The 57671-nt window shown below is 43.0% G+C and carries 49 protein-coding genes and 1 pseudogene (1 of these 50 only partly in view); 27 read left to right on the top strand and 23 right to left on the bottom strand.

Annotated features, from left to right (window positions below):
* From hemJ to serB, 6 genes are all read right to left on the bottom strand, one after another.
* On the bottom strand, positions 1-43 hold the beginning of the coding sequence (gene hemJ / locus AAEY75_RS11510; RefSeq protein ID WP_197218164.1) for a protoporphyrinogen oxidase HemJ. It extends 392 nt beyond the left edge of the window; 43 of the gene's 435 nt are visible here — the first part of the coding sequence; the start codon lies at positions 41-43; the stop codon falls past the left edge of the window.
* A 146-nt stretch (positions 44-189) separates the two neighbouring features.
* On the bottom strand, positions 190-1341 hold the full coding sequence (gene bioB, locus AAEY75_RS11505) for a biotin synthase BioB (RefSeq protein ID WP_197102224.1): 1152 nt from the start codon (positions 1339-1341) through the stop codon (positions 190-192).
* A 209-nt stretch (positions 1342-1550) separates the two neighbouring features.
* The gene (locus tag AAEY75_RS11500; RefSeq protein WP_110924079.1) at positions 1551-2057 is read right to left on the bottom strand and encodes an SCP2 sterol-binding domain-containing protein; all 507 of its coding nucleotides are present in this window, start codon (positions 2055-2057) and stop codon (positions 1551-1553) included.
* Between the two features lie 179 nt (positions 2058-2236).
* Positions 2237-2638 (bottom strand): AciT family ciprofloxacin tolerance protein, encoded by a 402-nt coding sequence (aciT, locus tag AAEY75_RS11495; RefSeq protein ID WP_352259648.1) that lies wholly within the window; start codon positions 2636-2638, stop codon positions 2237-2239.
* A 226-nt stretch (positions 2639-2864) separates the two neighbouring features.
* The gene (locus tag AAEY75_RS11490) at positions 2865-3854 is read right to left on the bottom strand and encodes a DUF368 domain-containing protein (RefSeq protein ID WP_352259647.1); all 990 of its coding nucleotides are present in this window, start codon (positions 3852-3854) and stop codon (positions 2865-2867) included.
* Positions 3855-4085: 231 nt separating this feature from the next.
* Positions 4086-5276 (bottom strand): phosphoserine phosphatase SerB, encoded by a 1191-nt coding sequence (gene serB / locus AAEY75_RS11485; RefSeq protein WP_352259646.1) that lies wholly within the window; start codon positions 5274-5276, stop codon positions 4086-4088.
* 517 nt (positions 5277-5793) lie between these two features.
* Here serB and AAEY75_RS11480 point away from each other — a divergent pair.
* The 7 genes from AAEY75_RS11480 (at position 5794) to AAEY75_RS11450 (ending at position 11298) form a co-directional block, all read left to right on the top strand.
* Entirely contained in the window at positions 5794-7281 is a 1488-nt protein-coding gene (locus tag AAEY75_RS11480; protein WP_352259645.1) for a hypothetical protein, read from the top strand.
* Between the two features lie 212 nt (positions 7282-7493).
* A complete protein-coding gene (locus tag AAEY75_RS11475) occupies positions 7494-7730 on the top strand; it encodes a PA3496 family putative envelope integrity protein (RefSeq protein WP_110924075.1) in 237 nt (78 codons plus the stop codon).
* Positions 7731-8023: 293 nt separating this feature from the next.
* Entirely contained in the window at positions 8024-8581 is a 558-nt protein-coding gene (locus AAEY75_RS11470) for a YecA/YgfB family protein (RefSeq protein WP_352259644.1), read from the top strand.
* A gap of 94 nt (positions 8582-8675) precedes the next feature.
* Entirely contained in the window at positions 8676-9140 is a 465-nt protein-coding gene (locus AAEY75_RS11465; RefSeq protein WP_352259643.1) for a YbjQ family protein, read from the top strand.
* 49 nt (positions 9141-9189) lie between these two features.
* On the top strand, positions 9190-9660 hold the full coding sequence (locus AAEY75_RS11460; RefSeq protein ID WP_352259642.1) for a YbjQ family protein: 471 nt from the start codon (positions 9190-9192) through the stop codon (positions 9658-9660).
* Positions 9661-9784: 124 nt separating this feature from the next.
* Positions 9785-10018 carry a hypothetical protein gene (locus tag AAEY75_RS11455; protein ID WP_352259641.1) on the top strand — a complete coding sequence of 78 codons (234 nt, stop codon included), beginning with the start codon at positions 9785-9787 and terminating at the stop codon, positions 10016-10018.
* 356 nt (positions 10019-10374) lie between these two features.
* The gene (locus AAEY75_RS11450; RefSeq protein WP_352259640.1) at positions 10375-11298 is read left to right on the top strand and encodes a bile acid:sodium symporter family protein; all 924 of its coding nucleotides are present in this window, start codon (positions 10375-10377) and stop codon (positions 11296-11298) included.
* Between the two features lie 167 nt (positions 11299-11465).
* Here AAEY75_RS11450 and AAEY75_RS11445 read toward each other — a convergent pair whose 3' ends face one another.
* A complete protein-coding gene (locus AAEY75_RS11445; RefSeq protein WP_352259639.1) occupies positions 11466-12566 on the bottom strand; it encodes a formate/nitrite transporter family protein in 1101 nt (366 codons plus the stop codon).
* A 300-nt stretch (positions 12567-12866) separates the two neighbouring features.
* Here AAEY75_RS11445 and AAEY75_RS11440 point away from each other — a divergent pair, with 300 nt between their 5' ends.
* The 5 genes from AAEY75_RS11440 to AAEY75_RS11420 all read left to right on the top strand — a co-directional run bounded on the left by AAEY75_RS11440 (position 12867) and on the right by AAEY75_RS11420 (position 21207).
* On the top strand, positions 12867-15800 hold the full coding sequence (locus tag AAEY75_RS11440; protein WP_352259638.1) for a valine--tRNA ligase: 2934 nt from the start codon (positions 12867-12869) through the stop codon (positions 15798-15800).
* Positions 15801-16158: 358 nt separating this feature from the next.
* Positions 16159-17613, top strand: coding sequence for a Na+/H+ antiporter family protein (locus tag AAEY75_RS11435; RefSeq protein ID WP_352259637.1), 1455 nt, complete (start codon positions 16159-16161; stop codon positions 17611-17613).
* A 335-nt stretch (positions 17614-17948) separates the two neighbouring features.
* A complete protein-coding gene (locus AAEY75_RS11430) occupies positions 17949-19442 on the top strand; it encodes an anti-phage dCTP deaminase (protein ID WP_352259636.1) in 1494 nt (497 codons plus the stop codon).
* A gap of 10 nt (positions 19443-19452) precedes the next feature.
* Positions 19453-19626, top strand: a complete 174-nt coding sequence (locus tag AAEY75_RS11425; RefSeq protein WP_352259635.1) for a hypothetical protein — start codon at positions 19453-19455, stop codon at positions 19624-19626.
* A gap of 285 nt (positions 19627-19911) precedes the next feature.
* On the top strand, positions 19912-21207 hold the full coding sequence (locus tag AAEY75_RS11420; RefSeq protein ID WP_352259634.1) for a VWA domain-containing protein: 1296 nt from the start codon (positions 19912-19914) through the stop codon (positions 21205-21207).
* Between the two features lie 16 nt (positions 21208-21223).
* Here AAEY75_RS11420 and AAEY75_RS11415 read toward each other — a convergent pair whose 3' ends face one another.
* Complete coding sequence (locus tag AAEY75_RS11415) at positions 21224-22354, bottom strand: sterol desaturase family protein (protein ID WP_352259633.1); 1131 nt, start codon at positions 22352-22354, stop codon at positions 21224-21226.
* 315 nt (positions 22355-22669) lie between these two features.
* Here AAEY75_RS11415 and AAEY75_RS11410 point away from each other — a divergent pair, with 315 nt between their 5' ends.
* Positions 22670-24517 carry a hypothetical protein gene (locus tag AAEY75_RS11410; RefSeq protein ID WP_352259632.1) on the top strand — a complete coding sequence of 616 codons (1848 nt, stop codon included), beginning with the start codon at positions 22670-22672 and terminating at the stop codon, positions 24515-24517.
* Between the two features lie 229 nt (positions 24518-24746).
* Here the strand turns inward: AAEY75_RS11410 and AAEY75_RS11405 are convergent, their stop codons facing one another.
* Positions 24747-25577: a hypothetical protein gene (locus tag AAEY75_RS11405; RefSeq protein WP_352259631.1), complete on the bottom strand. Its 831-nt coding sequence runs from the start codon at positions 25575-25577 to the stop codon at positions 24747-24749.
* Positions 25578-25857: 280 nt separating this feature from the next.
* Between AAEY75_RS11405 and AAEY75_RS11400 the strand changes: the two genes are divergently transcribed.
* Positions 25858-26280 carry a YbaN family protein gene (locus AAEY75_RS11400; protein ID WP_352259630.1) on the top strand — a complete coding sequence of 141 codons (423 nt, stop codon included), beginning with the start codon at positions 25858-25860 and terminating at the stop codon, positions 26278-26280.
* A gap of 245 nt (positions 26281-26525) precedes the next feature.
* On the top strand, positions 26526-26735 hold the full coding sequence (locus AAEY75_RS11395; protein ID WP_010201661.1) for a cold-shock protein: 210 nt from the start codon (positions 26526-26528) through the stop codon (positions 26733-26735).
* 248 nt (positions 26736-26983) lie between these two features.
* On the opposite strand, the gene AAEY75_RS11390 is transcribed toward AAEY75_RS11395, so the two are convergent.
* Positions 26984-28069, bottom strand: coding sequence for a YeiH family protein (locus AAEY75_RS11390; RefSeq protein WP_352259629.1), 1086 nt, complete (start codon positions 28067-28069; stop codon positions 26984-26986).
* Between the two features lie 222 nt (positions 28070-28291).
* Between AAEY75_RS11390 and AAEY75_RS11385 the strand changes: the two genes are divergently transcribed.
* Positions 28292-29227, top strand: a complete 936-nt coding sequence (locus AAEY75_RS11385) for a LysR substrate-binding domain-containing protein (protein ID WP_352259628.1) — start codon at positions 28292-28294, stop codon at positions 29225-29227.
* 127 nt (positions 29228-29354) lie between these two features.
* Here the strand turns inward: AAEY75_RS11385 and AAEY75_RS11380 are convergent, their stop codons facing one another.
* Positions 29355-29816, bottom strand: coding sequence for a universal stress protein (locus AAEY75_RS11380; protein ID WP_352259627.1), 462 nt, complete (start codon positions 29814-29816; stop codon positions 29355-29357).
* A gap of 90 nt (positions 29817-29906) precedes the next feature.
* A complete protein-coding gene (locus AAEY75_RS11375) occupies positions 29907-30368 on the bottom strand; it encodes a universal stress protein (RefSeq protein WP_352259626.1) in 462 nt (153 codons plus the stop codon).
* Positions 30369-30960: 592 nt separating this feature from the next.
* Here AAEY75_RS11375 and AAEY75_RS11370 point away from each other — a divergent pair.
* Together AAEY75_RS11370 and AAEY75_RS11365 are read left to right on the top strand one after the other, a co-directional pair.
* Positions 30961-34053, top strand: a complete 3093-nt coding sequence (locus tag AAEY75_RS11370; RefSeq protein ID WP_352259625.1) for an insulinase family protein — start codon at positions 30961-30963, stop codon at positions 34051-34053.
* Positions 34054-34211: 158 nt separating this feature from the next.
* Positions 34212-34676 carry a hypothetical protein gene (locus AAEY75_RS11365; protein WP_352259624.1) on the top strand — a complete coding sequence of 155 codons (465 nt, stop codon included), beginning with the start codon at positions 34212-34214 and terminating at the stop codon, positions 34674-34676.
* Between the two features lie 101 nt (positions 34677-34777).
* Here the strand turns inward: AAEY75_RS11365 and AAEY75_RS11360 are convergent, their stop codons facing one another.
* Positions 34778-35341, bottom strand: a complete 564-nt coding sequence (locus tag AAEY75_RS11360; RefSeq protein ID WP_352259623.1) for an NUDIX hydrolase — start codon at positions 35339-35341, stop codon at positions 34778-34780.
* 451 nt (positions 35342-35792) lie between these two features.
* Between AAEY75_RS11360 and AAEY75_RS11355 the strand changes: the two genes are divergently transcribed.
* Entirely contained in the window at positions 35793-36530 is a 738-nt protein-coding gene (locus tag AAEY75_RS11355; protein ID WP_352259622.1) for an NUDIX hydrolase, read from the top strand.
* A 238-nt stretch (positions 36531-36768) separates the two neighbouring features.
* Here AAEY75_RS11355 and AAEY75_RS11350 read toward each other — a convergent pair whose 3' ends face one another.
* From AAEY75_RS11350 to nhaA, 3 genes are all read right to left on the bottom strand, one after another.
* Positions 36769-38109 (bottom strand): oxygenase MpaB family protein, encoded by a 1341-nt coding sequence (locus AAEY75_RS11350; RefSeq protein WP_197135013.1) that lies wholly within the window; start codon positions 38107-38109, stop codon positions 36769-36771.
* Positions 38110-38150: 41 nt separating this feature from the next.
* Complete coding sequence (locus AAEY75_RS11345; protein ID WP_197135014.1) at positions 38151-38735, bottom strand: DUF2799 domain-containing protein; 585 nt, start codon at positions 38733-38735, stop codon at positions 38151-38153.
* 162 nt (positions 38736-38897) lie between these two features.
* Entirely contained in the window at positions 38898-40100 is a 1203-nt protein-coding gene (gene nhaA, locus AAEY75_RS11340) for a Na+/H+ antiporter NhaA (protein ID WP_110924052.1), read from the bottom strand.
* Positions 40101-40596: 496 nt separating this feature from the next.
* Here nhaA and AAEY75_RS11335 point away from each other — a divergent pair.
* Positions 40597-41351: pseudogene (locus tag AAEY75_RS11335) on the top strand (TSUP family transporter).
* Between the two features lie 414 nt (positions 41352-41765).
* Here AAEY75_RS11335 and AAEY75_RS11330 read toward each other — a convergent pair.
* From AAEY75_RS11330 to radC, 3 genes are all read right to left on the bottom strand, one after another.
* Positions 41766-43139 (bottom strand): dicarboxylate/amino acid:cation symporter, encoded by a 1374-nt coding sequence (locus tag AAEY75_RS11330; protein WP_352259621.1) that lies wholly within the window; start codon positions 43137-43139, stop codon positions 41766-41768.
* A gap of 399 nt (positions 43140-43538) precedes the next feature.
* Entirely contained in the window at positions 43539-46601 is a 3063-nt protein-coding gene (locus tag AAEY75_RS11325; protein ID WP_352259620.1) for an acyl-CoA dehydrogenase, read from the bottom strand.
* Positions 46602-46902: 301 nt separating this feature from the next.
* A complete protein-coding gene (gene radC / locus AAEY75_RS11320) occupies positions 46903-47586 on the bottom strand; it encodes a RadC family protein (RefSeq protein ID WP_352259619.1) in 684 nt (227 codons plus the stop codon).
* 128 nt (positions 47587-47714) lie between these two features.
* On the opposite strand from radC, the gene coaBC reads away from it, so the two are divergent.
* The gene (gene coaBC / locus AAEY75_RS11315; RefSeq protein WP_352259618.1) at positions 47715-49079 is read left to right on the top strand and encodes a bifunctional phosphopantothenoylcysteine decarboxylase/phosphopantothenate--cysteine ligase CoaBC; all 1365 of its coding nucleotides are present in this window, start codon (positions 47715-47717) and stop codon (positions 49077-49079) included.
* Positions 49080-49302: 223 nt separating this feature from the next.
* Positions 49303-50085, top strand: coding sequence for a sulfite exporter TauE/SafE family protein (locus tag AAEY75_RS11310; RefSeq protein WP_352259617.1), 783 nt, complete (start codon positions 49303-49305; stop codon positions 50083-50085).
* Between the two features lie 33 nt (positions 50086-50118).
* Here the strand turns inward: AAEY75_RS11310 and AAEY75_RS11305 are convergent, their stop codons facing one another.
* The 3 genes from AAEY75_RS11305 to AAEY75_RS11295 all read right to left on the bottom strand — a co-directional run bounded on the left by AAEY75_RS11305 (position 50119) and on the right by AAEY75_RS11295 (position 52988).
* Entirely contained in the window at positions 50119-51027 is a 909-nt protein-coding gene (locus AAEY75_RS11305) for a histone deacetylase family protein (RefSeq protein ID WP_352259616.1), read from the bottom strand.
* A 54-nt stretch (positions 51028-51081) separates the two neighbouring features.
* The gene (locus AAEY75_RS11300) at positions 51082-51873 is read right to left on the bottom strand and encodes a YbjN domain-containing protein (RefSeq protein WP_352259615.1); all 792 of its coding nucleotides are present in this window, start codon (positions 51871-51873) and stop codon (positions 51082-51084) included.
* A gap of 65 nt (positions 51874-51938) precedes the next feature.
* Positions 51939-52988, bottom strand: a complete 1050-nt coding sequence (locus tag AAEY75_RS11295; RefSeq protein WP_352259614.1) for a hypothetical protein — start codon at positions 52986-52988, stop codon at positions 51939-51941.
* Between the two features lie 133 nt (positions 52989-53121).
* Between AAEY75_RS11295 and ccmA the strand changes: the two genes are divergently transcribed.
* From ccmA to ccmE, 5 genes are all read left to right on the top strand, one after another.
* Positions 53122-53751 carry a heme ABC exporter ATP-binding protein CcmA gene (ccmA, locus tag AAEY75_RS11290; protein ID WP_197218204.1) on the top strand — a complete coding sequence of 210 codons (630 nt, stop codon included), beginning with the start codon at positions 53122-53124 and terminating at the stop codon, positions 53749-53751.
* Positions 53752-53901: 150 nt separating this feature from the next.
* Positions 53902-54558, top strand: a complete 657-nt coding sequence (locus tag AAEY75_RS11285; protein WP_352259666.1) for a heme exporter protein CcmB — start codon at positions 53902-53904, stop codon at positions 54556-54558.
* A 214-nt stretch (positions 54559-54772) separates the two neighbouring features.
* Entirely contained in the window at positions 54773-55561 is a 789-nt protein-coding gene (gene ccmC / locus AAEY75_RS11280; RefSeq protein WP_110924043.1) for a heme ABC transporter permease CcmC, read from the top strand.
* A gap of 16 nt (positions 55562-55577) precedes the next feature.
* On the top strand, positions 55578-55799 hold the full coding sequence (gene ccmD / locus AAEY75_RS11275; RefSeq protein ID WP_110924042.1) for a heme exporter protein CcmD: 222 nt from the start codon (positions 55578-55580) through the stop codon (positions 55797-55799).
* A 259-nt stretch (positions 55800-56058) separates the two neighbouring features.
* Complete coding sequence (ccmE, locus tag AAEY75_RS11270) at positions 56059-56559, top strand: cytochrome c maturation protein CcmE (protein WP_197102177.1); 501 nt, start codon at positions 56059-56061, stop codon at positions 56557-56559.
* Positions 56560-56799: 240 nt separating this feature from the next.
* Here the strand turns inward: ccmE and AAEY75_RS11265 are convergent, their stop codons facing one another.
* Positions 56800-57648, bottom strand: a complete 849-nt coding sequence (locus tag AAEY75_RS11265) for an aldo/keto reductase (RefSeq protein WP_197135027.1) — start codon at positions 57646-57648, stop codon at positions 56800-56802.
* Positions 57649-57671: the final 23 nt, after the last annotated feature.

Here is a 57671-nt window from a genome sequence, read left to right as displayed (position 1 = left end):
AAATAATATGTGCCGCTTTAATCCAGTTAAAATAATCTGCCATTACTTAATCTCTTGTTATCAGCCATTTGAAATGAGGACACACCCTAGGCTTATTTTCATACGCTTTCTATAAGGGCTAATTGATGACACAGCACAAACGCAAGTGCAATGCAGATTATTAATAAACAGTCGCTGCACACCGCCAAACTAGTCAGCCAATACGACTTGTGTTTGATGACCATTCATAGCGTCTAATACAGGCAATACTTTAGGTGCTCTTGGTGCAGCAAACTGCTTTGTTAGGCCAAGCTCACGCATGAGTCTGTCATCGCCTGATTGACTGGCGTTCCCAGTTGTCAGCAGTTTATCACCATAAAAGAACGAATTGGCACCCGCCATAAAGGCCAAGGCTTGCTCGGAGTCAGAGAGGCTTTCGCGGCCAGCAGATAGACGCACATAGCTGGTCGGGCAGCAAATACGCGCCACGGCAATAGTACGAATCCACTCAAGCACAGACAGCTGACCTTCGGCAAGCACTTTGTCACCGATAGGGGTGCCGGCGATAGGCACGAGCAAGTTGACTGGGATCGATTCTGGCGCTTTTGGCATTTTTAGCAGTTCATGTACCCAATCGATACGGTCATCACGGCTTTCGCCCATACCAACGATATTACCGCTACAGACATTGATGCCTGAGTTGCGCACATTGTCTATCGTATTTAATCGCTCGTCATAGCTGCGCGTGCTGACGACTTGTTCATAATAGCTGCGTGAGGTATCTAGATTATGATTATAGTAGTCTAATCCGGCATCCGCCAACTGCGTTGCTTGATTGGTATCTAACATACCAAGCGTCATACAGGTCTCAAGCCCCAATGCCTTGACTTCTTTAACTAGCTCAACCACGTAAGGCATGTCTTTTGCACTTGGATGTTTCCATGCCGCACCCATGCAGAAGCGTGACGAGCCACTGTTTTTGGCACGTTTAGCAGCGGCAATGACTTTGTCCACTTCTATGCGTTTTTCTGCTTGTAGTTTGGTGGTATCGCGATGATGACCTGATTGTGAGCAGTAGCCGCAATCTTCAGGGCAGTTACCTGTTTTGATAGATAACAAGGTACTGATTTGTACTTCATTGGCAGTAAAGTTCGCCCGATGTATCGTTTGTGCTTGCAACAACAAATCCATCAAAGGCAAATCAAACAGTGCGGCGATTTCTTCGCGGCTATGCTTATGTGGCGTTGGTTGGTTGGCATCGGTGGCTAAACTGGCCAAAAAATCATCGCTACTGTTTTGATGATTGAGTGTCTCAGTGTGGCTATCGGCATTGGGTTCTGAGATGTTAAGTAATCCTGCCATGAGATAAATCCTTTTATAACGGTATTGGGTACATCTAAATGTTTTTGTGTTTTTAAAATAATAAAAAAGGCTGCGATATAGTATACCGTAACCTTTTTAGAAAATCAGAGTGCTGCTAAATAGTATTTATATTGAATACAATAAAGTAGGTCAATAGTAACTATTTGCTGATCAGTTTGCCATTTAACGTTCTAATTATTTGTATCTGGTTATTTGCCCAGTTTGTGCTTGGCAACACCAATCCAATGGTTTGCAAAGTTTTGTGCTTTATAAGCGTAAGGCTTTGCTTTGTCCAGATAAGGTTTGCACTCTTCTGGCACCGCTGGAACGATATGCTTGGCAAGCTTATTAAACCACATCATGAGGCTATAGTCGCCCTCGATGCTTAAGTTTCCTTCTTGAACCGCTGTCATAAAGGCTGGAAGATTACCTTTGGTCAATAGCTTAACACCAGTCATAGAGTCTTTAAAGTTGATAGTCAGGTCTGCTGCTTTTGCATGACCACTATACTGGTTGAAGCTCCCATTATCAAAGACAAAATAACGAGCGATATCCGCTTCAGTGCTGGCAAGCTCAATCGTGACATTACGATCAGCGAATAGCTTTTGGACAGCTTCATCGTCGCTATCGGCTAGCATAGATAAACGGTAACCGATCACAGCCAATAACACGTCTAAAGGATCAGACTTAATATCTAGAACAGGAATAGTAAACATAATCGAACTCCTAAAAATGAGACGCAAAATAATGCGTACTTTATAACAATTTTTGCGACAAATATATAATTACATTATAAACGATGGGTAGGTTGTTATTCTTTAGGAGTTACGTAGAGAGCGTTAAGTATCTTGTAACATTCGATGACGTCAGTATGATTGATACAGGATTGACTACATTAGTGAAAGCGCGGTTTATAGTCATCATCGTAGACAGGCGTATGTTCGATATAACGTGCAGCCTCTAACTCACGCTGTAGCTGAACCGATTGACTGACGTCCTCGTAACGAAGCGCTCGATACAAGACCCAAGCCGCTAGAGGCAACCAGCTGATGCCCATGGCGATGATATAGCTGTGCCAATCTGATAATTCTGACAGCATCAGTCGACTTGATAGTATGCTGTGAATGACTTCTACGCCTAGCCAATATGCCATACCGCCAAATAGATATAATAGCAGCCAGCGCTGTGACGAGAAGGCGAGCGCCGCTATTATCACTGCCAATAAACCGTAACCAAGTAAAGCAGCATTGCTCCATGCCGCTATGTCGATAAAAGAAAGTATAGTTAGTAACATCATTCATCTCGCTATTCATAAGGTGAATTCCAATAAGACCATTATGAAAGTTTGCGAGGCAAAGCTAAAGAGGGTACAGGCGAGTTTGCGACAACCGATGACGTTTGGTTTTTTAGCGTATTTCGATGATTTTCTATTGCAGATTTTGAGAGTAAGCGCCGTAAGGATCGGCGCTTATTTTGAGAGGGAAATAAGAGGTTTGCTAATCAATAGCAACTAAACATTGCTATTAATGATGGTTATTACGCTTGCCCCACCACGATAAAAGCGATACCAACACAGCACCTAATAACATCAACCCCAGTGTGCTGAGCCAATGAGGACCAGTAGGGTAGTGCCATGGCATGACGTTGTTTATTGCTTCGTTATCTAAGGTGTTCAAGATATCTACTTTCCACGGCCATATCTTCATCAAAGAGCCAGCGATAAAGCCGGTGAGCAAGGCTAGCGTTGCTTGATAGTAGCGAGCCAATAGCCATTTCAGTGCGTGGGTGAACAGTAAAAGTCCAGTGACCATACCAGCCATAAGCGTGAAAATAACCGTAAAGTTAAGGGTATGCACGGCTTCTAATACCGTGTCATAAGCACCCAATAATAATAGGATAAAGGAGCCTGATATACCCGGCAATATCATGGCGCAAATCGCGATTGCCCCTGCAAAAAATAGATAAGGCAAGCTTGGCGTGGTGGTGAGTAATGGCAAACTACTGATAACCATGGCACTGACGAGACCGACGCCAAATAAGACAATACGTCCTATGTTCCAACGCTTAATTTCAGTTAATAATATAAATATGGTTGCAACGACCAACCCAAAAAAGAATGACCAAATCAGCAGTGGTTGATTGTCTAGCAAGTACTTAATCATGCCAGCCAAAGTAGCAAAGCTGGTAGCGATACCTAATAACAGGAATAATAAAAATGTCGCATCGACCTGTCGCCACACCGCAAGCAAACCTTTGATACCACCTTCCTTTCGGAATATCTGCCAGAGTTTGGGGCCAATACTGCCAAGTGCATTAATCAATCGCTCATAAATACCAGCAATCAGCGCAATAGTACCACCAGAGACGCCAGGTACGATATCGGCTGCACCCATGGCCATTCCTTTGATATAGACGCCTAACAGCTGTTTTGGGTTGTCAGTAGTAGTAACACTGATATCTAATGGTTGCGGTGCTGACGACTCGCTTGGTTTGGGTGATTGGGGTGCCGTCATGGACAGTCCTTGATTGATTTAAAATGAGCGTGGAAAGTGAGTGGTAATGGTTAGATTAAAGTTTAGTTAGAATGAAATCATGCTCAGGCAGCAATGTTAACAGTAGTTCTATCAAAGTAGCAGCATCGCTAGATTTTTTCATCAATAAAACATAGAAGCTAGAAGTATAAAAGCCAGATCAATGACAAAGACATTAACCTAGCTTTTTACAGTGTTTCTAGTTTTTAGACATTATTTGGTAGGGACAAGCGCTGGATAGCCAAGTGCATAAAGCGAGCCTTCAAGACCAGTCACGTTAACCGCCGCATCAGCCCGTGCTTGGACGATAGGTTTTGCGTGATAGGCAACCCCTAGATCAGCGATGGCCATCATTGGCAAGTCATTAGCACCGTCACCAATACAGACCACTTGTGACATATCGATGCCTAAACGCTCTGCCGTGTGTTCGACGATGGCGGCTTTTTTGGCACCATTGACGATAGGTAATTGCACGTGGCCCGTCACCATGCCTTCGTCAATATCTAAAAAGTTGGCATGAACTTCGTCAATACCCAACTGCTCTGCGATATAGCGAGCAAAATAGGTAAATCCGCCTGATACCAATACGGTGTGATAACCCAATGCTTTGAGCGCACTGATCGTGGTGCGTGCGCCTACCGATAAGGTTAAGCGGCTACAAATATCATCCAGTACGTCAATTGGAATGTCTTTTAATAGTGCCACACGTTTGGCAAAAGATTCGTCAAAATCGATCTCACCGCGCATCGCCGATTCAGTGATGGCGGCAACTTCTTCACCGATACCTGCTGTTTTGGCCAGCTCAACGATGACTTCTTGCTCGATTAAGGTGGAGTCCATATCGAAGCAGGCAAGCTTGTGGGTACGTAGCATATGACCAACAGATAAGATATGGCAATCAACGACATTCAAATTATCCGTACTGTCAGCACTGCTCGTACTCTTATACGCTTCAGCCAAATCATGACGCAAGCGTCTGGTCAGCTGCTCATCGATGATATGAGCGGCAGCGGTTTTTTTGGCGGGATGCATGAGTGTATCGGTGACTGGTACCAGTAGATAGCGAAATACTTGTGCCTGTGTAAAAGGAAGGCGCTGTGCATTTCCGTCTGTTGGTTCTGTATCAGAGACAGTGATATTCACAAAACTTGCATCAGTATCTTCAGCGACAGTGACCAAATGCCAGTTCGGCTGCTCATCGACCCATGACTGCACATATTGATGAATATCAAGGGTTGATACTTTGGTCGGTAGTACCACAATTAGCGCAAAAACAGGTAGGGACTGTAGCGCGTCAAAATCCTGTAGATCAGTACCATCAGGTAGGAGCGAGGCAATAGAGTCAACGGCTTGTTGCCATGCTTTGCTGTCTTTTGGTAACGAATAAGATGTATTGTTTGGCATGGCTTAATTGTCCCTTGTATGCTCGTATAAGATTGGGAATAATAGCAGCTTTCCTCGGCAGCGCCTATAGATGACATGCAAAGTATCACGGTTAACTAAAAAGGGCTGTACCAGACAGAAAAGCGTTTGAAATTGAATGTTATTATTATGACAAATTTATAAAGCTGCTAACGCTATAAGGTTTATTATGGTGATATAGTAGATAGGATAAGCGAGTTGCATTTATGATAATGTGTTTAGTCATAAAAAGTCTAATGTTCGGTCGTTTATCCTATAGTCCTTCCACTATAAAAGTATGACAGCGTTAACCTCGATTGAAGTATCACATATACATCTACACTCGGTTGCCTCGTACTTCTTTTAAATTGAATCGACTATAAGTGATGGTTTACCCAGATATACGTTATAAAGACACGCGTTACAAAAAGATGCCTGCATTACCGTTTTTTAAAATAGCCAAAAAATGAGCAATAGCCTTGTTTTTTAATTTCTTTTATCCAAAAAAGTTTAACATATCATGACGTATTTAGCGCCGCGGCAAGGGTTGTTTGCCATTATTCTTCTGGTTAGTTTTTGTTTGCAGACTCTATTGTTGGTTATCAGCACCGATCAACAGTTGAGCAACAGTCGTGCGTTAAAAGGCGAGCAGATGGTTGCTCAGCTGATTGATGAGGCAAGGTTGTCTTTAGAAAATAAAGACCGTGTCAGTCTAAGCGTGATTGCCAATCGCTATACCAGCGAGCAAGACGTGACGAAGATCTTGATTACAGACAATAACGACGATATCTTGGTGCCAGTCGGCAATGCGCCTATGCAGCAAGGTGATACGATTCGTCAAATTGCTACCAACGGCGATGCTGTGATTGGTAGTGTGGCACTGACATTAAAGGACATTAGCAAAGGTGAAATTATCGCCATGCAGTGGCCATTTGTTATCGGTACTATGCTGCTGCATTTATTGCTTTGGTTAATTTACGGTTATCTTGCCCGTCCTACCAAAGAGCAAATCAATGCCCTCAGTCGTGATATCCAAGATTTGCACCGTGAGCAGTATATGCAAATCGATCAGCGTAGCCGTAACCACGAGCGCCGCTCAGCTGACCGTCAAACAAACGATCTCCAAGAAAATGACTCTCAAACAATGGGCAGCTTGGATGAAGACGGCGCAGAGCATAAACCAGCTGACCTTCGTAAGTTTGATGTAAATAGTGAAGTAAACCAGTATTTAAGAACACAACAAAATCAAAGTGCGGCGAGCGATACCGCTCATTCTAGTACGACTATTGATGGTGCGGCAGATGACCAAGTAGAAAATCTAGCAGCGGAAAGCACGCAAGATGAAATGAGCGGCAGTAGTACTCAGAGATCTAGCAGCGCCTCGCGACTGTCTGCCACACGAGCATTTGACAGCGTAAGAGTACAGATTGTATTCCATGACGAGTTTAATATGCTTGAGCGTCTTGCTCCTGCCCAGCGCTTGCCTTATTTGGCATTATGCACTCAGCTATTGAACCAAGCAGCGACTGAGCTACTCAAGCAGCCATTGTTGCTAGGCGTCAGCATGATAAATGAGCCTAAGTTCGATGACAGCGGTGCGAGTGTGCTATTAAAAGCTGATAATAGCCATGCCAAAGTGGCGTTAGCAGGCGTGATGCTTGGTAAGTTATATTTAATGCTTAATAAGATTATCCATGACAAGCATATTGAGCTGTCGCGCTTTGCATTACCTGCCAAAGCGGGCGTCAGTGATGATGCACAAAGTGATGCGATGACGCAATTACTGCACAGCGTCGGCAAAAAAGAGCAGATGCTGATCTTGTTACCGAATGCTGGACTCAAGCAAATCAGCCACCATGTACAAGTACAGAGTATCATGCGTCCAACCACCGTTTATGAGCGTGAATGTGCCGTATTCGATGGTGGGAATGATTCAATGATTCAACGCTTGGCTGATGTCCGAAATTCGGTACTGATGATTGAAAATGAAGACGAATCACATACTTAATAGTATCTGTGTAATGATGTTTCATTAGCGGCAATTGTTTTTGTTTTTATGTACACAATTGTCTGTTATATTGCCTACATCATTATCTTGGTATTATAGGCGAAATAGGCCATAGTGATAAAAAGCATTGACAACGTTCAGTAGAGACTTTATAAGGCATATATATATTAATGTATTCTTAATACCTTTGCCAAAAATGATAGGAGTTTGTCATGAGTGACGCTGATATTGACAACGATTTTGATGATGATTTCATCGATGATGATGATGCAAAGATGGTGGAAGAGGCTGAGACGAGTGTACGTACGCGCTTAAGCAGTCTTGAAAAACGTCGTCTAATCGATAATTTGTTAGAAGAAAAACGGTTGGCTAAAGAGCTAAAAGACGATTTAGATGACATCGATAACTTCGATGAAGATGGCGATGACTGGGATGATGACGACTTTTAAATTTTAGAATAAAGGTCTCACACAATATAAGAAAATTCAGTCATTTAAGCCGACTAAAGCCACGTAATAATGGCTTATTACCTAATGGTATTAGGTTGATGATATCTTATTTATCACTTTTCTATGGTTGCCAGCAGCCTATTCTATGCAGTAATTCTGACTTTATAATGGTTGTTTGAATGTTTATTCGAATGACCTTTATCCTCAAATTATCACTGATTTTGCACGTAACTGAACGTTTATTGCGCATTTATTAAGACTGTCGCAATCCACCTTTCAAGGACAATTACACCATGAGTAACCAATTAAGTTTTGACGAATTACTAGACTATATGGACAATCAAGAGAGCCAGTTCGTGCTCGACAGTGTCGCTGCGCATGGTTTTTTGACGGCGACAGTAATCGGTCGTCCATTGCCTAACTGGATGGATGCATTGTTTGAAGGCCACACTAGTGAGATTCCAGAAAACGTGATCGATGGCATCACACGCTGGCGTGATTCGATCATCGCTGAGTTAAAAAACGAGACGCCTATCGAGCTACCGTTTAATGAAGACGCTGGTGATGAAGAAGTGGCCGTCGACTTTTCAGATGACTCAGATATCGTTGCTTGGTCAATCGGCTTTGTCGATGCGATGTATGGTGATGAAGCCAGTGATTGGTTTGAAGATGAAGAAACCGCAGAAGACGTAGCGGTTTTAACCTTGCCAATGATTGTATTGAGCGGTATCGATGACGAAGATCCAGAGCTTGCTGAGATGCGTAAAGATGAAGATAAGCTGGCGCAAATGGCCAATAGCATTGAAGGCAATTTGACTGAGCTGTTTTTGTTGTTTCATACCAACGATTAATATTTTCGTACTTAATAAGCAGTACTATCAATAGCGCTGCTTATTATATTTCATGCAGTTTTACACCTCTTTAACTCACTGATAAGGTCGTAACATGACTGTACAGCTTTCCAATCTTGAGCACTTGCCTAACTATCAAATCACCGAGCGTCTCGATGTGGTGTACGGCAGTACGGTACGCTCAAAGCACGTCGGTAAAGATTTGTTTGCTGGACTAAAAAACATCGTCGGTGGTGAGCTGACGGCTTATACCGAGCTGCTAGAAGAGTCGCGCCAAGAAGCGATAGACCGCATGATTGTCAAGGCAGAGTCTTTGGGTGCTGATGCAGTTGTCGGTTTGCGTTTTTCGACTTCTAGCATCGCGCAGGGAGCCTCTGAGCTATTTGTTTATGGTACTGCTGTCAAAGCAATACCGATGCCGCAGCAATCATCTCAAAACCCGCCAAGCGATTCTCATTATCAAACGGGTCAATCGCATCACTCAGGTCAACACCCAAGCACGCAAACCCCACCATCAGAACCTACTGATGAGTTGCCACGTTTCAATCCTTTTGGTTAGATAACCGAATCTTAAAGCATTGATGCTTTTGTATGATAAGAGACGTGCCATGAACAACTCCCTTACCCAATTTCTCATAAACTATGCACCGTTTGTTTTATTGTTCGCGGCTGGTTGGTTTTTTGGCACGCGTCACGAGCGTCAGCATTTGGCGCAGTTGAGCATCGACGAGCAAGCACTGAGTCATATCATTGTGTCAAGCGAACGCTTTTATCGTCCCACTATCGCGGCTAATAGTCAGGGTGAGCTGGTACTAGGTAGTGTGGTGATTGGTCAAGATTACTTCAAAATGATTATCGCCCGTGTCTTAAGTATCTTTGGTAAAAACCTGACCACCTACGAGACGTTATTAGATCGCGCCCGCCGTGAGGCTATCGTACGGATGCGTACTGAGGCCAATGCCAAAGGTTGTAATCATATTTATGGTCTACGCCTTGAGGTGACTAATGTCAATCAACTAGGAAGCATGGTAGAAGCCATCGCCTATGGTACGGCAGTTATCAGTACTGACCGTCACTAAAGTCCTGCCAATCTAAGATATATCAATCTTATCTTCTTTTTTATCCCCAAAATAAGCACTTGTCTTAGTTATCCTTGCGTTGCTATCACTGTCTAACAAGAAATTATAGAGGGTCGACTATATTATGCTTGAACTTTTCTTCTGGGGCTTCCTGCTACTTTTACAGATTATTTTTGGGCTACTGATGTTTTATGGTGTCTTTAAAGTGATGCTCTGGTCTAGTCGTACAAAGCTTTCAAAACGTACTTCAAGTTCATCTTCTGGAGATGACATCAACAACAGTAACAGTAATCATAGCGGGTATAGCAGCAATGATTCTTGTGGTGACAGCGGTGGCGATGGCGGCGGGTGTGATTGATTCCTTTCTAAGCGGCCAATCTATTCGTGTTAAGCTTAACAATATAGATAATGGTATACCCTAAAATTTCCTGTACTTTTATATGGTGGATATCCTACGTTTGAATACTGACTGGTGAGTAGTTGAATAAAATAGATAAAGCTGCCTTTACAACGATATACTTTATGATACCGCTCTATTACGATTACTGAATATATGTGAAAGATGGCATGGAATGCTGTCAAGTAGTGTTGTCATACAAAACATTGATGACGTCGATGGCTTTTACCCAAAATATCAGCAGGATTGGCTGATTAAGCATCACAAAGTTGTCATAAAACTGCCTATGTAAAGGCTCTATCTACAAGGATGTAGTTATGGAAGGTGTGGAGTTAGTCACGTTTGTAAATTCAAAAGTCATTCCTATTGGTATCTTTTTGATCATGATGGGGATGGGTCTGTCCTTAGTTACCAATGACTTTAAAAGAGTCGTCAAATACCCCAAAGCAGTCGCAATAGGCCTAACCAATCAGCTGATCTTCTTACCATTGGTTGGTTTTGCCTTGGCAACCTCGATGTCTCTAGAACCTGAATATGCCGTTGGGGTTATGTTGCTGGTGCTTTGTCCTGGCGGCACCACCTCAAACCTATTCACTTATTTGGCCAAAGGTGACGTCGCACTGTCGGTTACTATGACCGCTATTGCAAGCGTCATTACCGTGTTTACCATTCCTATCGTCCTCAGTTTTTCGCTTGTGTACTTCATGGGCGCGGGTAGTGAGTTTCAGTTGCCAGTGGTCAAAACCATGGTCAGCTTGATTGCTCTGACTATCTTACCTGTGAGCGTTGGTATGTTGATCAAACGCTATGCGCCCACGGTTGCAGATAAGACACAGGTTATGGTTTCTCGTTTTGGCGTGATATTCCTCAGCTTCTTGGTGCTATTCCTAAGCTATGTGCAAAAAGACATCATCGTAGAAGCCTTGATAGCCACTGGCCCTGTATCATTGATATTGAACGTGTCAACGATGGCGCTTGGTTATTACACCAGTAAATGGTTTGGTCTGAATCCAGCACAAAGAAGATCGATTACCATGGAAGTCGGCCTACAGAACAGTACGCTTTCTATGTTTATGGCATTGACACTATTGGCCAATTACAAAATGTCGCTGACCCCAGCTATTTATACGCTAATCATGTTCTTAACCGCAGGTATTATGGTGAGAGTATTCAGCGCGCAACACAATAAGGCGAAGCAAACTGAGATAGACAGTAGTGTGCTGGCAGCACGCAGACTTTAATCTTAAGACTATAAATTACTCAAACGTCTTTTAATTAACTGAACCCCATAACCAGCTTGATCTTTCAAAGCTGGTTATGGGGTTTTTGCATGCATAGTTGATATATCTCATTTCCTGTAGAGTATTAAATGATGAGATATAAAGTAGGGCAGGATTGAGGATAGTGTTTAACGATGACGGACATCTACTCTTGCTTTAGCATCAGCAGTTTGCTCTTTTACTTTTTCAATTTCAAACAAGAAAGTACGGTTCTTCAGTACTGCGACAAACACCACGCCACCGACCGTATTACCCACCAACACCACTGCTAAAAATACTAAATAGCGCCATAGGCTGACGGTATTGCCGTACAGTAAGGCTGAGAACACCTCGATATTGCCTACGATACTGTGGTGTAAGCCTAAAAATCCGATACTGCCCGTAATGATGGTGACTAAGACAATGCGGCTCAGTGTATCGCGTGCTGAGGTCACTAGCCATGCGGTCACGCCCATCATCCAACCTGCCAGTACGGCGCTACCAAATATCACCCACCACTCAAACCCTAAGATATGCTCGGCATAGACATCGATGGCATGGTCTGTAAACAGATGCATATGCAGCCCTAAGCCAACCATCAATGCGGCAAATAGACAGCCGCCAACGATATTACCCGCAATCACAATGCCCCATAGACGCAGCAATTTGTGCAGCGGTTCAATTTTATTCAAGACTGGCAAGCTTAAGAGCGAAGTCTGCTCTGTGAATAATAAAGACTGACCAATGACAACGATAATAAAGCCGATCGGATACAGTAGGGATGACAGCACCATGGCATAGTGACTTGGTATTACCTCATTTAGAAGCGCAAACGCCGATAAAATCATAAAGAAGCTAATACCAATCTCAAGCCCAGCGGTAAAGGCACTGGTGAATAGCGAGCCAAGCGAGCGCTCAAACGTTTCTTTGGCGTCCATGACTTGTTCGACTAAGATACTGGCATAGCTTTTTGCGTGACTCAAATTATCGTCATTGGCGACTTTTTTGATGGTTTCTTTGTCTTCGTCACTGATTTCTTCTGGCAGATCATTATCTTTTAGGTCTTCAGTGACTTTTGTCTCATTGGTGTTGTCATTAACGTTGTCATTAGCATCGTCATCAACGTTGTCATTAGAACTACTTTCTTGTTGGCCTTCTTTATCACTGTCATCAGCCAAATGCTCATCATCTGTAAATGAGGCTTGCGGGTCTTTTTGTTGATTAGTATGACTATCAATATCTTGGGGCACGGTAAGCTCACTGGTTAAAAGATAATAGTTTTGCTATATAGGATATGTCTAACGTAGAGATAGAAGCTATATTCTATCGCATGATGATCGCTGATTATGTTTAGCATTGAGCTGATTGCTGTTGTTAATTGATTAATAATTTGCTCAAAAACTGCCTTCAGGCTTTATAAATTGCCTTACCATCTAACAAAATCTGCCTATCTGCGTTAAAATCACTCTATTCATGATTTTCCTAATTTTTATATTCGCTTTAATTCAATTAACTTTGATCACATTCAATCAATAAAAGATAATGCCATTATGAGTAACCACAACCTAACCGCTTCTATCCAAGCGGCCTTAAGCCAACTTGAAAACGCCTATAATCCTGCGGAAGTCGAAGCAGGCATGTATCAGGGCTGGGAAGAAAGCGGCTATTTTCAGCCGACTTTTGACAAAGACGAGTCATTTTCTATCGCGCTGCCGCCACCGAACGTCACTGGTTCGCTACATATGGGTCATGGTTTTAACAATGCAATCATGGATGCGCTCACCCGTTACCACCGCATGGATGGTGACAATACGCTGTGGCAACCAGGTACGGATCATGCGGGTATCGCGACTCAAATGGTCGTTGAGCGTCGCCTAGAAGCACAAGGTATCAAGCGCCGTGATATGACACGTGAAGACTTCATTGATAAAGTGTGGGAGTGGAAAGAAGAATCGGGCGGTAATATCACTAGCCAGATTCGCCGTTTGGGCAGCTCGGTTGATTGGTCGCGTGAGCGCTTTACCATGGATGATGGTCTATCTAACGCGGTAAAAGAAGTGTTCGTACGTCTATTCGACGATGGCCTTATCTATCGTGGTAAGCGTTTGGTCAACTGGGATCCTAAGTTCCAAACTGCGCTATCTGATCTAGAAGTAGAAAACCACGATGAGAAAGGCAGCTTGTGGCATTTCCGCTATCATTTCACGGATAAAGATTTAACGACCCAAGATGGTAAAAACTATCTGGTCGTCGCCACCACGCGTCCTGAGACATTGCTTGGTGATACGGCTGTTGCAGTCAATCCTAGCGATGAGCGTTATGCACACTTAGTTGGCAAAACCATTACCTTGCCAATTACGGGTCGCGTCGTGCCTATCGTCGCTGATGATTATGTCGAAAAAGACTTCGGTACGGGTTGTGTCAAAATAACGCCAGCGCATGATTTTAACGATTATGAATTGGGTCGTCGTCATAGCTTGCCATTGATTAACATCCTTGATGAGCGCGCCAATATCTTAGCATCGATGGAAGTCTATCCTGATCTGCAAACACGTGAGCCAGAGTTAGAGACCACGCCTAGCGAGTACGCAGGACTTGAGCGTTTTGCCGCTCGTAAGTTCCTTGTGGCGCAAGCAGGCGAGCAGGGCTGGCTAGAAGATATCGAAGACTATGCACTAAAAGCCCCACGTGCTGAGCGTGGCGGTACGATTGTTGAGCCGTGGTTGACCGATCAGTGGTATGTCGCTGTCAAAGAGCTGGCCAAGCCTGCGATTGACGCGGTAGAAGACGGCAGCATCGAGTTCGTCCCTGCGCAGTACAAAAACATGTATATGTCGTGGATGACCGATCTACAAGACTGGTGTATCAGCCGTCAGTTGTGGTGGGGTCATCGTATCCCTGCATGGTATGACGATGCAACGGGTGAAATCTATGTCGCTCGTGACGAAGCGGAAGTGCGTAGCAAGTACAATCTCAGCGATGATATCGTATTGCGCCAAGATAATGACGTGCTCGATACGTGGTTTAGCTCAGGTCTATGGACGTTCAGTACACTTGATTGGGCAGACGTCAACGCTGATTCACGCGTGATGGAAACCTTTCACCCAACCAGCGTGTTGGTGACAGGTTTTGACATTATCTTCTTTTGGGTGGCCCGCATGATCATGATGACCATGCACTTCGTGAAAAACGAAGACGGCACGCCGCAAGTACCATTTAAGACCGTTTATGTGCATGGTCTGGTACGTGATGGCAATGGTCAAAAAATGTCAAAATCGAAAGGTAACGTTTTAGATCCGATTGACCTAATCGACGGTATTGAGCTAGAAGCGCTGGTAGAAAAACGCACTAGCAATATGATGAATCCAAAAGACGCGGCCAAAATCGAAAAGCAAACGCGTAAAGAGTTCCCAGAAGGCATCCCAGCCTTTGGTACGGATGCACTGCGCTTTACCTTCACATCCTTAGCCAGTACCGGTCGCGATATCAACTTTGATCTAAAGCGTGTCGAAGGCTATCGTAACTTCTGTAATAAAATCTGGAACGCCAGCCGTTTTGTACTCATGAACTGTGTCGATAGCGAAGGTGCTGCCAAGCCTATCGACCAAGCCGCGAATCCTGATGTATGGGAATTACCAGAAAAATGGATCATGAGTCGTCTGAACTCTACCGTTGCCGATATCCATCAGCATTTCGCCCAGTATCGTCTCGATATGGTCAGCCAAGATATCTATGAGTTTATCTGGAACGAGTACTGTGATTGGTACGTTGAGCTTGCCAAAGCCAGTCTAAATGATGACTCGGTATCTGACGAGCGTAAAGCGCAAATCCGCTATGTGCTACTGCACGTGCTAGAGACGGCGCTACGCTTTAGCCATCCAATCATGCCGTATCTGACCGAGCAAATCTGGCAGACGGTCGCACCGCTACTAGGTCGTAAAAACACTGACAGCATCGTAGTCGCTGACTATCCAAAAACCGATGATGCACAAATCAGTGAGCAAGTTGAGGCGGATATGGCGTGGCTACAGGAGCTAATCGCTAGCGTCCGTAACATCCGTGGTGAGATGAAACTGGGCAATGCAGTACGTCTACCAGTGCTACTACAAAACGTCTCTGCCGACGAAGAAGCGCGTCTCTCACGTATCAAAAACCAGTTTAAAGCGCTTGCCAAAGTCGAGAGCCTAGAGATTGTCAAAGAAGGTGATGAAGTGCCACTATCATCATCAAGCATGGTCGGTCAGCTACGGGTACTCGTGCCGATGAAAGGTCTGATTGATCCAACGGCTGAGCTAGCACGTTTGGGTAAGTCATATGATAAGTTGAAAGGTCAATCTGAAGGTATCGCTCGTAAGCTTGGTAATGAAGGTTTTGTCAGTAAAGCACCTGTAGAAGTGGTCGATGCTGAAAAGGCGAAACTGGCTGAGCTAGAAGGGCAGTTGACCGCGATGACGGCGCAGATGGAAGAGTTAAAGAACCTGTAATTGCTATGATAATAGCTATATGAATAAAAAACGCCATCACAACTGTGATGGCGTTTTTTATTGTCAGGATGACGGTCAGTAAAATGCCTATATATAGTCAAAGAAATCTAAAACAGCTACAAGGCAGCCGACCGCAGATTGTAAATAGAGTACCTCTAGGGAGGGGAGCACCGTAGCGGTTTAGTAGTTCGCTGACTATACGTCGTCCAAACGTACACTGTTAAAGAGTAGTAATACGTTAGTAGCCAAATAGGAATGACTCCTCAGCGTTAAGGGGTGTATATTGCATGCTGTTTTTTTTATTTTTGATTTCACTTTACCCATTTGATTTATTTGAAACATTATTTTGAGGGATGTTATGTTAGCTGCTTATCGAGATGATACGTTTTTTCTTAATCGAGCGTTACCTGTACTGGTTGCTTTAGCGGCTATTTATGGGTTGTTGTCGCTGCTGTCTATTCCGATCAATGCGGTGGTGTTGGCCATTGTACTCATGGTTGTATTTTGTCTTATTAAGATTCCTGTTGCAGTCTCTTTAGTCTCAGCGGCTTTGTTAGGCGGTCTGCATGCGCAAATGGCGTTTCCAGATATCTTGCAAGTATTGAATGACAATTTACTCAGTGGTGCGCAGGTAGGCATGACTTATATCATGGTCGGTGCATTTGCCGTTGCACTGTCGAGGAGTGGTGTTCTAGATTGGGTGGCGCAGAAAATGGCTCGTAGCCTAAATCGTGAAGGTGCTCATGTACGCAAACAGGTCAAATGGATGCTGTTCATACTGTTCATTGTCGCCTCATTACTCTCACAAAACTTGATTCCAGTACATATTGCTTTTATTCCAGTGCTTATCCCGCCATTACTTGGTTTGATGAATCGTCTGCAAATTGACCGTCGTGCCATCGCTTGTATTCTGGCTTGTGGTATCAGTGCGTCTTATCTGTTATTACCGTTTGGCTTTGGTGCGATTTATCTCAATGAAATTTTATTAGAAAATTTTAATACGGTGGGTGCGGCATCTGGGTTTGTTGCCACAGCGAGTATGGCACCTAAAGCGATGTTTTTTCCAGTGATGGGTATTTTGGCTGGTATGCTGGTCGCTGTATTTATCACGTATCGTAAGCCACGCGCTTATATCGAATCACAAAAACAAGAAATATCAGCATCTACCGATCAAGAAAAAATAGAAATAGGGTTACAGCCTTTGCTATTTACCGCATTGGCCGTGATAGTGGTATTGCTATTCCAAATGTATTTTGATTCTTTGTTTATTGGCGCAATGATAGGCTTTATGATTCTTGGCTTCTCTGGTATTTATCGCTGGCGGGCTCAGGATGATGTCTTTACTCAAGGCGTTCGATTAATGGCTGAAATCGCTGTGATTATTACTATAGCCTCCAGTTTCGGTGCGGTATTAACAGCCACAGGTGACATCGATCCATTAGTGGCTTCTGCTACTCAGATTTTAGGTGATAATAAGCTGTTCGGTGCTGCAATGATGCTAATCGTGGGTTTGTTTATCACGATTGGTTTTGGTGATTCGTTTGCCTCTGTACCGATTTTGGCGCCGATTTATATTCCATTATGCGTGGCGCTTGGTTTTTCTCCATTAGCGACACTGGCTATGCTTGGTGCGTCTGCGGCATTGGGTGATGCTGGTTCGCCTGCGTCTACACTCACGCTTGGTGCGACTGCTGGTTTGAATGCTGATGGACAGCATGATCATATTAAAGACAGTGTGATTCCGACTTTCTTCCATGCCAATATCGGTATGCTGCTATTTACTTTGGTCGCTGTGGTATGGCTGTTGGGTTAAACTGGCTGAATGTGGAGAGTGGTTGGTGGCGATTACGGCGCAGATAGGGCAGTTAAAGGCTTTGTAACTAAAGCGTAAATATCTATAGTAATGAAAGACGCTGTCACATTTGTGATGGCGTTTTTTTTATTGGCTTCTGCTAAATAATGAATATTTGTGTGCTTTCTTTATCTGTCATATTGTATAGTGTACTTTCGTTTTCTGAGATGAATTGAACGATAACACTATAAGGTAAAAAAGATTTTTATTGGTTTATAGTGAAACCTATAGTTATATCTTAGTAAAATTGATTACAAAAACTTGAAATTATACATGGATACATTTAGGGATTAATAATGAACTTAGGAATATACGAAGACTCAGAACTTGTAATCGGTTTGGTTGGAGCAGTAGGAACTGACTTAGAGAATATTACTAGGATTATTTCAGCTAGATTGGCTGCCTACAGGTATACAGTTGATAATTTGAGAATATCAAAAGAGTGCATTATTCCTTTATGTGAAGAGTTGGATATAAAAAGTACACTAGCCCCAAATGCTACTTTCTTTAACAAGGTTAATAGCTTGATGGATTGTGGGAATGAAATACGACAGAAAACTGGATGTAATGAGATTCTTGCGCTAGCGTGTGCAGGAGTTATACGTACTAGTAGGGGTACAGGAGAAGGTGCAGTTGCAAAACCAGAGTCTAGAAAGGCTTATATTATAAATTCTCTTAAAAACCCAGACGAAGTAGATACTTTAAGAAAAATATATTCAAAAAGTTTCTTATTGATTGGAGTGCATTGTAATAAAAATAAGAGAAAAAGCTATCTTATGGACAATCACCTCTTGGAAGAAGAGGAAGCTAATGAGCTAATTGATAGAGATATAAATGAAAATAATAAATTTGGTGAACATACACAAGATACCTTTCATTTATCTGATTTTTATATTGACTATGGAACTAACTCCGAAAAGCTTGAAAAAGATATTTGGCGAATTTTAGATTTAATTTTTGGAAAACCTTTTTTAACTCCAACTCCTGACGAGTTTGCAATGTTTATGGCCTTTTCAGCATCTTTAAGATCTGCTGATTTATCAAGACAGGTAGGAGCAGTTGTAGCTAGAGGAGAAGATATCATATCGACTGGTGCAAATGATGTTCCTAAATTTGGAGGTGGGCTATATTGGCCTTCTATCAAATATAGTGAAAAATATGAAATTTCTGATGCTCCTGAAGGTCGTGATTATATGCGTGGAGAAGATTCAAATCATGCACAAAAACAAGAGATTATAGAAGAGATATTAAGTGTTATAGAAGACGAAGAAGATAGAGATAAATTTAGAGAAATTCTTATAAAAAGTCCAATAAAAGATATAACTGAATATGGTAGGATAGTACATGCAGAGATGGAAGCATTGATGAGTTGTACGAGGAACAATCAATGCACTAAAAATGCTACCTTATATTGTACAACTTTTCCATGTCATAACTGCGCAAAGCATATTATTGCAGCTGGGATAACTAGAGTAGTTTACATCGAGCCCTATCCTAAAAGCAAAGCCTTAGAATTCCACAACGACTCTATTACTGAGAATAAATTAGACTCTAATGCAAAAGTATTCTTTGAACCTTTTGTAGGAGTTGGCCCTAGAAGTTTTTATAATTTATTTTCAATGAACTTAGGTTCAGGAGAACCTGTTAAAAGGAAGCTAAAAGGTAAGACGATTAAGTGGAAGCCACAATCTGCTAACTTACGTATGCAAATTTTACCGAACTCGTATCTTGAATTAGAAGAAGTAGCTGCAAAAGAAGTTATAAACGTGATCGATAGTCTAGAAGAATAAGGGTTTTATTATGAATACATCAACAGTTAAATCATCATTTTATGAAAATTTAAAAAGAGTTAGTTCCAAAGTTGATGAATGGCCAGAGTGGAAGAGACATTCATTAAGATCTTCTGTGAACGATACTGAAAAAGGTGAATATCCTACTCAAATTAAAGGATTGTTAAGTAAGGCTGGATCCTAATCAGCCTTAGTAGTTTAATATTAAAACAATTATTTAAACTATTCAAAACAACAAAAAACCGCCACGGCAAACACTATGGCGGTTTTTTGTTGTTCAAAATATCTTAACTTCCATAGCGACCAAAACGACTGATATTGTTCATCGCTTAAGGTCACGATATCGATCTCGGCTAGCATCTTGCGTAACGCTTGCCACTTACTCGCATTGGGGATTAATTTATTCAGTGTATTGTCAGTAATTAAGCTATTATCTTTAAAGGAATAACACGCTAACGTAAGGAATAACATGAACCATCTCACCGTCGGACAACGCTCGCCTTTAAGCAATCTTGCTATTGACGACACCGTACCCATCACGCTCAAATTCACTCGCCAAAGCCCAATAGAGATGGACATCAGCTGCTTTGCCTTAGATGTAGCAGGCAAACTGATCAATGATGATTACATGGTGTTTTATAATCAGCCAACCTCACCATGCGGACAAATCAAGCTCACCCATTACGAGTCGCAGCCAACGGCGAGTAAAGGTATCCAAGCCGAGTTTGAAGTGAATTTATCCAAACTGGCTACCAATATAGACAGCTTGTTTTTTGTGTTATCAGCCGATACTTCGCTGAATCAAATTCAGTCATTAGAAATTGACATTTGGCAGCAATCGCAAAAGGCACAGGCAGAGTATCAAGCAGCAAACTTTGCCCAGCAGCAAGCCAGTATGCTGATGCAGCTGTATCGTAAGAGTGGCGTTTGGCGAGTATCCAACGTCGCGCAAGGCTTTAATGGTGGACTTGCCGCCATCGTGCAGCATTTCGGTGGTGATGTAGAAGAGAGTAGTCCACAAGCAGCAGAGACGACCGCCACGCCAATGCAAGCAAAACCATCGCTAGAAAAAGTCATGCTAGACAAAGCACCAAAACTGGTCAATCTGGCCAAAAAAGCCACCATATCGCTTGAGAAACGCCAATTGCAGCAATTAACCGCAAAGGTAGCACTGGTGTTAGACGCCTCAGGCTCAATGAACAGACAGTACAAAAAAGGCCGCGTGCAAGAAGTGGTCAACCGTATATTACCATTGGCAGTGAGCTTCGATGACGACCAAGCGTTAGACTGCTGGGCGTTTGCCCGAGATCCGCAATATTTGGGCGAGATTGGGCTGAGCAACTATGATGGTTTCATTGACAATGCTCATGGCGGCTGGCGCAAATGGGCACTTGGCCCGCGCATCAACAATGAAGCAGAGGTCATGAAAGCCGTCACTGAGTTTTATCAAAAAGACGGCTTAGATGTACCTGTCTACGTGCTATTTATCAGTGATGGCGGGGTGAACGACAATCGCGGTATCACGAGAGTCATGACGGAAGCGGCGAAATTGCCGATATTTTGGCAGTTTGTGGGCTTGGGTGGTCGTGGTTATGGCATCCTCAAAAAACTAGACGATATGGAAGGACGTGTGATTGATAATTGTGACTTTTTTGAACTCGATGACTTGGATGATATCAGCGAAGAAGCCTTGTATGAAAACATGCTAGAAGAGTTCCCCATGTGGCTAAAAGAAGCGCGCGAGATTGGATTGATAGCAAAGTAAGTAGACATTAGCAGCATTAATTTTTCTTGCGTTGTTTCTGTTGCAGCGGATATACCAACTGCGCCACAAAGCCCTCTGGTATTTTTGTATTGGCCGTCGTACCGTATTTTTTGGGTAAATGGTCTGGCAAATGAGCGGTTTTGAATAGCACATCATAAATGGGTAAAAAGGCGGCAAAGTTTTTGTCCCACGCTTCTTTTTCTGATGAATGATGCCAATGATGAAACTCTGGCGTTGCGAGCACCCAGCGAAAATACGGAAAACGGAAACGTACGTTGGCATGAATAAATATGGCGTGAAAAGAGATAAACACCAGATAAGCATAAGTTGCCGCTGGAGAGAAGCCCATAAACAATAATGGAATATAACCGACAAAACGATTCACAATCAGCTCAAACACATGCACCCGACTTGCCGCTAGCCAGTCCATGTGATGCGAAGAATGATGTACAGCATGTATGCGCCACAGAGACGGGACTTTATGCATACTGCGATGAATCCAGTAACTAAAAAAATCCACCACGATCAAAATCTCTATAAATTGCAGCACTAAAGGCTGACTACTTACCATCTGATGCCATGAAGGATTAAGCCATTGGTTGAATAAAATCTGCGCAGGAATGATAGTAAAAAAACTCAGTAACTGAATACCCAAATGGCTAAACATGAAGTATTTAATATCTGTTACCCAGCCAGATCGCAACAGTTTTTGTTCCTTATATTTGGCATAAAACCGCTCCATAGGAATGAACACCAACGCGGAAATTACCAACGTTAAAATAAAATAGTCCAAGCCTGCATACATACTACGGTCATAGTAATTGGGCTCGATCTGTCCTGATGCGAGCAGCGCTGCAAAGGCATTGAGTAACATACCCGCCATTCCCCACCGCTTAGACGGATTGCGTAGTAGGCTAATAACACCCGACACAAAGCCAATGACAATACTGGCAAACAACATACCTCGTAAAATATTTGCATTATATAAGGGTCTGAAATCTGGCGTGGTTAGCAGATTGGGGAATAAAAAACACAGAGCAGCAAGCGTGGCAAGTATGCCCAAAGACACCGCAATAAAGGCGGACACTTGTCCTGAGCCTTTTTTTATTTCACGGTCTTCAAAGTGCTTTCGGAGTAATTTGCTCATAGTTTTAATCTGTTAATGGCGTTTGAGTTTAATTTAGCATTGTTTAGTACAAATGAGTATATGATTCACTCAACATTATTAGGTAAATAAAGTAGATTTCCATAATCGAGGTAGATATAGTGTGATTCACAACTCACCCTTAGCACCTAAAACAAAAGTACCTAAAACAAAAGCATCTAAAGACAAAAGCTTTTAAAATTAGGATCTTAGCTTGCCTAGGGCGAAAAGACCGTTACTGCTTTGCTATGCTAACAAAAGTCTTGCTGATAAGCGTAATTTTATTCTTCTGAAAATCATACTGCTGGATAGCGATTTATGACTGAATTGACAGCCCGCTCTATATGTAATCGTGCAACCGTTTTGGCTTCTTTACCCTTGAGCATTTTACTGGCATTAGCCATCAGTGGCTGCTCTTCGGAATCTGTTGATGATAACAAGAACTCGGTAGATACAGACGTAGTAGATCCAAGTGCATTATCGAGCATACAAACCGCGACCAATAATACGAGTAGTAACCAGCCTAGAGCAGATCAAACCTCTGCTTCAGAGGAAATTACAGCGTTGCCCTTCACTAAAAAGGTATCACAAAACGGTCAACAAAGGCCGTTATCAGCGTTTCCAGTAGAGACAAATGATAAACAGCTTCAAGAGCTGCTATCGCGTGATTATATGAAGCGGGCAGGATTCTATCAGCTTCCTGATAAAGAGGATATGCAAGTCTTCGTCATATTTCATGCTTACGAAAGTGAGTTTCTTGAGCTTGAAGATACCTCTGGCTTAACGATTGACCAACTGGAAGACCAATACAGCTATCTTGTAACTATTAAAAAAGCACATACTCCAAATGCCAATGATACGGTTAATATATTTGAGTTGGCTGAAAATGACTTTGTAATAACAGAAGGCTATCAACAGATCATCAACACCTATTATAGGTTTAACCGCCAACCCATTCATTATCAGTTGACTGATGATGGCTCAGTGCGAGCAGACCGAAGTGTCACCAATGTCACTACACTACCTTTTAGTAGTTATAATGTTGATGACGCTGTTCAACTCGATACCAATCTGGTCACTGATGAGTTTTTAATGGACGATCAAGTACTTGCTAAACAAGTTACTAATAAGCTGAAGCCTGTGCTGGGTGGCTCTTCTGACCAAGGGTTTTTTACACTGCCCAGCATTGGTGATATTAAAGTGTTTTTGGCATACGGGTTATTCGAGGATAGCGGCGCAGACTATATTACTGACGATAATCCTGAAGGCATGTTTGTAGACCCTGAGTATTACCTCATTACTGTTAAAAACGACAATATCGCCATTACCTATTTAGGTAGCAAATTCACTATTGAAGAGAATTACCAAGAAATATCAGCAGTTGACAAGTATTTTCAAATCACGGTCACAGGAAATATTATTCCTGTTGATAGACGTCTTAAATCAAAACCAGCAAAGGCTAAGATTACGCAAGCAAACTATAAGCAGTTTTTCCCCAGTCCTTTATTTGCCAGCTTTCATTTCGATGTCAATAATGATGGCAAGCGTGACTTACTAGTGGCTAAAAATAAGTCTACAGACAATGATTATCAAGGCGATGAGTTGTATGTGTATTTAGCAAAAGGTAAATATTATGAGTTAGATTTGTCTGCTATCACCTTTGCAGATGCCCCTCATACCCTATTTTCTGCCATCACTCCCAGAGACAATAATAAGGGCTTCATTGTAAGTACATACTGGGAAAATAGTGAAAAAGACTATATCAAAGAGTACCTGTTTGAACAGGTTGGTGCTGAATGGTGGGTGACTCATGGCGTTTTAAAAAGCACAGTAGATACTGGTCAGGCATATTACTGTCAAAGTAGAACGCAATATAATGCCACGACGGATTTTGCTCGATTTGATTTAGATAAAGAAGTCGACGATGACTATAAATTGCAAAATTGTCCCATACCGCCTACTAGCTATAAAGTAATCAGTGATAAAGCAGAAATCTTAAATGATAATTTTATGCCCAATAAACCATCAAGCTATTTTATAAAAGGCGATATCATCCGACAACCCGACATTTTTTACGGACAAAATCAAGATTGGGTTAAAGTAAGCTATAAAGATAGCTTACAGTCAGGGTGGGTGCGTAAGCGTGATTTGATAGGTATGGAATAGAATATCTAATGGTTTAGATATTAAGACTGCTGATAAAAAGTATTACGGCGTTAACCTCGCTTGAAGTATTTAATATACGTCTACACTCGGTTGCCTTGTACTACTTTTAAATTGAATCGACTATATCGTGCAGCAATAATTTTATGATTCGATGACAGCTAAATAAAAAACCGCTGACCCTATCAGGTGAGCGGTTTTTTAGACTGAAAACTGAGTGGCTTATTCAGTTTTACTCAGCATATAGAGGTGCAAGAATACCTTTATAAGCAAAACGCTCGTTCACAGGCATCTTAAATACTTGCCCGTTAAAGGCGGCAGTTTTACCCCATTCAATTTTATTGGTTTTTAGGTTCAGTAAGTATAAATGGTGAAACTGACCTTGCTGCGGTGCAGAGAAGCCAGTTCCTGCGGTCGCCACAGCCGTCGTCACACCAACTGCCATCGAATAACCAAATGATGGTTTAGAGCCAGTCACCATGGATACAAATACTTTGTCAGTTCCTTCCATTTTTTGAATAGCGGTTAAGGTGGTTTGATCTAATGCCAATTCAATGCTAGCCCCTTTTGCTGCTTCAATTTCTTGACGCTTGGCTTTATTTAAAGTGCTAAACAGTGTGAGGTAGGCTTGATTGGTCGCTGTATCAAAGCTATTGCCTGCGCTCAATAGAGGATATGCTGTGTTGGGCTGCTCTTTAGTGCTTGCAGTTGCTGCAATATCCATTTTGGTTAGGGCTTCTTTGGTCAGCGTGCCGCAAACGAAAGGCGCTGTCGTACGAGTAACCGTGAGCCCTTTTTCATTCAATGCCTCTTTAATCGTGTGCATCATGGCCACAGACGCCGCATCAGACTGCTGATATAAAATATCGTTTTTGCCCATCTCAACTCGAATCAAACAGCCATCACTTAAAACAGTCACAGGCTGATTGGCCAATGATTTTTGAGTTTGATCATAGGCCAAACGTGACTCTGGGCTAGTGGTAGTGGCACAACCACTAATGGCCAGCATAGTCGCTGCTGCCAAAGATACGGTTAACGCTTTAGCCATAAAAAGATTGGTCATAAATATCCCTATAAATACCGCAATACTTAAAAAAAGTCGATTAATAAAAAAGAAGATTATGCCTGAGTTTTTATATTTCACCTACTAAAAAATATGACAAAAAACAGTGTTTTGTGTACCGGGCAGTCGTTCTATATATAGAAAAAACGACATAAAGATGCAAAATTACGCTTGTGCGTTTTTGAGCAATATCGCATGCTTACTCACCTGTATAGGTAGCTATTTTATAAAACAGTAGCTGCTTGCCTTTATCGCCGTATCGTCTAAAAACATGACTTCTATGACTCAATCAAAAAAAACGTTTTATCACCGTCCCAAGACCAATCAATCGAAGAGCCCTACCATACGTTGGCTGTTTTTGACGTTAGGCTGGCTGTTTTTTGTGTTGGGAATAGTGGGGGCGTTACTACCAGTGATGCCCACCGCGCCATTTATATTGCTGGCAGCAGGGTGCTGGGCACGTAGCTCCCGACGTTTTCATTTTTGGCTGATCAATCATAAGTTCTTTGGAAAGTTTGTCCGTGATTGGGAAAATAATCATGCAGTGCCTTTCTATGCCAAGTGGTTAGCCACGATAATGATGGCAATATCGACATCTATGTTATTTTATCATTTGCCTGCCGATATGATGTGGATGGCATGGGCGGTAGCGGCGGTCTGTAGTGGGGTAGCGGTGTATTTGTTCCGATTACCAAATGCCTAAAAAACAGTGAAAATAGGTCAAAAAACAGCGAAAAAAGGCCTCCAGTTACACGAAATCTCAGATAAGACTTGCGAAATCAGGATGTTCCCCTTATAATACGCCCAAGCTTAAGAGCAGTTCTGCACCAAATCATTACCTCGTAGTATTAGTTATAATCCTTCGTTTTAATATTTATCGTTCAGTAGCTATTTGCAAGCGTTACCGGTCACTAGGCCATTAATAAATTAAAAAGTAGGATTATCAATATGTCAGATACTCAAAAAGGTACAGTTAAGTGGTTCAACGAAGCTAAAGGCTTTGGTTTTATCGCTCCAGAAACTGGCGCAGACGTTTTTGCTCATTACAGCGAAATCACTGGTTCAGGCTTCAAAACTTTAGCTGAAGGCCAAGAAGTTGAGTTCACTGTAACTCAAGGTCAAAAAGGCCCACAAGCACATAACATCGTTGCTATCTAATTTGTCTTTATAGACAGATAGATGAATAGATGTAAAAAAAGCGAACCTTCGGGTTCGTTTTTTTACGTCTGTCATTTGTCATTTGATATGAGCCGTTAAATATCAAATGGCTTTGACATCAAAGTATAGAATCAAAAATGCCTACATACTATTTCGATAGTTGTAGGCATTTTTGTTTTTATGGAGTGTAATGAATGACGGGGTGCTAAAGCTTAGAGCTTAGGGCTAGCGCTAAAGAAGTGAATCTATCAGATAGAGCCAATACCAATATTAATCAGGCCACCGCCAATAATTAACCAAGCAAACATAATAGCTCCCAGGATGAGTGGCTTAACGCCAGCTTGCTTAATCGCGCTCAGATGAGTCGTCAATCCTAGTGCAAACATCGCCATCGTGAGCAATACATCATCAAGCTTGACCATACTTCGCTCAAATCTGTCAGACATCGGCACCCATGTGTGCAATACAACGATAAGAATAAAAATAAAGGCAAACCATGGCACATTGACTTGTTTGATGCGGTCTACAAACGACAATGTCTCTCCATGACTGTCATTGTCACCCTTGGTCAAAGCAAAGGATAAAATCAGTAGAAAAGGGGCGAGCATCATCACGCGTATCATTTTGGTCACGACGGCTGTATTACCAACTTCAGGATTGATCGCGTTACCTGCGACCACGACTTGCGCCACTTCGTGTATGGTCGAGCCAGTGTAAATGCCGTATTGTTGAGCATTTAGCCAAGGCTGCAACCAGCCAAGATGATATAAAAATGGATATAGCAGCATCGCAATAGTGCCGAAGACGACGACGGTTGCCACAGCGATAGTGACTTTATGGGCTTCCGCTTTGACCACTGGCTCTGCGGCAATGACTGCGGCTGCTCCGCAAATACTCGCGCCTGAACCAATCAATAGAGTCGTTTTTTTATCGACTTTTAGCCATCTCGTACCTAGCCAATAGGTCAATAAAAAGGTCGATGTCAGTACCAGTGCATCCGTCATAATTGCTGGCATACCCACGCTAGCCACTTGCGTCATCGTCAGCTTAAACCCATAAAACATAATGGCTAAGCGCAATATTTGACCTTTGGCAAAGCATACACCAGCATTTAGCTGCTCGGCGACATTAGGGTATACCGTATTGCCCAACAGCATACCGAACAAAATCGCCAATGTTAAAGAGGACAATCCGACGATGCGCCCGTTCGACCAAGTGTCTAGACCAGTATTGAGCCATAAACAAAATAAGCTACCGACCAGCACCACGAACAATCCTGCTAAGTGCCGATTGCTTGGGAAATAGTTGGTCACTGTTTTGGTTAAGGCATTCATGACAGATTGTCCTATTGTCATTAATCGAAATAAGCATAAGCTTATGAATGGACAGTATAAGACAAGCTGATTTATAATAAAAACAGATTAATAAGATACAAACTATCGATTTTTTAGGTTAATGCTGATGGTTCAAGATTGATAGTAAAAATATTGAGATTGAAACAAGATGGGTATAGCGAATAAAACAGGATAAAAACTGACATAAGGCGTCATGAACTAATGAAAAAAGCGATGCAGACGCTACCTAAGATTACGCTAAAGCAATTGGCGGTATTTGTGAGTATTTATCAGACGGGTAGCACCAGCCGTGCCGGCGAAGAGCTGCATTTATCACAGTCAGCCGTTAGTAGCGCGCTGACTGAGCTTGAATCCAGATTGCAAATGCCGTTGTTTGAGCGCGTCGGACGTCGGCTCAATCAGCATCCCAATGCCCATACTATTTATGTGCAAGCGCAAGCGATATTGGGACAGTCACTGACGCTTGAGCATTATCATAAGCACCAAGCAGGGCAAATTCATATTGGCGCGAGTACCACCATAGGCAACTATGTATTGCCACCGCTGCTGGCTAAGTTATACAAAGCATTGCCAGATGCGAGTGTGAACACTTATATTGCCAATACTCAAGAAGTGGTCGCTGAGGTTGAGCAACTCAACATTGATATTGCCCTAGTAGAAGGGATGCCGCGCCCGACAGATATGAAGGCCATTGAACAGCGAGCGTGGCGAACGGACACGTTAATGATCTTTGCCAAGCGTGACAGCCAGTGGCTGATAGATATCGCGGCCTATAATGATGCGGATAACTGTTACGAGCTTAGTATCGAACAACTGGCACGATTGCCACTATTGGTGCGAGAGGCAGGCTCAGGTACGCGGCAAATCATCGATGAGCAGTTGCTAAAGCATGTACCCGATGCGGAGGTGATTATGGCGATTCAACAATCAGAAGCCATCAAAAATATGGTCAGTGCCGATATTGGACTGGGCTGTCTGTCACAGCATGTGATTGAGACCGAGCTGGCAACAGGTAAACTAGTACAAGTGACTGTGGCAGGAATCGATCTATCGCGGACATGGTGGCTAGTCTGGCACAAAGCTCGCCATCAAAGCCCCATTTGGCAGACTTTCATTGATATTTTGACATCAGAATAAGGGTCAAAGCGTTAAAAACAGACAATAAAAAGCGTTCCATAACATGTGCTATGAAACGCTTTATTAAAGGCTATTTTAATACAAGCTATCTAACTTAATTCTCGTCACTTGAGCTCTGTCATATAAGCTATTTTGATACAGGCTTATCCAGTCTAACCACCAAGCTATCACAAGGCACGTTCGGTAGGATGTTGTCTGCCGTTGCACCGCTTAACCAAGCGACAATGCCATGGCGTTCGTGACGACCAATGACCAATAAATCCACATCGTGTTTATGGCAGTAGTTGACGATACCTTCGCTGTTTGAGATAGCAGTGGTTACCTCAGAATTGACGGCATTTAATTGGTTGCGTTCCAAAAATTCTGCCAATTTAGCGCGGGCTTCTTGGCAACGTTCATCATCAATCTCATCGTATAAGCTTGAGGCGGGCACCAGCTCATAGCCAAAACCAACCATCGTATCTTTGACAATATGTAATACCGATAACTTAGAGCCAGGACGATTATCAACGATACGTTTGGCCTTTTGGGCGACCACGTCAGCATCAGATAATAAGTCGGTAACCAGTAATATATGTTGATAACTCATGAGATTTTCCTCGTAGCAGATAGTCTTAACTATAGCACTACCCATGGCTGCTGTTAAGTAAGCATTGGCTATCTTTTTCTGAATAATCGATTACTGTGTTACAGGCTGATCAAGCTTCACCACTAGGCTGTCGCAAGGCACGTTTGGTAGTATGTTGTCTGCAGTCGCCCCGATTAACCAAGCAGCAATACCACGTCGCTCATGGCGTCCGATAATGAGTAAATCGACGGCTTTTTCTTGGCAGTAATTGACGATGCCTTTGCTATTGGATATGGCGGCAGTTACCTCAGCGTCGACTGCACTCAGCTCATTGCGCTCCAAGAACTGTGCTAGATTTGCCCGAGCTTCTTGCCAGTGTTCGCCATCGACATCCCCTGACAGACTAGAGGCAGGCACTAACTCAAACCCAAAGCGTACCATATCATCCTCAACGATATGCAAGACTGTCAGCTTGGCTTCAGGAGAGCCTGCAAGGATGCGTTTGGCTTTTAGGGCAACCTTATCAGCATCGGATAATAAGTCTGTCACCAATAAAACATGTTGGTAGCTCATTAGATGTTCCTATTAATAGTTAACTTCATAGTAACAGTGGCGACTGGCTTTGTTAAGGGCTAAATCCATTATTTAATTGTGGTAATGATTGATTTCTGTTCTATCATTTTGACCACAAAGGTTTTAACCATAAAAGTCTGAGGCAAAAAGATTTGAGGCAAACAGGCTTTAATAGAAAAGAGAGTGAAGCCAACCGAGTACCGATTTATTTGGAATACTTCAAGCAAGGTTAATGCTGTCACTAGTCTATAGAAAATTGACTGTATTATTGCCAGATGGATGGCTTGACTTATGACAGTGTAAACCCCATCTACTTCCGTTAGGCAAATTCTTTTTAATTTATACAGGCGTATCGCTGTCATTTGAGATGATGTATTGATACCTGCCATTAAATTTGAATATTACTCATAGGTTAATCACAATAATACTCACAATATTTTATATGAATACCATATAAAAACGACCCTACGATAAGTATGACATTCACTAGTTATTTATTGTTTACCCTGATTTTATTTGATCGCTACTGGCTAGATTTGGTCATAAATAGCATATTATTCTAAATAAAATAGGGCAATCCATAAGGAAAATTATGACCGACACGTTATTTACCGCTGATCTAACTTTGCATCCTGCATTTGAGCTGCTAGAGCATCGCCATATTGATGCGCTCTCGATGGACGTATTGATAAGCCAACACGTCAAAACAGGCGCAATGCATTATCACTTGGCGCATCCTAGTGACGAAAATGCTTTTTTGGTTGGCTTTCGCACACAGCCGATGGATTCAAGAGGGGAAGCCCATGTGTTAGAGCATGTGGCGCTATGTGGTTCTGAAAAGTTCCCTGTCCGTGATCCATTTTTCTCAATGATTAAACGTTCGCTCAATACCTTTATGAATGCGATGACCGCCGCTGATTGGACGGCTTATCCGTATGCAACGCAAAACAAAAACGACTATTTCAACTTGCTTGCTGTCTATCTTGATGCCTCGTTTTTCCCTAATATTCATCCGCTCGACTTTGCTCAAGAAGGCATTCGTGTTGAGTTAGATGAAAATGACAAGCCACAGTTTAAAGGTATCGTCTTTAACGAGATGAAGGGTGCAATGAGTGGTGAGATTGACCAGTTGTATCATACGGTCGCTCATCATTTGTTCCCAACGACGACGTATCACTATAATTCAGGCGGCGATCCTGCGGATATTCCTGATTTGACGCATACTGAACTGGTTGAGTTTCATCAGAGCCATTATCACCCATCAAACAGTGTGATTATGAGCTTTGGTAATATTCCAGTCGCTAAAACGCAAGCCAAAATTCATGACGATGCCTTGACTCAGTTTGAAGCGGGCAAAAAGCATGTATCGCGCCCAGAGCAGCGTTTGTCTACGCCCGTTAGTGCTGTTGATACTTATACAGCTGACGAAGCAGGCCCTGATCAAACCCATCATGTCGTGGCGTGGTTATTACCATCGATTACTGATCCCAAGCAGCGTTTGGCATTACGTCTATTAGAAGGCGTATTGGTTGAGCATGCTGGCTCGCCGCTGCGTGCCTATCTTGACAGCCATCCACTGGGTAAAGCGCCAAGTCCGCTATTGGGACTTGATGATAGTCATTACGAGATGGTCTTTTATACGGGTCTACGCGGTTCAAACCCTGAACATGCCGAAGCGGTAGAACAGGGTATTCTTGATTTGCTCACAGAAGTTGCCAGCTCGCCAGTCGATGACGAAACCATCGAAACTATTTTGCACCAGATCGAGATTGATCAGCGTCATATCGGCGGCGATAGCATTCCTTATGGTCTGAACTTAATGCTAGAAGGGTTTAGTACCGCCATTCATGATGGTAATCCTATCGATGTCTGGGAAGTTGACGAACATTTGCAGTGGCTGCGCGAGCAAGTAAAAGATGCGCAATGGCTACCGAATTTAATCAAAACCCATCTGTTAGACAATCAGCATCGTGTCCGCGTTACCCTGACACCTGATAGTGAAAAGACCGCCCGTCTTGCTGCTGCTGAGCAGACGCGTCTAGATACTATCGAGATGGATTTGACCGCTGATGATAAAGCTATTTTAAAGCAACAAGCATTAGATTTGGCAGAGCGTCAAGCAGCGCCTGATGATTTAAGCTTATTGCCAAAAGTTGGTTTAGAAGACGTACCAACGGATATTAGCTTTAAACAAGGCACGAAAAAGCAGGTGAGTTTAAGCGGGCAAGACAGTACTTTATTTGAATATGAAGCGGGTACTAACGGTATCTATTACTATCAAGTGATCATCCCGTTGACCGATGCGATTGGTAATGCAAACGCAGATGAACTGCCAGTCAATGACGTGATTAATCATCCATTGCTGCCTATCTATTTAAGCCTATTGTCAGAGCTAGGTACGGACACGCTCAGTGCTCATGAAATGCAAGCCAAGCAGGCGGCGCATTCTTCTGGTGTGACCGCTCGTATTAGTCAACGTACCAATATCGATGATAGCCAAGCGATTAGCAGTTATTTCGTTGTGGCAACGCGTGCGCTTAACCGTAAGCCTGAAGCAATTGATTTGCTCAAAGAAGTCATGGAGCACAGTATCTTTTCTGAGCATGACCGTATCAAAGAAATCTTGCAGCAGCGTCAGGCAGGTTGGCAGTCAAACCTTGCAGGTTCTGGGCATTCTTATGCCATGCAAACTGCTAGTCGTGGTATGAGTCGTCAAGCACAGCTAGAGTATGTGCGCAGCGGTCTGCCAGCATTGAATGCGCTAAAGGACTTCTTAACGCATGCCAGTACGGATGACGCCCAGTGGGATAAATTGGCCACCAGCTTGATGGATTTACATCAACGCTTGATCAGCTTGCCTAAGCATGCCGTTATCATCTGTGAAGCCGAGCAAAGCGAACGCTTAAGCGGCTTGATTGTTGATAGCTGGAAAGACAGCCAAGCACCAAAGATTGCCAAGCAGCTGCGCAGTTCTGAGAATAGCATTGAAGACAGTATCCCGAGCGAGTTTGCAGATTTGCAACTTGATACAGCACTAAACGGTGAGAAAGACACGGTTAAAGCGTTAGAGAGTGGCGACGATGTTAAAAACGACGTGCTCGAGGTTGAGGATTTGGCTTGGCTAGTACCAACCAACGTCTATCATAATGCCAGTGCTTATACCGTGCCTGCTGCTGACCATCCTGACACGGCAGCATTGATGGTATTGGCGCCTTATTTACGCAACGGCTATCTACACAGTGCCATTCGTGAGCGCGGTGGTGCTTATGGTGGTGGTGCTGGTTATGATGCCAATGCATGTGCGTTTAAGTTCTTTAGCTACCGTGATCCGCAGTGCGCTGAGACCTTTGCACACTTTGATGCCAGTATCGAGTGGTTATTGAATGGACCTCAGACCGACGAGCAGTTGGAAGAAGCTATATTAGGTATTATCTCAGGTATGGATAAGCCAGGCTCTCCAGCTGGCGAAGCTGTCAAAGCGTGCTTTGCTGACTTGCATCATCGCGGTGTCGATTGGCAGCGTAAAATGCGCGCGTCAATATTGTCAGTGACGGTTGCTGATTTACAGCGCGTTGCCAAGCAATATCTGCAAGGGCAGGATCATGTACGTGCAGTATTAGCGCCTTATGATAAAGAAGAGGCCGTTAAAAATCTTGGCTTTAACGTTTGCAAAATAAAGAGCTAATATCGCTTTTTATATAAGAAATCTTTAAATAAAAGCCAAATTTTATAGTGAGCATTAAATAAGCAGACAATACTAAAATATTGTCTGCTTTTATTTTGTCTGCAAATAATTTAGGATGGGGCTAATTTTATATTAGCAGTTAATTAATAGGAATCGACTTGGCAAATAAACCCATCATAGAAGTGACTGAGTACACTACATCTTATAAAAGCTTGTTAGGGTATGCTGTTTTTTATGCACTGAGCTATGTGCTGTTGACGTATGTCTTAAATCAACTCAACTTTATAGTGGGCGGTATGCTTTTAACCGTTGCTGTCATTGCTGTGCTAAATATGGCAGTGACGTTTTTATTTCGTAAGCGTCAACATCGAGGGTTGGATAAGGCTGCATGTGGTCGTATTGCCGTTCTCTCTGTGCTGATGATTACAGCTGTATCAGTGGTTATGTTTGTACTAAATATTAATGTACTTATAACAAGTATGGACATCAATATCACATGGGCAGACATTCATAATAGTGGTATGCATAAAGTGATGGCAGTGGTGGGAATTGTTTCCTTAATTATTCATTATGCCGTCATCTTTTATAGTTTGTGGTACATGCAAAGGTTTTGGAAGACATGATAAGTTTTGCAAGGCGATTAAAGTGTTAGGCAATAAGAAGCCGCTATTTCTATTCGAGATAGCGGCTTCTTTAACAGATAGGTTGGTCGTTGAGCCGATGTTTAAAAACGTTTGATACTTTGATCTTTGCCGATATGATCTTGATGTATAGGAAAGTCAGCATGAACATCGAACTGCTTGCGGTCTTCAAAATAGCTTTTTAAAGTGCGACGTATCGCTTCAAAGGCCAGTTTATCCCATGGAATATCTTCTTCGGCAAACAAAGCAGAGTCAAGGCTTTCGGATCCAATCCCATAAGCACCGTCTTTGAGGTCAGCCAAATAAATAGAGTATATTTGCCCGATATCTGGAATGTCATATAAGCAATATAAGTGTGGATTGATAACGACTGCTTCGGCCTCTTCATAGCTTTCACGTGCAGCACCCTCTGCCATGGTTTCCCCATTTTCCATAAAACCTGCCGGTAAAGTCCATAAGCCGTATTGAGGCTCAATGGCACGGCGACATAGCAACACTCGGTTTTTATGTACGACAAGTGAACCACAAATAACCTTTGGGTTTTCGTAATGAATATAGTTGCAGTTTGGGCATACCAAGCGCGGTATATTATCTGTAGGTGGTATCTTTCGTTCTGCTTTATGACCGCATTGGAGACAATAGCTCATATCAACTGCCTTGTATAATGATAGTAGGAATAAAAAATAGATAAGAAAAAGACGTCATTATTTTAAGAATTATCATTCTTATTGTAGGCTGATAGCCCATCTTGTTTTCATTTATAGCCAAACTGTTTTACATTGGTTAGATTATTGCTTTAACCACTTTTAGCATTTGGCTGTCTTTTATTTAAACTGTTTAGACTTGCCTATAGTTGTCATGCTTCAGTCTAAGATACCACAAATTTTGTCGTACGAGCAGTGCTCGTAAAAACAGCTTATCTACCACTGATTAATTTTGATACGCTTATTCTGTACTTGCGAGTGCACTAGATAAGAAGTTGCGGTCACATAAAGCATGTGCAGTGATAGGGTATACTGCGCTAATATCGACTAACCATAAAAGCGACAATCTTCTCGTAATGATTATGAATATTGATAAAAATATAGGGCGATTACAATGCTACTTCCCCCACAGTCTGTGAGTTTGGATGAATTTTCAGTCGCTGTGCCAACCTTTATTCGTTATCCCACGCTCAGAAAGCTGGCTGAGCGGGTGCAACGCGAAACTTTAAATACTGTTACTGGTTCAATAATGCCTGACTCTTATCAGGGTTCTCACAGTGCTCGTCTTTTAGACAGTTTGTATCAAACACCGATTGCGGATGCCTCAGTATTGGTAGCCATTACTCATGAACGTCACCCTAAGTTGCTACTGACGCTTCGGGCTGCGCACATGAACAGTCATGCGGGCGAGGTATCTTGTGTGGGCGGTAAACATGATCAGAGCGATGGCAATAATGTCATAACAGCTTTACGTGAAGCATGTGAAGAGACGGCGCTACCACCTAATAAAGTACAGCTGCTCGGCCAACTGCCTATTCAAACGTCCAAGAGCGGCATGAGTGTCAGACCTATCGTTGCGCTCATTGCCCCAGATCTGATATTGGTACCAGAACCTGGCGAAATCTCACGCATTTTTTGGGCAGATTTTGAGTCGTTAGTCACTCAGCCTACTGTAGAGTATGCCGTGGAATATGCAATGCAAGATGAAAAAGCGACCATTCTCACGCCTAGCTGGCAAGTGGATGGTGAGACGGTATGGGGTCTGACGGGTCGAGTGATTGCTAGCTTATTAGAGACGGGCTTTGATCGGCAGCTTGACTGGTACTACCGTATACAAGACACAAGGTTATAGCGTTTAATATAAGGCTATAGTCACTCCTCTATAAATTGGTACCGTGTCAGTCTCACTTAGTCTACTAGTTGTAGTCCTGTCATTCGCTTTCCTTGTATCCAAATTATATTAAACTGACTATAGTCAGCGAACTGCTAAACCGCTACGGCGTTACCCTGCTTAGATGTACTATTTGTACAATCTGCAGTCGGCTGCCTTGTATCCATTTTAGATTTCTTTGACTATATATTATGATTATTTACTTATAGTAGTCATCGTTTTTCTTTAGCCACCAATTCATATTATCTTGGCGCTTGAATCGGAAGGCTTCTAGTTTTTTAGCAACACTCTGATTGTGCTGGCGTGCGGTATCTAGTGCAAATAAAATAGGCACAGAAGACAGAACGCCAAAACGTATCTTAGATTTCGGTAAATCTAGCCCATCACCAATATCATCGCCAACCAACGTACGTGTCACGCTGGCATTGACCATTTCAACGAAGCGTCCACGTCTATTGTCTTCGCCCATGAGCTGGCGTGGTAAGTCGTGTAGCGCTTTTGCCAGTGGCTGTCCCATCTTAAAATCAAGCTGTTGGATAGAGAGGTAGGTATAGAGCCACTCCCAACAGGCGGCTTCATCTTTTGGCAAGCGATCTAAATCAACACCCATCCAGTAGCTGGCCAGATTCCATAAATGCAGAATACCTTCTGCTTCTTCGCTGCTGATGCGTGCACCTAGTAGTCGTAGTCCGCGCATAATCAATAATGAGAACTGTAAATGCGTGGCAATCATGTCGGTTTGATTGATGGGGATGCCCCAATAGTCAGTATTCCAACTGCCATCAGGATTACGGTGCTGATCTACCTCTGCTATGACGCCAGTGGCAGCATTGCCTTTACCTTTCAGCAGGTTTTGCCGTACTAAGGTATGAATTTGACGCACCTTGATAGACTGTCGCCAGCCTTCAGAGCCAATAGCTAACACTTGATCAATAGGTTTTTGGTCATTGCTCACGTTCGACCGTGGATGTTCAGAGACAGACAAGATATAAGCATAGGTGCGCATCAGGCGAGGTAGGGCATCGTGCATCAATGCGCCAGTCTGAATCAGTGGCAAAGACAGAGCAGGGATGCTATAGCCTGCCATCAATGCGACATTACGCAATAGCCAAATGAGCATGAGTGGATAACGGCGATAGGCGACCGCACCAATTTGCGCCAGCTTGGGATCGAACCAATCAGGATGGCTGCCAAACTGCGCTGTTAACGCATTGAATGAGGCGTTTTGTGTGAGGTCACTATCTACTTTTCCATCGATGATTAATTGCTGTAATGGCTTTGCAAAACGAATACCATCATTAGCCAATGCGTCTGCTAGCGGGTCACCAATGTCGTAGCCTGCGACTATTTCATCTAATAAGTCTTGCGAGATGACAAAGTTTTTGGGTAATAAATAACGTTTGATGCGCTTTAAGACTTGTAGGTCGCTGTGGTCATCTATCGCAGTGGTACGCCCATGACGTAGATAAGATTCTACTGACGGCTGCTTGTGGGGTAAGGTGCTATCAGGAGATTTTTTATTGATATCGATTGAATCCATATTTATCGAGTGCCGTTATGGTTAGGCTTTTTCATCACGCCCTAATGTATATTGTTCTGATTTAATGAGTCCAATTGCCTTTGCCTGTCATCGATATGACGTTTGATTTGGCGTCGCTCATCAGCGAGTAATAGTAAACGTGCACGTGCCTCTTTTTCATTGGCAAAGCCTAGCATCGCACCACCTTCCAACTTATCGAATTCTTCTTGATATTCTTCTAACAGTCTTTTGTCACTATCTAGTTGATTTTCTAGATTATAGTACTCTAAACCACGCTGATTGGCTTGTTGTAGATTGCTCGCTATGGCGACTGGGCAGACATTATTGAGCTTACGTCCGCGTCTGCCAAGGTTATAGGCATTGTCAGTGATGCAGTATTGTTTGAGTCCTAACTGGCGACCGCGCTCCCATGCTTGATAGTCAGGAGCCACGCTGGCCTTGGCACAGGCTTTGGCATGTGATGCTAAGCGGTCTGATGGATAGCCTGCGACGCCATCATTATAGCCAATAGCCTGCCAGTCGCCGATGAGGCATTCTTGCTTAGAGAGAGTGGCGCATCCTGATAGTAGAGAAATGCTACCAATGATAGCCATACTTGACGAGAGCCGCTGTATAAACCGTCGCATCCTTGTCTCCTATAGCGATGTGTCTGAATTTAAATATCCTTAAGTCAGAGCATTTTTAAGCAAAGCATCCTTAAACCAAAAACTCTTAAGCAGAAATACCTTGAAGGCTCGGGCAATGTGCCACTTATTTGCTATATCGCTCTTAAGTGGCTTGCCTTATTATCAATGCGGACGAGTCAAATCAACTGACGTGCCACTTACATTGTCTTTCAAGCTGACTTTGAGCATTAAGTAACCAGCCACACCAGAGACGATTGAACCCATGATAATACCTAAGCGCTCATCGAACAGCGCAGTTTCGCCAGCGAATGCTAAGCCACCGATGAATAAACTCATGGTAAAGCCCACACCGCATAGTAAAGCAGCACCGTAAACCTGCTTGTAGTTCATGCCTCTAGGCATCGTTGAGATACCAAGTTTAAAGATTAACCAGCACATGACCATCACACCAACTTGCTTACCGATGAATAGACCAGCAGCGATACCCAGCGGGACAGAGTGGAACAATTCCGCTAATCCTGCACCTTTGAGTGATATGCCTGAGTTGGCAAATGCAAATAATGGCAAGATACCAAAGGCAACGGTATTATGTAGATCGTGCTCTAACTCCTCAAGCGGTGAATGCTCAGGATCCGTACGGTCAAACATAGGAATAAATAGTGCTAAAACCACACCAGCCAAGGTGGCATGAATACCAGACTTGAGTACGGCGACCCACATAATCACACCGATGAGTAGATAAGGCGTGATACTAGTGACATTGCGGCGATTAAGGATATATAAGAAAGGCAGACATAACGCTGCTAATGCCAATGACTGTAATGACAAATCACTGGTATAAAATAAAGCGATAATCAAAATCGCACCGATATCATCAAAGATAGCAATCGATACTAAGAATACTTTTAGAGAGTTGGGAACTCGGTTACCTAGTAAGCTTAAGATACCAAGCGCAAATGCAATATCAGTGGCCGCAGGAATCGCCCATCCTTTCCAGAACTCAGGCTCATTATAGTTAAAGAGTAGGTAAACGATGGCAGGGGCAATCATGCCGCCCAATGCCGCACCCGCTGGTAGTATGATTTGTTTGACGTTGGATAGCTCGCCAATTAAGACTTCTCGTTTAAGCTCAAGGCCGACTAAGAAAAAGAAAATCGCCATCAGACCATCGTTGATCCAGTGATGCGCGTCTTTAGCGATAGCAAATTCACCGATTTGGATAGCAACAGGGGCATGGATAAAGCCTTCATACCACGTATTAAGAGGGGAGTTAGCAATAATCATTGCAGCAATAGCAGCCAATGCTAAGACAATACCACCTGCCGCCTCAAACTCAAAAAATGCCTTAATCCTTCGTATTGCCATATCATCCTCATTTGCTAAATACAATTTACTAAATAGTTCAATAACTTCAAATATCTATACTACTGCTCTCAACGATATAGTAGCCAGACAACAACAGTTTCTCATACTCTTATTAATATACACAACAAAATACGTCAATCAAAAGCCATTAGCTCAGCACATTAGTAATAGCAATGTGACAAAGTTGAGGTCATAAATGAAAATATAGCCAGTCGATACATTCTTTAATCAGACTGCTTTTATCTTGCGTATTTGGTAAGTGGTTAGACAAATTTAACAGACTTTGTCATGTTTTTGGTTTTTTTTAGCCCTTTATCTCTATAATGAGCGACATTAGCAAAATCAATAGCTACCCTAAAAGCTACTTCAACAGTAACTTTAATAATAGTATCAATAACAATATTAATAGAAATGCTAATAGCAGTATTTTAAATCTAACTTCCAAAGCCGATTTTTAGGGCTTTCTTTTTTATTATAAATTTTGCAGGTCAGAGTCATGGACTTATCACTTTCACTAGAAGTCATTTTAATGCTTACGGCTGTGGCAGCGTTGGCAGGATTTATTGATGCTATCCGGGCGGCGGCGGTTTACTGACCATACCAGCCATGCTACTGGCCAATATCCCACCAGTACTCACGCTAGGTACCAATAAGCTACAAGCGGCATCAGGTGCATTAGCAGCATCCATTACGATGATTCGAAAAGGTGTCGTAAAGCCGCAACGTATAAAAGTAGGTATTATTGCTGCTTTTATTGGTTCCGTTATCGGTACGATTGCCGTTCAGATGTCGCCACCGGATTTGCTCGAAAAGCTGATTCCGTTTTTGATTGCCGCTATTGGTATCTATACGTTGTTTGCCCCTAGACTTGGTGAAGTAGAAGCAGCACCACGCATATCCGAAAGTAAATGGCAAAAAGTCGTTGCACCAATCATTGGTTTTTATGATGGCTATATTGGGCCAGGCACTGGTATGTTTTTTGCGCTTGGTAACGTGGCATTGCGCGGTCGTCAGATTATAGAAGCGACAGGTGCCGCAAAAGTATTGAACCTATCTACCAATGTAGGCTCGTTAATCTTCTTTATCATAGGCGGTAATGTCTTGTGGAAAGTAGGGCTGGCGATGATGGTTGGACAAACGATAGGGGCGTACTTTGGCTCGCACATGGTGGTCAAGGGCGGTAGTAAGCTGATTCGTCCGATGATTGTGGTGGTGTGTTTGGCGATGATTACTAAGTACGTATTTGGCTAATCTAGGGCGTGTCATCAATTAGCACATTAATGCATTTAGTGGCCTTAAAATGGCTAAATTTTGCTAAACATCGTCAGTAATTTTGTCAATATGTTCATATTAACGGCAATTTCTTCCTTGTTTATCTACAATTTTTCTCATTTTAAGCCTCACAATCTAATTGATGACACGCCCTAGTCAATTCACTATAAAAGAGTGACAGCGTTCACCGCGCTTGAAGTATGAAATATACATCTGAACTCAGTTGCCTTGTATCTGTTTTAAACTTCTTTGACTATACCTTTCTTAAATTGAACCAGCTATAGTCAGCGAACCACTAAAATATGTAAATCTTCAATCATAAAAAACCCCAGTCTTATAAAGTAGACTGGGGTTTTTTATGGAACAATGATACGGATAGACCGTTAGTCATTACTAGTCTTTTTTAACATCATCGTACTCACTACCCATGATGCCATCGCTAAAGACTTCTGAGAATTCACGCTCATTGTCTTCATCAATATGACCGTCGAATACGTCTTTGGCACCAGCATTAGGGTCGTTATAAATGGCTACATCCATTTTACCTTCTGATTTTGCTACGATAGCTGTCACAGCAGCATCACCACCAACGTTCACAGCAGTACGTAGCATGTCTAGTATACGATCCACACCTAAGATTAAGCCAATACCTTCGATAGGCAAGCCAACTTGTGCAAATACCATTGATAGCATAATCAGACCAACACCCGGTACACCAGCGGTACCGACAGAGGCTAATACTGACATCAAGATAACGGTTAGATATTCGGTCACACCCAAATCAATACCATAAATATTGGCAATGAAGATGGTCGCTGTACCCTGCATGATTGCCGTACCATCCATGTTGATGGTGGCACCAAAAGGAACGGTAAACGAGGCAACAGAGTTATTCACACCCATACGCTTAGTGACTGTGCGCAAGGTGATAGGAATCGTCGCGTTCGAGCTTGAAGTACTGAATGCAAAAATCTGTACTTCACGCATTTTTGCCAAAAATGTTTTGATTGATAAGCCTGAAGCGACTTTTAGGACAATCATCATGGTGATAAAGAAATGGAACGCCAATGAACCGATCAATACAGCCACATAACCAAGCAATGACCAAATCAAATCTAAGCCAAGCTCTGCCATGGCTTTGGTTAATAGTGCAAAGACACCATAAGGTGCTAGGTTCATAATGATGGTCACCATCTTTAAGATGACTTCATTGATGAGCTCTAAACTTTTAACCAAGCCTTTAGCAGGCTTGCCAACCATCAAGATACTGACACCAATCAAAATCGCAAAGAAAATGATGGATAACATATCGCCATTGGCCATCGCGCTGATGGGATTTGATGGAATAATATTAGAGAATACATCAAGCAAAGGTGGCGCTGATGCGACTTCAAAGGTAGCATCTGTACCAATGTCCATACCTTTACCAATACCAAACAAGATGCCAAGTCCAATCGCCGTTGCAATAGCAAGTGCAGTGGTGAACATATAGATCATAAAGGTTTTGGTACCAATACGACCAAGCAGACGAATATCACCAATACCGCATACACCGCAAATCAATGAGATCAGTACTAGCGGTACGACCAGCATTTTGAGTGAGTTAACAAATAGCTTGCCAATAATAGCGAGAAAGCCGTTTGTAATATACGTATTAACAAAGCCACCTTCAGCGTTTAGTCCTGAATAGTTTATAAACAAACCCAGTATGATACCGAGCGCCATGGCAACCATGATCTTGCCCGTCAGTCCCATATTTTTCCACATAACCTCTATCCTTTTGTGTACAACGTCCAATAGCAGGTATGATAATAAATCAATGCGTAAATGATTGCTGTTTCTACACCCGATCTTGCTACGTCTATAAATTTTGATTGGTCATTCTATGTCAGGCTCTCAAACAATATTAAATAATTGTTAAGGTTGCTGCAACATTTTTTTATGATTCAGCCGAGATAAACCTAAGAATAAAGCGCTTATAAGGCTACCCACGATTTCAAGAGAGCAGATAATACTGCTTTTTTCCGCTAATGATAAGCAAAAGTTTTTGTTTGTAACCAAAAAAAAGACTGCCCGAATTGGACAGTCTTTTTAAATTAAACAATAGTCATGTGGTATTTGAGATTTTTATATCCTGAATACGGTTACATTTGTATATTACCGTGCTTATACATTATCGCTTTCATCACGACGCAGACCATCTCGCCACTTGCTCTCGGATGTAGATGGTTTTTCTACGTTATCTTCTACTTGTGGGGTTTCAGTGCTATCTAGATAATTGGATTTTTGTACGTTGTCATTCGCGATTTCCAAATGATCAGATTTGTCAGCGCTAGACAAGTTGTCAGAATTTTCAGCATTGTATTTATTGAGACGATGGTTATTACTCATGCGTTCGCTCAAATGCGATTCTGCATCACGGTAACGAGGATCAAGTGCTTCTGTCTCAGGATCAGAGTCTTCAAAGTCGGTCTGCGCCTGTACTTCTTCAACAGTATCCTGCTCATCAACCATCTCGACATCACCGTCGACTTCATAGCCGTGATTTGGGTTGGCATCGCCAGTTGGTTTATCGGTGTTGGCAGAAACATTGCTATTAGCATTATCACTAGCAGAAATATTATCGACAGCATGAATGTTGTCACTAGTAGGAACATCAGAATCATCAACTAAGGGTTCGTTATCAGTCGCAATACCATTTCGAGCTTGTGCGGCACTTTTTAGTTCAGCATAGTCAGTCAGCTGTTGTACAGCATTGTCGAGGCTATGCGGATTGGCGCGTTCTTGCACCTGCAATAGATGTTCATCGAACACATCGGTCAATAACGAGTCAAAGCGTATGGCATTATATTGAATAAGCACTTCGGCTTCTTCTTCAGTGATGTCTTCATTTTGACTGGCATGCACGACATGATCTTCGAAGGTAAGTCCTTCAAAACTGTCTTGGTGCTCAGCCTTTTTAAACTTCTGCCATAACGGTTCGATGCTGGTTAAGGTCTGATAAGCATGCTCCATACGGCCGGTCACATCGTCTTCTTCAATAGTGTAGTAGACCATGGTTTTTAGATAATCACGGAAAGGATTGGCCTCAAAGTCATCCATGAAGGTATCACCCAATTGGCGTTTGAGTTCATCACTTGGCGGCGTAAAGATACGACCACTTGGGAAAGTCACAAAGCTGACCAGTTTGGCTGCCATACGATTTGGGAAATTATCAAAGAATGATAAGAAGGCTTCTTGAATGGTGTATAAGCTGTTTTGCAAGGCAACCTCAGCATGTAAGCGCTCAGACTTTGATTTGGTGCCATGTTCATAAAACTGCAAAATAGCCGTTGCGATGAATAAATGACTATGAATATCGGCTAAGCGACCAGAGAGCATTTCTTTACGTTTCAAGTCGCCAGCCAACAGTCCTAGCGCCATATCAGCCGTTAGGGCAAAGCCCGCGCTTAAGCGGTTAATATGTTTGTAGTAGGGACGGGTAAAGCTGTCTGCAAAACTCGGTGCATGATTGCTACCGCCGACATACCCTGCGACGAAGGCTTTTGCCCCACGATTGAAGGTATAGCCCAAATGTCTAAAGAAAAGCGTATCGAATTTTCGAGTCGCACCTTCTTTATCTTTGCTCTGTAGCAGTTGTAACTCATCAAATAGATACGGGTGGCAGCGCATGGCACCTTGACCAAAGATCATCAATGAGCGGGTCAGTATGTTAGCACCCTCAACCGTGATAGAGACCGGAATAGCCTGATACGGCGTCGCCAAAAAGTTACGCGGACCCATCTGTACTGCTCGACCACCAACCACATCCATGCCATCGTTAATCACACTGCGCATAGTTTCGGTCGCATAGTATTTCGCCATGGCTGTCATGACTGATGGCGTACCACCTTGGTTCAATCCGCACGTAACGAGATGGCGAAACGCTTCTAGCATATAGGTATTGCTAGCCATACGACTGGTGGCGTCTTGTACGCCTTCGAACTTACCAACAGAGATTTTAAACTGCTCACGAACCTTAGCAAAAGCACCAACAGACAGATACGTCATCTCACTGGCTGAGGTTGATAATGCAGGAAGAGAGATGCCGCGACCAACGCCCAAGCATTCCATCAGCATGCGCCAACCGCGACCAGCGTTCTCGACACCGCCGATGATGTAATCTAATGGGATAAAGACATCTTTGCCATCGACTGTACCATTCATAAATGGCGAGCCGATTGGGTTATGACGTGGCCCTGTGATGACGCCTTGATGGCTGGCAGGAATGAGTGCACAGGTAATACCGTAATCGGTTTTTTTAGAATCTCCAAGCAGGCCTTCTGGGTCATGCATTTTGAATGCTAAGCCCACGACTGTGGCGATAGGTGCCAACGTAATCCAGCGCTTTGAGAAGTTCATACGTAGGCCGAGTACCTGCTCGCCTTCATGCATACCATAACAAACCACGCCCGTATCAGGAATAGCGCCCGCATCCGAGCCCGCTTCAGGACCAGTTAGACCAAAGCAAGGTACTTCCTCACCTTTGGCAAGACCAGGTAGCCAGCGTTGTTTTTGCTCATCCGTACCATAATGCATCAACAGCTCACCAGGGCCAAGCGAGTTTGGCACCATGCAAGTCACAGCGGCTGTAGGAGAGCGTGAGGCAATTTTGCTCATGATACGGCTTTGCGCATACGAGCTAAAATCTAGACCACCAAATTCTTTAGGAATAATCAGACCTAAGAAGCCATTGGCTTTAATAAATTGCCACGCCTCAGGCGACAGGTCTTTGTCTTCATGCTGAATTTTCCATTCATCAAGCATGGCACACAAGACTTCTACTTCATTGTCTATAAAGCTTTGTTCTTCTTCTGACAGTTCTGGATACGGATAATTGGCAAAAGTGTCCCAGTTAGGCGTACCCATAAATAGCTCTTTTTCCCACCAGCTAGTGCCCGCGTCAAGTGCCTCACGTTCGGTATCACTCATGCTCGGCATCGCGCCGCCCAATGCTTTATAGACAGGCTTGGTAATCAGTGATTGACGAAGAGGGGCGACAAGTAATACCAGGCATAGCAGCGCTATCGGTACGCCTAATATAAGTGACCATGGACTGATAACGGCAGTGACGATAACGGTAACAAGGGCAGTAACGCTGCCAGTGACACGTGACAGGGACAACAAAAAGATGGCCAAAACCATGGCTAATTGAATGATGATTGCCAAAATAAATAAGCCAATTGCCATGACTGTCTCCTTTATAACGCTGAACCAAAAGCGTGAGAAATGTAGGTGTAAAAATGTTTGAATCTATATAGTTGTTATTTTTCGGACGTTTAGTAGTCTTATAGCTAGGTTAAGCCAGCTACCAATAATTGGCTTTGAAGTCCAATTAGGAAAAGACAAATAAAAAATAAAGATAGCCATCAATATGAAACAGTTGTCGGCGACTATCAACGGTTAAAATGCTACGCTGTGTCGATAATATGTATCAAGCTGCATAAAGTATATAGCTAGTGCGACCAAAGACCAAATAAGTCAGATAAAACTACCCAAAAGGCGCCAAACAGCTTTCGGCATAGGATAGAGTATCGTTACGTCCGACGATGATATGATCGACTAGCGATATGTCTAATAAATCACAGGCCTTTTTTAGCTCATAGGTGAGTAAGTTGTCAGCTGTCGATGGCTTGGAGTCTGTATGAGGATGATTGTGTGCGATGATTAATTGGCTGGCTGCATGACTCAACGCGTGGCGTAGTACGTGCTTCATGCAGACTGAGCATGATGAGATGCCGCCTGTGAATAGTATCTCAAAGTTTAAAAGATTGAGAGCATTGTCCAGACAAAGAACGGCAAAAACTTCACGATGCTCACCGCGTAATTGGGTGCTGATATAATCTTTGACTGCTTGAGAGCGCCCGAGTGCTTGGCCAGTTTTGAGTTGGCTGTCCAAATAGCGCGTACCCATCTCGAGTGAAGCCAATATTTGCGAATATTTTGCAGGGCCGATACCGTGACAGGCAAGGACGATTTCTTGTGGCGCGGCCAATAGCTCTGCCAAACTACCAAACTGCTCGATCAAATGACGAGCCAGTTCAATCGCTGACTGTGATTGAGTGCCTGTACGTAGAAATATGGCTAATATCTCTGCATCGGACAAATGAGCCGCACCAAACTTCAACAACTTCTCACGTGGTCTGTCATCTTCATGCCAGTCTTTGATCGCCATTATCACTCCTTGAAAATGGATTGCTGCTAGAGATATTTGGTAAATATCGAAATTCTTACCCAACTTATCTCATAATTGTTACTATAAGCGCAATTTTATCTTTCAACTTTTTTATTGTTGCCATGCTTATGTCTAATATTGTGCTTGCTATCACTGGCGGTATCGCCGCTTATAAATCTGCTATATTTGCCCGCTTATTAATCAAAGCGGGCTTTAATGTGCGCGTCATTATGACCACGGGTGCACAGGCCTTTATCACACCGCTGACACTGCAAGCCTTGACTGGTAATGAGGTGCATATCTCACTACTGGATGAGCAAGCAGAAGCAGGGATGGGGCATATTGAGTTGGCTAAATGGGCAGATTTAATCGTCATTGCGCCAGCCTCGGCCAATACGCTCGCACGTCTTGCGATGGGTATGGCGGATGATCTGCTGACCACCGTTTGTCTTGCTACCACCGCACCTGTCATTGTCGCCCCTGCGATGAATCAGCAGATGTGGGCGCATCCAGCGGTAAACCTCAATGTGCAAACGCTGGGCGACATGAATTATCATGTGATACAGCCTGCAAGCGGTGAACAGGCTTGTGGTGATGTGGGAGCAGGGCGATTACCTGAGCCTGAAGAGCTATTGGCCGAAGTATTATTGTTCAATGCCATGCAAACGACACCGCAACTACTTGCAGGCAAGCGAGTGGTGATTACCGCTGGACCGACAGTAGAAGCAATCGATCCGGTTCGTTATTTGTCTAATCATTCTACCGGAAAAATGGGTTTTGCTTTAGCGCGTGCTTGTGTGGCTGCTGGTGCCGAGGTGATTTTGATTACCGGTGGTAAGGTGGCACTTCCTACACCGCTTAAAGTCACGCGTATAGATGTTTTATCTGCGCAAGATATGCTGACTGCCGCGCAGCAATGTGTGGATGGTACACATAGCGAGCTACAATACATATCTGAAGACGAGCATGACCACGATCATCATCATGACCACTCACACGACCACCATGGCGATTGCGATTGCGGGGACGAGCAGGATAATGTCACGGTTAGCACCGATGATAATGTGAGAGTCGCTGATATCTTTATTGCGACGGCTGCTGTTGCTGACTACCGTACGGAAGAAGCTGCTCCGCAAAAAATCAAAAAAACGCAAGATGCCATGGCGCTAAATTTAGTTAAAAATCCTGATATTTTGGCGACTATCTCTCTTGCTCATCCAGAATTGTTTGTCGTTGGTTTTGCCGCAGAAACCCAAGATGTCGAGCACTATGCTCGTGGTAAACTTATTTCCAAAAACTTAGATTTGATTGCTTGTAATGATGTCTCACGGGCTGATATTGGTTTTGCTAGTGACGATAATGCTATGCAGGTGTTTTTCTCAGAGCATTATGAGAATGATAGCATCATGCTTGAAAAAGCAAGCAAAGATAAGATTGCTGAGCAATTGGCTAGCATCATCGGTGAAACAGTTTGGCAGCGCCATAATAGCTAAGATATGCGTTCAATCTAAATAAGACAGTATGTGATGCGCCAAAACGAAACTGGCTAAGTCCACATTGAATGGCATTAAGGACAGGTAATATGAAAATATTATCTGTCCTTAGTTGCTTTACTTGACTAAGATTTATTGCGTTTTTATCGCCATTATTGAAATTAGGACAGGCATTAATGCTGTCGCTATAAATGTAAATATAAAGCCCTGAGTGGTATGAAATATGATGGAAATGGTGGGTAACGATAGCACGCAGATGCTAATACTGACTTTGATTTTTGCAATGGCATCGCTGCTGCATGGTATTAGCGGGCTAGGTGTGACGTTGGTGACAACCACGGCACTTGCGAGTATTTACCCGTTGCCACACGCCATTGTGTTGGTTATTTTTCCCTCTATATTACTCAATGCGATGACTTGGCTATCTGGTGGTGGTCGTACGATTTGGCAGAATTTTACTTATTATGGCAGGCGTTATTGGTTATTGGCATTGACCAGCTTACTTGGCAGCATACTGGGTGCCAAATTATTGCTATGGATAGATAGTGCTTATATTTTATTGACACTGGCAGCGGTTATTGCCTTTTATGTCATCAGTAGTTTACTTGGCAAACAAACCCGTCTACCAGATACCAAGCCTGTGCTGATTATGGTTGGTTTTAGCGCTGGCGTTATTGGCGGTGCGACCAATGCCATGTCGACTATCCTTATGATGTATCTACTGTCTGCCAGCGATGATAAAAACACCATCGCGAAAGTCGGCAATATGTGTTATTTTTTGGGTAAAGTTGCCCAGATTATTGTGTTACGTGAACCGATTATGGCGTTGACCAGTGGTGAGTGGCAGCTGATTACTTTACTTAGCGTGATATCTATCGTTACTCTTTTGGTTGGTATTCGCCTGCGTCGTTACTTGCCGCAAGCTCGCTTTCGTCAGCTTATTTTATTGATTGTCACGGTGCTTGGTATTCGTGTGGGCTGGCAGGGGATTACGGCATTTTTGTAGTAGCCAACGTCTTTAAGTTGGCATAGGTGCTGTTTACTTACCAAAGAATATCTGCTGCGCCAGACGAAAAGTATTACAGTGCGCTTCGACCACATCTTCGATATCTTCTGAATAGCCACCACCCATCACGATAGCAACAGGAATGTTGGCGGTTTTTGCTTGCTGCAACACATACTCATCACGCGCTTTACAACCTTCCATCGTCAAACCGAGTTTCCCTAATTTATCAGTGGCCAATACGTCTACCGCAGACTGATAAAAAATCATGTCGGGTGCAAAGTTTTTTATTAGGCGTGGTAGCGTATCCTTTAATATCTGTAAATACTCGGCATCACCTGTATCATTATCTAGCTCAATATCCAAGTCTGATACTTGCTTGCGAAAAGGATAGTTCTTTGCACCATGCATACTAAACACAAAAACACGTGGCTCGTCTGCCATGATGCTAGCGTTGCCATTACCTTGATGCACATCTAAATCAACAACCAAAATCTTTTGCGACAATCCGCGATCTAATAATAAATTACTAGCAATACAAACATCGTTAAAGACACAAAATCCTTCGCCATGATCTGAAAACGCGTGATGTGTGCCACCTGCGACATTCATTGCTACGCCATATTGCTGTGCATATAATGCGCATTCATAGGTTGCATGAGCAATATAACGACCACGCTCTACCAGCTCGGGTGTCATCTTAAAACCGATGGCACGGGCTTCTTTCCGTGGTAATGTTTGCGTTTTCAATTGATACCAATAGTCATGCGTATGGGTGGTCAAAATCTCGTCTTCACTTAAGCTTGCAGGCGCAAAAAAGTTATCGGTGGTGATCGTCCCTTCGGCCACTAAGCGCTCAGGAATCATGGTGTACTTCTGCATAGGGAAGCGATGCTTTTCAGGTACTGAGTAACGAAAGATATCAGAGTAGGCAATTTTTAGCATAGGGTAATGGTTTTCTAAACGGGTGAGTGGACAGTCAGGTAAATAGCTACGGTTTCATTGCACAAACTGCGTTGGCAAAAAGAACGTGCGAGCGTCTGCTTGTTGGTGTAGCTCTGCGAGTAACGTCTGCATATCCTCTGCAGGATCTTGATTATTGATCAAATCACTAAATAACTCATGAGCGACAGTGGTCATAGCAACCACGCTTTGTAGTAAGTGTTCGATAAGCGCCTTGTCGATATCAACTGCCTCGACATCGATGGCGGTTTTGTAGCGTATTTCTCCGTCATTGACATCCATCTCCAAGTTACCAATCATCATATTGTAATTTATTTGAGTGACTAGTAGCATCGCAGCGCTTTGGTGGCTCTCTGGGATTGAAAATGGCAAAATACCATAAATGGCCAGCAGCTTGTTTTTCTCCTGCCAGCGAAACAGATAAGCACAGATTAGTTGTTTGTGACGCATCGAAAAAGACAAATGGTGTGATTGCTGGTCATCATTGGCTCTCGGGCGATGATAAGTATAGTGCCATTTTTTGGTATGAAAATACTGCTTCAGACAGTCGATAATAAGTATGTCATGTTTCTCGGGTTGTTCTTTATCTAAGCTTAAAGCATCAGGTTGTACCTGCTCGCTTTTATTTTCAGTGGTAGGGTCAGAGTTACTCTTATTATCATTATGGTTGTTATGCGAGTCATTATGGTCATTTGAGCCACTAGTCTCTCTGCTACTTATATCATCATTATGCATATCAGTATCAGTATCAGCAACAGTCTGCGGTGCAGCAGCAGTCAATAACTGTTTGATTTTTTGCCACAAGCTGAGTTTGGTCGTTTGGCTCATAATTATAGGTTGCTGATCAATAAGTGAATGATAATGGCGTCTGATGTATAACCCAAGATGTTGAGTTACTCGTTATTGAGTGCCAACCCTTCTTTGATATGCGATTGTGCATAAAACGCCTCTAACATCTCACGAATATGTGCCACAAACCATGGACTATCAAGCGCATCATGTACGACAGGCAGTAGCGCTGTACTAAACTGTGTCATGGTTTGCTCATCAATATGCAAACTGGCAGCAACAGTCGCAATCGTGTCTGTTTGATGATTGTCATACCAAGTATCGATGCTTGCTGCTGCTAGCGTATGTAAATACGGCGACACGCGCAGGCGGTTATAGCTCTGCTGAATACTGGCTTCGATATGATCGATACTACTGTTGTCAGGCTCGTCACGCAGATAAGTTTGCAGATGACTGACAGGCTGCTCTTTGATGCGCGCCCAACCAGTGACTAATAACCGTGCCACTTCTTCATTTGATAGATGTGCTTGCGCATTGGCTTCTGCCCGACGTGTTAAATCTTTAATATTACGGTGCAAATAGGCTTGCAGTTTTTCATCAAGGTTTCTGTTGGTCGCTTTTTCAAAAGAGCTACGTCCCAGTTTCATCAATTTACCAACACCGCCTGCTTTATCTAGTGTGCTTTCCATAAAGTCGTTGATCGCGTGATATAGCGTCTGGGTCAGTAAGTCTGCAAAGGTTTCATTGCCAACTAGCGTGTGAATTAAAACATTGCGCTGCTGTTCATGACTGCCTACATAGTTGGCTAGCGTCTCAACCTGTGTATCATCTACTAGCTCGGATAGGGGTACGTTATCATTGACTGGGTGATAAATAACCGTGTGCAAAATATCACGGATATCCTTACGCATCACCGCCGTCATGGGCTGACTTAGTAGCCAATCACCCATCAAATGCTGCAAGTTATCACGGCTGATGTATTTGTTAAGTGGTTGTGCGCCAAACCATTGCCAAGCTTCCATACTCAGTGGCTCAGCCTGCTGGCGTAACCAATGCTGCATAAAATCAACTTGGGCGTCGATTAAGCTATTAATAGTGAACGTCGACGTGTTTGTTTCTAAGTCTAGGTTTTGGTTATCTTTTGAAGTCTGCATAGGTTTTGAGGTCATAGTAATCGACAATTTGTTATACTGGGTGTTTGTGGTAAGCATAAAGTATTATGCCATGAACATCATATTTGTTTGTGGTGAATATTGATTACTGTTTGATAAATAATGAGAGGTTTTGATGACAGCTTTGGATATGCCTTTACTGGTGCTTGATGGTTTGACAGTCCAGCGCGGTGAAATACCTTTATGTGAAGAAGTCTCTCTCAATTTATCTGCAGGTAGCCTCTGTCATTTAGTTGGTGCGAACGGTACAGGTAAAACAACGTTACTGATGCAGCTGGCTGGATTACTGCCAGTCATTACTGGTGAGGTTGTTTACCAAGGGGCTGTAAGTCTGCCTATTCAACCTTTATATGTTTCGCACCAATTGGGTATTCATCCAAATCTCACCGTCGCGCAAAATCTAACATTTCTACTGAATTTATATGGTATCACACCAAGTGTCACTGATATCGATGATGCGCTCGCTTGGGTAGGATTACAAGGGTTTGAGACCGTTAGCTCCAGTCATTTATCTGCTGGGCAGACACGCCGTATTACCCTCGCAAGATTATATCTACTGACCCCTGATATCACACCTTTGTGGTTACTTGATGAGCCTTTTACTGCGCTTGATGTCGATATGGTGGTACGAATGGAAGACAGATTGAGTGACTTTGCTAATGCTGGTGGCTCAATATTAATGACCAGTCATCAGGCCGTTGGCGTTGCCAATCAAGTGCTCGATTTGTCAGATTATATGGTATGAATGCGATAACTGTAAGAAGTGCGATAGCTTCAATAAGTGTGATAACTATAAGCAGTATAGGTAAAAGGACGGATAATGACAGATAGCCCCGTACAAACAACAGATAAAGGCTCGAACGTTATCGTATCAGCTGTGCGCGGCATCAGTTTTATGCAGTTGTGGCGTCGTGAATGGCAAGTGAAGCAGCAAGGAGCAGTGCAATGGTTGTATCCTTTAGTACTATTTCTAGTCATTATAACCTTGTTTCCGTTAGCAGTTGGTAGCGAGCCTGCGCTATTGCAGCGGCTCGGTGTGTCTGCCGTATGGATTGCCGCTCTGTTATCACTAGTAATGGGCGTTGATGGACTATTTAAGCCCGCGCTTGATAATGGTACGCTCGCACAATTAGTCGTCGCCAACGCTTCATTGCCACTGTGGGTGTTGATACGTTTGGTGATTCATTGGATTTTTAGTAGCGGCATTGTGGCAGCGCTCAGCTTGCTTGCCGTACCATTGTTTCAGCTCAGTTGGTTTGAGGTGTGGATACTAATGGCATCTATTGTGACGGGTAGTCCAATGCTGTTGATGCTCTCAGCAGTTGCCAGTAGTTTGACGCTATCATTAAAAAATGGCGCGGTGCTCGTGCCATTAATCGCGTTGCCAATGCAGTTGCCGGTATTGATTTTTGCGACTGGTGCCGTTGATTTATTCGCTTCTGGTCTAAATGGCTTGCCCATTTTAGCGTTATTATTGGCAGGCAGTATTATTTCGGTTTTGATCATGCCATGGGTAATTGCGATGACCTTAAAAATGGCGTGGCTTAATTAAAAGTCAAGTAGGATGCATCAACAGTCCTCATAAAAAACCTTTATATTAACAGCCTGTTGAAAACGGGTAATTTTGCTATAATAGCCAACTTAATACGCAAACAATCACTTGTAGATTCTATCCAGTGTTTAACGCCAGCAGGTTCATAGATAATAGCGCCCATAGTGTGCTGTGTCCGTTATGACCAAAGAGCTGCGCAAATAGGTTTATCCCCATGCCCAACCTGAATAACGTCTCATCTCCTAGCCTGTGGCAGCGCATTTGGCAAGGCTTTTTGACCACTGTGGGTACCAAGGAGTTTTTCCGTATCTTTGGACCTTGGGTTAAGTGGTTGGCCATATTAGCCAGTATCTGTCTGCTGATAGGTAGCGTTTGGGGGCTTGCTTTTGCGCCGCCTGACTACCTGCAAGGCAATAGCTACCGCATTATCTTTATCCACGTACCAGCTGCTGGTCTTGCGATTTCTATTTATTTTGCGCTCGCTATACTGGGGGCAATCTACTTAGTCTGGAAGATTAAGACGGCCAGTTTGGTGGCACAGGCGATTGCTCCCATAGGCTTCTTGCTCTGTATTATTAGCTTGATTACAGGCTCTATTTGGGCAAAACCCACTTGGGGCACTTATTGGGTCTGGGATGCACGCTTAACGTCTATGCTGATTTTGGCATTCTTATATGCTGGTGTCATGGCACTGTTTGCAGCCTTTGAGCATACTGCCAATCGCGGCAAAGCGGCAGCCATTTTATCGATTGTTGGTGCCGTGAACTTACCGATTATCAAGTACTCAGTACAGTGGTGGAATACATTGCATCAGGGTTCGACTTTTAGTTTGACCTCAGCGCCAAAGATGTCGGCAGATATGTGGATGCCGTTGCTATTGATGGTAATTGGTAGCTATTTACTGGTGGCAACATTAGCCATTTATCGTACCAATACTTTGATATTGTATCGTGACCAAGGCAAAGCATGGGTGAAAGAGTACATCCGTGGTCAACATAAATAACGGCTAGGAAACGATTATGCAGCCCTATTTTTATAGCGTATCTGAGTTCATCGCCATGGGTAAGCATGGTGTTTTTGTTTGGTCATGTTGGGCTATTACGGTTGGCGCGATGCTGATTTTTATTGCTTATAGTCGCCGACAGAGACAAGCTCTTATCAAGCAGCTGACAATTCAGCAAGCACGTCAGGCACAGCGTACGACTAAAGCAACACCATCTGCAACCAAGCACTCTCGTTAAAAAAAACATTTCGATATCATGACTTTAGTGCATAGATGGTCAGTGAGCCATTCATCAATGGGTAACATCATACCTCACTATAAGGCCTATTGATTTGTCCGAAAAATGCTACCATATAGCCGTTAGAAGAGTACGATTAGAAAGACATTTTTAGAAAGACATTTTTAGAAAGTTTTTCTAATGGTAGTTTCTTCAAATTTTTCTGTTTTATAGATTGATTATGGTTTGTAAAACAGCGACTCATCAATGAGGTAGTGGTATGAATGCAGTTCGTCGCAAAAAACTGATGTGGGTTATGTTTACGCTTGCAGGAGCCGCAATAGCCGTAGTGCTGGTGCTGTATGCTATTGGGCAACAGACGGACTACTACTTTGACGCTACTGCCATAGCGAAAGGTGAGGCGCCACAAGATAAGCGCATTCGTGCAGGTGGTATGGTGGTCGCAGGTAGCGTACAGCGTGCAGCAGATAATCCACTGAATGTTGAGTTTGCGATTACTGATTTTGAATCAACCGTTCCAGTGACTTATCAAGGTATCTTGCCGGATTTATTCGCTGAAAACTCAGGTGTGGTTGCCACTGGTAAAATGCAAGGCGATACCTTTGTGGCTGGTGAAGTATTGGCTAAGCACGATGAAAATTATATGCCTCCAGAAGTGGCCAAATCAATGAAAGAGAACAATCGTAGCGGTGCCGTACCATCTTCTGAGCAATACAATCCTGCTGAAAAGGTGCATGAGACCGATACGCTGCAGCAGTAATATAGTCATTCCACTATAAAAGTATTACTGCGTTAACCTCGCTTGAAGTATTTGATATACATCTACGCTCGGTTGCCTTGTACTACTTTTAAATTGAATCGGCTATATTTGAACAAATTTAATCAAAAAAAAGAGCCGCTAAAATCAATTAGCGGCTCTTTTTTTATACGGGTTTTAGAGTATATCCTGATTAAGTATTGGCTCGTTTAAATTTAGAATACGCTCTAATATGACGAAATATTAGTCATCCCATACAGGGCTATAGTCAGGATGTTCAATTTTGCGACCAGCACTACTAGCTAAGTTGCCAATTTTTTCTAATTCTTCAGCACTTAATTGCACATTGAGGGCATCTAAGTTGCCTTGTAAATGGTCAGGGTTTGCAGTCTTCGGAATGGCGACACGATGTTTATCTGATAAAATCCAAGCCAATGATATCTGTGCTGGTGTCACATTATGCTTATCTGCAATTTCTTTGATGGTATCGTTATCAAACACATCACCACGCGCAAGCGGTGAGTAAGCTTCTAACAGGATATGGTGATTGTTCAAGAAAGTCTGCAATGTGTTTTGCTTGATGAACGGATGAAACTCAACCTGATTGACCACAATTGGTACATCAGCGTACTTTTTAGCTTCAATAATGTTAGCGATATTAAAGTTAGAAACACCGATATGACGCGTTAAGCCCTGTTTCTGTAGTTCACACAATGCAGGAATGGTTTCAGACAGTGGGACACGATCATCAGGCCAGTGTAACAGGAGTAAATCAACGTAATCAGTGTCTAAATCTTCCAAAGAGCGCTTAGCCGCTGCGATTAGTTTTTCTGGTTGAAACTTCATATCGTCAGGAAATATCTTCGTGGTCAAAAAGAATTTGTCGCGAGCCACACCAGATTGTTTGATACCTTGTCCAACTTCTTTTTCATTGCCGTAAGCCTGAGCAGTATCAATATGCTCATAACCCATTTCTAACGCTTGTTTGACGACGTCGATGCAATCTTGTCCAGTTGATTGCCATGTGCCTAGACCGAGTACAGGAATATTTGCTTGTCCAGCGGTACGAATTTTATAATTTTTAACGCTCATATTATTATCCTTATAGTTTATTA

The organism is Psychrobacter sp. TB55-MNA-CIBAN-0194, assembly GCF_040309505.1.
Classification (GTDB): domain Bacteria; phylum Pseudomonadota; class Gammaproteobacteria; order Pseudomonadales; family Moraxellaceae; genus Psychrobacter; species Psychrobacter fozii.
This window is presented reverse-complemented; position numbering and strand designations above follow the sequence as displayed.

Coding starts and splice junctions, on each gene's coding strand:
- AAEY75_RS11410 (WP_352259632.1), top strand. CDS start 22,670: ATGACTGAATTGACAGCCCGCTCTATATGTAATCGTGCAACCGTTTTG.
- AAEY75_RS11440 (WP_352259638.1), top strand. CDS start 12,867: ATGAGTAACCACAACCTAACCGCTTCTATCCAAGCGGCCTTAAGCCAA.
- AAEY75_RS11285 (WP_352259666.1), top strand. CDS start 53,902: ATGCAGTTGTGGCGTCGTGAATGGCAAGTGAAGCAGCAAGGAGCAGTG.
- AAEY75_RS11325 (WP_352259620.1), bottom strand. CDS start 46,601: ATGGCAATTGGCTTATTTATTTTGGCAATCATCATTCAATTAGCCATG.
- AAEY75_RS11475 (WP_110924075.1), top strand. CDS start 7,494: ATGAGTGACGCTGATATTGACAACGATTTTGATGATGATTTCATCGAT.
- AAEY75_RS11430 (WP_352259636.1), top strand. CDS start 17,949: ATGAACTTAGGAATATACGAAGACTCAGAACTTGTAATCGGTTTGGTT.
- AAEY75_RS11300 (WP_352259615.1), bottom strand. CDS start 51,873: ATGAGCCAAACGACCAAACTCAGCTTGTGGCAAAAAATCAAACAGTTA.
- AAEY75_RS11500 (WP_110924079.1), bottom strand. CDS start 2,057: ATGTTTACTATTCCTGTTCTAGATATTAAGTCTGATCCTTTAGACGTG.
- AAEY75_RS11405 (WP_352259631.1), bottom strand. CDS start 25,577: ATGACCAATCTTTTTATGGCTAAAGCGTTAACCGTATCTTTGGCAGCA.
- AAEY75_RS11460 (WP_352259642.1), top strand. CDS start 9,190: ATGAACAACTCCCTTACCCAATTTCTCATAAACTATGCACCGTTTGTT.
- AAEY75_RS11375 (WP_352259626.1), bottom strand. CDS start 30,368: ATGAGCTACCAACATGTTTTATTGGTGACAGACTTATTATCCGATGCT.
- AAEY75_RS11355 (WP_352259622.1), top strand. CDS start 35,793: ATGCTACTTCCCCCACAGTCTGTGAGTTTGGATGAATTTTCAGTCGCT.
- AAEY75_RS11455 (WP_352259641.1), top strand. CDS start 9,785: ATGCTTGAACTTTTCTTCTGGGGCTTCCTGCTACTTTTACAGATTATT.
- AAEY75_RS11305 (WP_352259616.1), bottom strand. CDS start 51,027: ATGCTAAAAATTGCCTACTCTGATATCTTTCGTTACTCAGTACCTGAA.
- AAEY75_RS11265 (WP_197135027.1), bottom strand. CDS start 57,648: ATGAGCGTTAAAAATTATAAAATTCGTACCGCTGGACAAGCAAATATT.
- AAEY75_RS11435 (WP_352259637.1), top strand. CDS start 16,159: ATGTTAGCTGCTTATCGAGATGATACGTTTTTTCTTAATCGAGCGTTA.
- AAEY75_RS11385 (WP_352259628.1), top strand. CDS start 28,292: ATGAAAAAAGCGATGCAGACGCTACCTAAGATTACGCTAAAGCAATTG.
- ccmE (WP_197102177.1), top strand. CDS start 56,059: ATGAATGCAGTTCGTCGCAAAAAACTGATGTGGGTTATGTTTACGCTT.
- AAEY75_RS11490 (WP_352259647.1), bottom strand. CDS start 3,854: ATGACGGCACCCCAATCACCCAAACCAAGCGAGTCGTCAGCACCGCAA.
- AAEY75_RS11450 (WP_352259640.1), top strand. CDS start 10,375: ATGGAAGGTGTGGAGTTAGTCACGTTTGTAAATTCAAAAGTCATTCCT.
- AAEY75_RS11415 (WP_352259633.1), bottom strand. CDS start 22,354: ATGAGCAAATTACTCCGAAAGCACTTTGAAGACCGTGAAATAAAAAAA.
- AAEY75_RS11470 (WP_352259644.1), top strand. CDS start 8,024: ATGAGTAACCAATTAAGTTTTGACGAATTACTAGACTATATGGACAAT.
- AAEY75_RS11420 (WP_352259634.1), top strand. CDS start 19,912: ATGAACCATCTCACCGTCGGACAACGCTCGCCTTTAAGCAATCTTGCT.
- aciT (WP_352259648.1), bottom strand. CDS start 2,638: ATGATGTTACTAACTATACTTTCTTTTATCGACATAGCGGCATGGAGC.
- coaBC (WP_352259618.1), top strand. CDS start 47,715: ATGTCTAATATTGTGCTTGCTATCACTGGCGGTATCGCCGCTTATAAA.
- AAEY75_RS11380 (WP_352259627.1), bottom strand. CDS start 29,816: ATGAGTTATCAACATATATTACTGGTTACCGACTTATTATCTGATGCT.
- AAEY75_RS11345 (WP_197135014.1), bottom strand. CDS start 38,735: ATGCGACGGTTTATACAGCGGCTCTCGTCAAGTATGGCTATCATTGGT.
- AAEY75_RS11360 (WP_352259623.1), bottom strand. CDS start 35,341: ATGAGCTATTGTCTCCAATGCGGTCATAAAGCAGAACGAAAGATACCA.
- AAEY75_RS11370 (WP_352259625.1), top strand. CDS start 30,961: ATGACCGACACGTTATTTACCGCTGATCTAACTTTGCATCCTGCATTT.
- AAEY75_RS11480 (WP_352259645.1), top strand. CDS start 5,794: ATGACGTATTTAGCGCCGCGGCAAGGGTTGTTTGCCATTATTCTTCTG.
- nhaA (WP_110924052.1), bottom strand. CDS start 40,100: ATGGCAATACGAAGGATTAAGGCATTTTTTGAGTTTGAGGCGGCAGGT.
- ccmA (WP_197218204.1), top strand. CDS start 53,122: ATGACAGCTTTGGATATGCCTTTACTGGTGCTTGATGGTTTGACAGTC.
- ccmD (WP_110924042.1), top strand. CDS start 55,578: ATGCAGCCCTATTTTTATAGCGTATCTGAGTTCATCGCCATGGGTAAG.
- AAEY75_RS11425 (WP_352259635.1), top strand. CDS start 19,453: ATGAATACATCAACAGTTAAATCATCATTTTATGAAAATTTAAAAAGA.
- AAEY75_RS11310 (WP_352259617.1), top strand. CDS start 49,303: ATGATGGAAATGGTGGGTAACGATAGCACGCAGATGCTAATACTGACT.
- AAEY75_RS11400 (WP_352259630.1), top strand. CDS start 25,858: ATGACTCAATCAAAAAAAACGTTTTATCACCGTCCCAAGACCAATCAA.
- AAEY75_RS11350 (WP_197135013.1), bottom strand. CDS start 38,109: ATGGATTCAATCGATATCAATAAAAAATCTCCTGATAGCACCTTACCC.
- ccmC (WP_110924043.1), top strand. CDS start 54,773: ATGCCCAACCTGAATAACGTCTCATCTCCTAGCCTGTGGCAGCGCATT.
- AAEY75_RS11295 (WP_352259614.1), bottom strand. CDS start 52,988: ATGCAGACTTCAAAAGATAACCAAAACCTAGACTTAGAAACAAACACG.
- bioB (WP_197102224.1), bottom strand. CDS start 1,341: ATGGCAGGATTACTTAACATCTCAGAACCCAATGCCGATAGCCACACT.
- AAEY75_RS11330 (WP_352259621.1), bottom strand. CDS start 43,139: ATGTGGAAAAATATGGGACTGACGGGCAAGATCATGGTTGCCATGGCG.
- radC (WP_352259619.1), bottom strand. CDS start 47,586: ATGGCGATCAAAGACTGGCATGAAGATGACAGACCACGTGAGAAGTTG.
- AAEY75_RS11465 (WP_352259643.1), top strand. CDS start 8,676: ATGACTGTACAGCTTTCCAATCTTGAGCACTTGCCTAACTATCAAATC.
- serB (WP_352259646.1), bottom strand. CDS start 5,276: ATGCCAAACAATACATCTTATTCGTTACCAAAAGACAGCAAAGCATGG.
- AAEY75_RS11390 (WP_352259629.1), bottom strand. CDS start 28,069: ATGAATGCCTTAACCAAAACAGTGACCAACTATTTCCCAAGCAATCGG.
- AAEY75_RS11395 (WP_010201661.1), top strand. CDS start 26,526: ATGTCAGATACTCAAAAAGGTACAGTTAAGTGGTTCAACGAAGCTAAA.